Here is a 45,510-nt window from a genome sequence, read left to right as displayed (position 1 = left end):
CACCAATCGAAACGTTTTTGTTTTCTAAACTAAGGAGCGATTTTGCTAAGAAAGCAGTAAGCTAAAAATACATATGATTACCTCAGAACAATTTTCAAACCTTTTTCTTCGTGACGAACAAAAAGATACTAGAGTTAATTTTGCTGATTTAGGTGTTGTCGGTTTTAGTATAACTAAAGAATATCCTAAGACTGGCTTGATATTTCAACCAATGAGGAATCAAAAAAATGAAGTTGATTCTGTGGCATTAATTAAAATCTATTTTGTACTTGAGAATGTAGATAAAAATGACATGTGCCCTTTATCTGTTTGGATTAGTCCCGCAAGTAAGTATCTTCTAGGTGGTAGGATTCGGTATAACTATGAAGATCAAGACAGTCCGTCTGAAGAAGCCTTGTTGGAGTGGCAGAAAGCCCTTAAACCGCCGGAGCTTTTAGAGGATGCTTATATATTTAACACCAAAACAAATAAAATTCTAAATAGTACTAATAATGCCGAAGTAAACACACATGAAATCATCGAAAAAATATTTTTAGAACATTTAAAGACAGCTAAGCGTTTCAGGGGGTTACCATTTAGACTTAAATTAAATACTCGTGATTTTTTTGCAAATTACCCGCTGTTAATCTGTAAGGGTATTTACATTGTGAATAAACAAGTTTTCTCAAGAGATATACCCGATACACGCTCTTACGACACCGTTGCTTACGAGCTTTTTCTTAAGCCAATTCCACACGGCTTATTTCAAATAAAACAACCTAAAGATTTAAAGATATTTGGTACAGAACTTCCTATTTCAAAAAATTCTGTCATTTATACAGCTTTTATTTTTGTATCCTTAAATCTAATTGGATATTTTTGGTTTCCAAGCCTTGACAAAGGAATGGCTTATCTTTTTGCAAAAAACACATTTCTTACTGCTTCTGTTGTTATAATTTGGTTTATTGTGTTTGACAATTGGTTACCACATATTTTGCTTTCCGTATCAAATTTGATTGTTAAGTTGGCAGATTGGAGTAGAAGAAAGAAAATAAAAGTTTAAATTTTTGAGTGTTCAAATAAAACCCTTTGCCAGTCCGATTCTGCCCAAAGGCACCATACCCCCATTTCTCCTTGAAACAAAGGGTCTTTTGTGGTTTGATGAAGGAATTATGACAGCAAAACACCCCCACTGTTCCTCAAGTGCATATTCTATAACTGTAGTGTTGGGAATCTCGGATGATGGCGGGCTTTTGAAATAAATTTATGGCTAGAGAAGCATCAATCAAACATCTTACAAATGCGAAGCGGGCAAAGAACGATGAGTTTTATACTCAGTACATTGATATTCAAAAAGAGGTTGAAAAGTATCTGGATTATAGTCCAGATACTTTTCGCAACAAAGCAGTATATTGCAATTGCGACGACCCATTTGAGAGCAATTTCTTTCGCTACTTTGTTCTAAATTTCAACAAACTTGGATTGAAGCAACTCATCACGACTAGTTATAAGCCATCGCCTGTCGCCAATACGCAACTCGGACTGTTTGGCAACGATAAAACACTTGCAAAAGCAAAGGGCCGTCCGAAGGTAACCGCCAACAAATTTATTATCAACGAAGTGAAAGATGTAGACGGTGACGGCGAGTTCAACCTGAAAGATGTTGCTAAGCAGTTAAAGGCGAACAAACATAATGAGTGGAGGCCATTAGATGGTGATGGTGATTTTCGTAGTGATGAATGCATCGAATTACTTAAGCGCTCCGATATAGTAGTAACCAACCCACCTTTCAGTTTGTTTCGTGAATATGTAGGGCAGCTTTTTGATTATAATAAAAAGTTTTTGATTATCGGTAATATCAATTGCATAACTTATAAGGAAATATTCCAAAAAATTAAAGAAAACAGAGCATGGCTTGGCAATGGAATGGGAAGGTGGATTTCTGGATTTATTGTGCCTGAATCCTACGAATTGTACGGGACAGAAGCTCGGATAGATGAAAACGGAGATCGAATTGTCGCCACTAATAATTGCTTGTGGCTCACTAATCTTGGCCACGGAAGACGTCATCAACCATTGCCACTTATGACAATAGAGGAGAATTTAAAGTATAGTAAACATAAAGAGATCAAAGGTAAAAGGTCATATGATAAATACGACAATTATAATGCGATAGAAGTACCTTTTACTGACGCAATACCGAGTGATTATAAAGGTGTAATGGGTGTGCCGATTAGTTTCTTGGACAAATATAATCCTGAGCAGTTCGAAATTTTAGGAAGTGATTATAATGTTAAAGAGGGGTTACTTCCTGAATTGGTTAATCCAAGATGGAAAGGTAAGTTAGATAGAGGTTATATAAGTAACAATAGACTTTATACCCGAATACTTATAAAACACAAGAAAAAATAATATGAAAAAATTAAACCCTAAAAAAGTGATAGAAGAAATTGACTCGTTGCTTTTTGAGCTTAATAAACGGCTGAATGCAAAAGAAGAGTTTGAAGATCTTCATAAAAAAAGCTTGCAACTTTGCCAAATTATCTTTACAGCAAGAAAACTCTATAAAGCGATTGACACGCCATATCCTGTTTCGGTAGTTATCACTTTTGATAATTCTTTTGGAACAGGTAAAGAAATCAAGATTCCCAGCGAAGAACAGCAATGGGAACAAAGAGAGGATCTATCAAAAAAGATTATTACTACTTTAAATGATGCACGAGAGGTTTATTCTTTAAAAGCAAAACTTTCTGAAGACTAAGAGTGCCGCTCTGTTAAAATGGAGCTCGTTTTGAGCAAAAAATAATATGAAAACAATTTTAAAAACTAACATCACTGTAAAAGATATTTGCGAAGAGTTCGTCTATAACGAACTGGAGGGCAAAGGGCTATTTGGTTTGTCTGGCAAGCTCACTATTCAGCCAGAATACCAACGCAATTATATTTATGCATCCGATGGCGGTAAAAGAGAAATGGCTGTCATTGAATCAGTTCTCAAGGGATATCCGATTGGATTGATTTATTTCAATAAAGTTTCCACTGACAACCTAGAAGTTTTAGACGGGCAACAACGCATCACAAGTCTTGGACGATTTATCACCGACAAATTTGCAATTGTGGATGAAAATGGTTTACAACAAAATTTCAGTGGTATGGCAAAAGATAAAAAAAATAAGATATTGGAAACAAAACTACTTATTTATGAGTGCGAAGGTACAGAAAGCCAGATAAAAGAGTGGTTCAAGACTATAAACATTGCGGGTGTTCCGCTCGTCCCCCAGGAGTTGTTAAATGCGATCTATTCTGGACCATTCGTTACGCTGGGTAAAGAGGAGTTTAGCAACAGCCAAAATGCCAATACTCAAAAATGGAGTGCGTACATAAAAGGCAGTGCGAACCGACAAGCATTTTTTGAGAGGGCTTTAGACTGGGTGAGTAAGGGGAATATCGATGATTACATGAGTATTCATCGCAACGACAAAAATATCAGTGAGTTAAAAAAATATTTCAATAGTGTAATTGATTGGATCTCCAGTGTATTTACCGATGTAGAAAGCGAGATGTGCGGACTTGAGTGGGGACGACTGTATGAGCAGTACCACAAGAAAGCTTACAATCCTTCAAAAGTATCGAAAGAGGTACGGAAGCTCTACGGTGACCCGTATGTCAAAACCCGCAAAGGCATTTATGAGTACATTCTCGGTGGTTCGGAAGACACAAAGTTGCTAGATATTCGAGTTTTCGATGACGCAACTAAACGGTCTGTTTACGCCAAACAAACTAAAGAAGCTGAGGTTAAAAAGAAATCAAATTGCTCACATTGTGCTATAGGGCACGATGCTAATAAGGAAAAGATTTGGAGTTTTGGCGAAATGGAAGCGGACCATGTATCAGCTTGGAGTAAGGGCGGAGCTACTTCGGCAAAGAATTGTGAAATGTTGTGCAAGACTCATAATCGGGCAAAAGGAAATCGATAATAATTGTTATTTAAAAATAAATCACCCACAGGGTGATTTATTTTGAGCGAGGTATACTTTTCTAGCGCTGTTGGGGAATAGTTGTAACTCAATCAATTCTCTTTCTCCGCAAGCTCTCTATAATCCAGTACTTTTTGCTCAAGTTAACCTCTATATTGTTAAATCACGAATATCAGTAGTCTTTCCGTTTGCTTGCGTCCAATTTATTGATTTTTTGACTTCTTGCCTGGAATCATAAGACTCACTACTCATGCAAACAATTTCCCCATTGCTTGATTTTAGAACCCAAAAATATTGTTCAGCGTTATCTTTCTTGATATAGTATGTTGCCATGGTATTTTTCTAATTAAATCGGTTCGACTAAGCCGAATGAGCACATTTTACGCCTTAATTTCATGATGTCAAATATCTCGACATCTGTGTATAAACTGTTGACAACTATGGAAGAACATTTATACTTAAGATATGACTACAATATATGCCCAAAGAATTAAAGAACTGCGCAGGAAAAATAATTTTTCACAAGAGGAAGTGGCAACAGAATTAGGCATTTCTAGGCCCTCTTATATTTCATTGGAACAGGGTAAACGAGAGTTATCGCTTACAGAATTCGGTGTGCTTAGTAAATTATTTAATGTAACCATTGAAGATCTTTTATTAGACGACGGACAAAAATATAAAAAATACGAACAGATGCTTTTTGCCTTTTTGCGAAATACTGCAGGAGATGGAAAATTGCCAAAAACAAAACTTGCTAAACTTTTGTATTTAGCAGATTTTGCATGGTTTTATACCACTCATGCAAGCATGAGTGGTTTACCATATAGAAAAATTGAACATGGGCCTGTTCCTAACTACTATTTCACACTTTTAGAAGAATTAGAGGGCGATGGAAAAATCTCTATACAGCCGAAGGGGAAAGCGTATCTTATCGCTGAAACGCGAAGTGGACAAAAAGTCGAGGATAATTTACTAAGCATCAAAGAGAAGAAGCTTATTAAAGAAATAGCGCAAAAGTGGAGAAATAAAGATACGGAAGAAATCGTTAAATTTACCCATAATCAGTTACCATATACTTTTGCGGATAAAGGGGCGGTGATTCCATACGAATTAATCACCCAAGAAGACCCCGATCATGTCTATTAAATATTTAGTGACTATAGAAGATTTTGCGGAAGGACACTATCTAAAAAATTTTCGTAAAAAGTATAATAAATCATTTGATATTCCATGGAAGGCATTTTTACTTCTGCTGGAAAAATTTGATCTTCTACTTAAACGCAGTGGGACTAACGCAATATCTGACAAAGACGGGAAAATTGTTATATGTAAATCAGAATTCAAGATATTACCAAACGAATCAGCAAAATCATCAGGCAATAGATGTATTATTGTGCAAGATAAAGAAAAAATGGAAGTAAGGATTCTTTTGGTTTATTGTAAACACGATATTCAAGGTGGCAATGAAACAGTCTGGTGGAGTAATATTATAAAAAATAACTATCTCGAATACAAAAACCTTTTATAAATTTCACACATCATTTTATCCCGTAACTTATTATCATGAAATGGATTCTATTCACCGGCACTTGGAAACTTACCAATAAAGAAATAGAGGAGGACGTACGAAAAGCCGCTCGATCTGTTATTGAGCGGGGAGACGGAGTTCTCACGGGCGGCGCTACAGGCGTTGATTATTTCGCGATGGACGAAGTTTTGAAACTGGACCCGTCCGTCTCTCGTTTGCGTGTCATCATTCCCGCACGGCTCGATAGTTATATCCACGACTATTTTACGAATTGGTGCCACGAACCGATCACAAAGAAAGATATCGATGAACTCGCCGCGCTCTTAAAGAAAATAAAAAAGGTCAATCCAACCGCGCTCTTAGAAATGCCGTATGAGACCATTACTCAAGAACATTATAATTTACGCCACGATCAAGAGGTTATGTATTCGGACGAAGTATATGCCTTTCAGGTGAATGATAGCACTGGCACGCAAGACACTATCGATAAATCTGCAAAAGCCGGACTACCAATTTCAAATCATAAAAAATATAAAATTTGACCTCGTCCTATACCCCATCCCCGCGGCAAGCCTACCTACTATACAGGCAGACCGTCTGGGGATTCTCCACAATTACAATAAAAACCTAGCCGCCCCTTTCCAAACCAAATCCACGCAAATACGGGTAGACATGGAAGAGCTTAAAAAGTCAGTGCTAAAAAGGGCGCTTATGGGGGAGTTGTAATTTGTTGACAATCTACTTGACAATTGAATATAGATTGGTTTACAATGTAGTTGCTTATGAAAAACAAAGAAAAAATATTACAGTTGATCAAACAAAAGGGCAGGCTTACTTCTCGTGAAATAACTGGCAGTGTTGGCGTATCTCGTCAGTATGTAAATATGGTCATCTCCGGTCTTATTGCAGAAAAACAGGTAATAAAACTGGGGGGGACTCGCAATGCTTTTTATGTTTCATCGGATTATGTACAGGAACATCCAGATGTTCTTCCGTTGACTTTTAAAAAGAAATATAAAAATATTTCACTTGAAGAACATCAAGTTTTAGTAGAACTTGAAGAAAAATTTCCACTTATTTCAAATATTCCAGAAAATATAAAGAGTATTTTTACCTTTGCTTTTTCTGAGATGTTTAATAATGCTATCGAACACTCGCAATCAAAGATAATCTCAGTTGAAGTGTCTTTAATAAACGATACAGTATCCTTTATTATCGACGATTCAGGTATTGGAGTTTTTCGAAATATTATGAAAAAGAAAGGGTTGCGTTCCATTGTCGAAGCCATTCAAGATCTTCTAAAGGGGAAAACCACTACCATGCCAAAGTCACATTCCGGAGAGGGAATATTTTTTACGTCAAAGGCATCGGATTTGTTTATTTTAGATAGTTTTGGATATCAACTCGCCCTACAAACCCTACTGGGTGATGTTAAGGTCAAACAAATATCAGTTTTAAAACGCGGAACGCGTGTTATGTTTAAAATCTCTGTTCATTCAAAACTTCATCTTAATGATGTATTTAAGAAATATACTAATTTAAAAGATGGTGGTGATTTTGGATTTGATAAAACTGAAATACGAGTGAAGCTCTTTATGACGAGCGGTATTCATATTTCTCGCTCTCAAGCCCGTAGAGTGCTTGTAGGACTCGAGAAGTTCAAAATTATTTTATTTGATTATGAAAAGGTTCCTATGGTGGGGCAAGCCTTTGCTGATGAGATTTATCGAGTGTTCCAAGGGCTTCATCCAGACATTCGTCTTGAAAATGAAAATATGAGCGAGGGGGTACGCTTTATGATTCTACGCGCAAAAAACGAGGCGAGAAAAAAGAGTTAAGGGAATCGAATGAAGGAATAAGAAAATTTTATTCTTTCACAACTACATCCAGCACACACTTTGTTGCAGAACAGATGGTGGGGTGTGGTATGCTAGAATACAGGCACAGCCAAATCTTTATTATTTAACACACACATAAACCATGATAGATCCTAAAAAAATTGATTTTAATCAACTCCCAAAGAAATTTTGTGATGGAGCAATTGGAGCCTATGGGAAGGAAATATTTTCTTTTGCCTTAACATCGGGAAACAATATTGACTCATTTGCAACTACTCCTCAAGTCATGAAAAGCATTGCTATTTGGATGAACGAACAAATAAAAAATTATGAAAAACAATTTGGTGTTATCGATATGACAGAGCCTCAAATACAGAGTCCAATTCAAATGGCGGATTTAAAAAAGGGGGAGGACGATTCAAATAAGTAAACGTATGTTTTAAGAGAATAATCCTCTAAATATTCTTAAAGCTACGCACAACCAACCCGTCCCATGTCCTCGTGGTACAATAAATTTACTGATGAAAAAAGAAGGTAAACAGATAGTATTTTATCAAGCATCCTCTGGTGCGATCGAACTACGTGGGGATTTTGAGCGTGAAACTGTGTGGGCGACTCAAGCGCAAATAGCAGATATTTTTGGCGTTGAGCGTTCTGTTGTCACAAAGCACATCAACAATATTTTGAAAACGCGGGAGGTTGATAAACAAAGCAATGTGCAAAAAATGCACATTGCAAAATCGGATAAGCCCGTCGGACTTTATTCTCTTGACATCATTTTAGGCGTCGGCTATCGAGCAAATTCTGCTCGTGCTATTGAATTTAGAAAATGGACGACAAAGACGCTTCGCGAGCATATTACCAAGGGTTATACCATCAATCGCAAGCGTATCGCCCAAAATTACAATGAGTTTATGAAGGCGGTTGCCAACATTCAAGTACTTCTTCCCGAACATATTACGGTTGATCCAAAGTTAGTTCTTGAGCTCGTTAAGGAATTTGCGAGTACGTGGATATCACTTGACGCTTATGACAAAGAAACACTTAAAACCGTTGGCACAACCAAAAAAGCCATCAAGCTCACCGGAGAAGAATTGACCAATGCTTTGCAAACGCTGCGAACCGATTTAATGAAAAAAGGTGAAACAACAGAACTATTCGCTCAAGAAAGAGTATCAGGAAGTATCGAGAGCATCGTAGGGAATATCATGCAATCATTTGGCGGTAAGCCGGTGTATCCGAGTGTAGAAGAAAAAGCGGCACACCTTTTGTATTTTATGGTAAAGAACCACCCATTTACAGACGGGAACAAACGCTCCGGTGCTTTTGCCTTTGTGTGGTTTCTTCGCAAACATCGCGCAAAGGGCGGTCGCAATATCAATCCAGCTACATTGACCGCGCTCACACTTCTTATTGCCGAAAGCGACCCGCAAAAGAAGGATCAAATGGTGGCACTCGTAACACACCTCCTGAAATAAAAAATCATCAGCCACTGGCTGATGATTTTTTAAAATATGTGCCCCCTTCCAAAACTAAATTTCTGTGGTATAGTCACCTAAGCAAAACAAACAGGAGATCTTTCCATGTCGGCAATTTTAGCTCGGAGCTACGGTACCCCTATTAACCGCATAGAATTCAAACTAAAAATTAGAAGGAAGAAGGGATTCCAAATAGTTTCATGGGATCTTGTGATGTACGGTGATGCCGCACGTACTGCGCTTATAATGCGGGATTATGATTGGTATCTAACAAATGATAACTACCTAGTTCTCGGGGTATTGAATGAGGAGGATCTCCCCATTCTCGCCGTCGAGCTCTGTCTTGAAGACGGTGAAAATCTGAAATGGCTGGTAGGGCGGTCACAAAAAACAAATTGGGATGGTTTTTACACACCCGTGAAGATAGCCCGTGTGCCAACTCACAATCATTGTCTCCTTCTCGAGGGGGAGTAATCAATAACTTTACCCATCAAGACCCGTTTTATACACGGGTCTTTTTCTTGCTCTATGGTGAGCAAATCTAGACCCATGGTATTATGTATCTATATGTTTTCATCCGTCGGCATCATACTTGCCATATCGCTCGGGATCAACATCCTGCTTCTTGTTCTTTTTCTCGAACAACGCCGTGTCATCACCACGGACACGCTTACCGGGCTTCTCAATAAGGTTGGGCTTTTTGAAGCACGGAGAAAATATACCCGTAGGAAAAACAGCGATGGATTTTGGATGTTTGACCGCAGAAAAAGACATAATGAAGCAACTGGCGCCGTGCTCTATATCGACCTTGATAAATTCAAACCAGTGAATGATAAATATGGTCACCATGTGGGGGATGTTTTAATTGTTGAATTCAGTAAGTTTCTCAAAGAGCATGTCCGATCCAAGGATACTCTTGCGCGACTTCATGGAGATGAGTTTGTGGTGATCCTAGAAGGTGTCGATGAGGATGAAGCAAGAAAAATCGCTACGAACATTGTTGAACATCTTCGAGAGCATACATTTAAGGTTCATGGACACATGATTAAACTTGAAGCGACGGTTGGTGTGGCGATAGCAAAAAATGACGAACCTTTTGATTTCGATACCCTTATTAAAGAGGCAGATCGTGCCATGTTACAATCAAAACAAGGAGCTCGTGGTGTGCGATAGACATAGATTATTGTCTTTGTGGTATGATGGTCGTATGAATATTTTTAAATTTTAATTCTATACTATGGAACCGGAAACATTAAATATATTAAAAGAATTGGACGTGAAGATTGATAAGATATACAAATCTGTAGAGAAAACACGGAAATATTTTCAGTGGACGCTTATCACATCTCTCATATTTTTTGTCCTTCCGCTTATTGTTATGGCGGTTATTTTACCATCACTTCTGAATGGTATCTCTACGTTTTACGGAGGTATGTAATGAAATCATGTCAGTATCTCTTTACGTGGTGTTGGGTGTTATTGTAGGTGCCTTTATTGCGTGGATTATTATGCGCATGTTTCCTGTTGCCCAAGAAGAAGGAAAAGGGGAACAGCAAGGACTCTTATTGCTTCAAAACCAAATAGAACATTTAACGAAATCAATAGATTCTAAATTGGGGGAATCTAATAGGGAAATGCAAACAGCGGTTCGTGTGCAATTTGGTGAGTCACAAAAACTCATTAAAGATATCACTGAGCAAATCACTCATGTGAAGGAAACCAATAAGCAGGTGGTAAATGTTGCCGACCAGCTTAAATCACTTCAAAATACGCTTCAAAATCCAAAACAGCGCGGGGTGCTCGGTGAATACTATCTTGATACCGTGCTCAAGAATATTTTTCCGCCCAGCCAATATCAATTGCAATACAAATTTGTCGATGGCGATATCGTGGACGCGGTCATTTTCCTTAAAGATAAGATACTCCCGATAGATTCAAAGTTTTCACTGGAAAATTATAATCGCATTGTGGTAGAACCTGACGGCAATGAGCGTACGCGACTTGAAAAACTTTTTGTGCAGGATATTAAAAATCGTATTGATGAAACCTCAAAATACATCCGTCCTAAGGAAAATACGATGGATTTTGCTTTCATGTTTATTCCATCCGAGGCAATTTACTATGATCTTCTTGTAAATAAAATGGGTGCCGATGCGCGCGATCTCATCGAATACGCATTTCGTGACAAACATGTGATTATTGTGTCTCCGACATCATTCATGGCATACCTCCAGACAGTTCTTCAGGGACTGCGGGCTCTCCAGATCGAAGAGTCTGCAAAAGAAATTCAGAAGAGAGTGGGGGAACTCGGACGTCATATTGGCAGTTATGATCAATATATGGCTAAACTCGGGAATGCACTCGGCACGACGGTAAACCATTACAATGTAGCCCACAAAGAACTTAAAAAAATTGATAAAGATGTGCTCAAGATTTCAGGAGTTTCTCCTGAAATAGAACCGATTGCGTTAAATCGTCCCAACATAGAGGAGTAGTTTTGTTAATAGACCCGCTGTGCGATAATTTTTTGTAACGAGATTGAGAGTTCGTCATTGCAATAGAAAAGATTATTGCACAGTGGGGCTAATAAAAAAAGAGGAACGACAGGGTCGTTCCTCGAAGCAAGTGAACGGGAGGTGCTCACTTGTGTCACTAGGGCACAACTAGGAGGAGATGCTTTTCGTGACATTTCATATGATATAGTAAAATCTCAAACTGTCAATATTTCAAAAAAATCTCATTAAAACCCTAGAAAATTTAATGTATTTGCATTTTTTTTAATTTTGTGTAGAATGTGGTGATTATGGCTAAAGGAAAACCTATTACTAAGGGGGCGCACTTCGCGGTTATACAGACCGGAGGGAAGCAGTATCGAGTTTCAGAAGGGCAGACACTCACAATTGAGAAACTTCCAGGAGAGCTCAAAAATGGCTCAATAATCGCTTTTGACAAGGTGCTTCTTAAGGATGATGGGGTAAGTACCAAGATTGGCGCACCCTATCTTTCTGGTGCAAAAATAGAGGCGACACTTGAAGAAGAAGGAATGGGGGACAAAGTGATTGTTATTAAATACAAAGCAAAAAGCAGGTATTTCAAGAAACGCGGTCATCGTCAGCCCTACATGAAAGTGAAAATCTCTTCGGTTACATAAAAATAAAAGTCTCGACACTGTCGAGACTTTTTATAAATTATTCCTGCTTTTACTGGATTTTTTATCACGAGTGAAAAAATAAAGAACAAGAATCAGTAACCAGAATCTTGGGTTAAAGAACCTCCGGTATTCGTGTAATAATCTCCAATATTTAACGATAAGGAATCCTCCGATTACCGCTACAATATACAGTGTAATTTTTGCATTGAGCACAAGAAGAACAATAAACATTCCTACTGCAATGCATAACTCAAGTTTGTGTTCGTTGCTCATCAGGTTCTCCCAATAGAACTTATCTTATACCAGGGTACAGGTATGATATCTTTGAGTCAATCTAATTTTTACCCGCGATTCCTGAAAGCATTCTTGAGGGTATCACTGTCGGAATACTCAAGTTCTGTTCCTGTTGAAAGCCCGCGTCCGAGGGTTGATATTTTAAGCTGATGTTTTTCTGCAAGGGGTTCAAGGATTTTTTTTACATACAATGCGGTATGTTCACCTTCAGGGTTTGCAGAAAGAGCAAGAATCACTTCTTTAAGAGTTTTTACCTTAACGCCTTTTTCTACTTCATCAAAAAGTGCTTTCGCACGAATAGATTCATTGGGATTTTTATCAAGAAAGGGAAGTGTACCGCCGAGCACAAAATACCTGCCTCCGTACGCTCTGCTTTTTCGCACGTTTTCAAGATCAAAATCTTTTTCGACGATCATAATTGTTGCTGTATCGGTTGCTGTATCTTTGCAAATATCACACAAGTCTCCTGTTAATATTTTTGATGAGAAGAAGCGATGACACGAAGAGCATTCCGCGGTCTCTTTTTTAATTTCTGTGATTAAGCCAGCAAATTCGCTTAAATAGTTTTGATTTTTTGAAAGGAGGTGATACACAAAACGACGTGCTTGGCGTCGGCCAATCCCAGGGAATTTTAAAAAATATTCTGTGAGTTTCTGTGTGGGATCCATGTTTCAATTCTAAAAATTATCAACATCACCCGCAGTGTAAGATCCTTTTTCGATATTTAAAAACGTTGTTTTCTTTTCATCAAAATAAAGCTCCACCATTCCCGTAGGTCCGTTTCGATGTTTTTCTATAAGGATTTCTGCAACATTGGGCTTATCGGAGTTCTCGTTATATTTATCGTCGCGATGAATGAACATAACAACATCAGCATCCTGCTCAATCGATCCCGAGTCGCGAAGATCTGATAGGCGAGGCTTGTCTCGTCGTTGCTCGACCGCTCGGGAAAGCTGAGAAAGCGCTAATACAGGGACATTAATCTCTCTTGCAAGTGCCTTGAGAGAGCGGGATATTTCAGTCACTTGGTTGACCATCGAATCATAGTTTTTATTTGTGGCCATAAGCTGAAGATAATCAACAACAATAAGTCCGAGTCCGTGTTCACGCTTGACTCTTCGTGCTACACTCCGCATCTTCATAATAGTGTTGCTGGCCTGGTCGTCAATAAAAATAGGAGCTTTGGCAAGTTTGTCGAGTGAATCACGTAATTTTGAAAATTCTGAATCAACAGAAAGTTTTCCGGTTCGTAATTTCCATGCATCAACGCGAGATTCGGCAGCAAGCATGCGGTCTACCAGTTGCTGCGAGCTCATTTCAAGAGAGAAGATACAGACGGGTGTATTGTGATTGATTGCCGTTTGACGGGCGATATCGAGCGCAAGAGACGTCTTACCCATTGAAGGTCGTGCTGCGAGGATGATGAGATCTGATTTTTGAAGCCCTGCAAGTTTTTCATCAAGATCTTTGAATCCTGTCGGAATGCCGCGCATTTCTCCCGTTGATTTATGAAGTTTATCAAGTCTGTCCCACGCCTCCTCAAGGGTGTCTTTGATATTTATGTAATCGCGTGCCGTGGAGAATGTCGTTACCGCAAATATTTTTTTCTCGGCCTTATCAAGAAGTTCTTCAAGTTCAATATCTTCGTCATAACCGAGTTCGGAAATATGGTCTGCCGCTTCGATGAGGCTTCTTAAGATTTGTTTGCGTTGAACAATTTCCGCATAGTGTTTTAAGTTCGACGAAGAGGGAACTGAATTGGTGAGTTCGCTCAAATAGGTATTACCGCCAACTTGGTCCAACAGTTTTTTTTCTTTAAGGCGGGAAGAAAGAGAAAGGAGATCTATCGGTTCTTTTTTACTAAAAAGTTCAAGCATCGCGCGATAGATGAGGCGATGCTTCTCAACATAATATGAATTTTCATTTACTGTGTCAGTGACTTCGATAAATCCTTCCGGACGAAGCATAATGGACCCCAAAAGCGCCTTTTCGGAATCAATATTTTGTGGAGGCACCCTTAGGCCGTCTCTGAAGCTTTTACGAGATACTTTTGCCATATTTTGAATTCTAGCACAATTATTCATGACCCCGCATTCTCTTACTCTGGAGAAGCTGTGGCTAAGGTGTGCACAGTGTTTTTTGTGGTTGACAAATATTATATAATGTTCTAGAAATAAGGTAGAGAAGCACGGAGTGATTATTATCCCCCCAACCATATAAAGGATGATTTTATGGATACTTCAAAAAGCTATTTGACAGGGTGTAAACATAGACCCAAAAAAAACAGCACATCTATAAGTGAGCAATGGGTTCTTAATATGCTTTCCATAAAGAACGGCAATTCGATCGAAGATCTAAGGAATGCATTTGGGAACATAGGAGCGACAATCAATAATGGAATGCTTGACTACATCCTTCGAAATATGATTATGAGAGGACTAGTTTTTAAAAAGCCATTTTATCCAGAAAAAAATCTTAACTCAAAAGGGAGAGGGTGTAATCATTTTTTTCTGACAACAAGGGGAGGTCACGAAAAACAAAAACTAAATAACAAAAATCCGGAGTACATTCCGCGAGTAAAAATCACAGAAGAATTGAGGAGTGGAATTTACACGCCCGCGTTATTATTGAGTAGTGTGCTCCGTTAAAAACGACAAATAGTGAAAAGTAATTTTTAGTCCGCTCGTGTATTATAACGAGCGGACTTTCTTATGTGAGTCTTTTTTGACAAGATTCTTTGTTGGCGGTAGTCTTTTAGTTAGACAAATCAATCAGGGGGGTGTGCCATGAATACGAGAGTACCATTTTTACGGTGGAAGCCGCTACATTTTGGGCTTGCGCTCCTTACTATTGCCGTTACGGTGGGAATCATTGTTGGGCTAATCTACTATACGCTCGATACAATTGTAATTGTAGCCGTGGTAATAATAGGAATAACCATGGCGGGAATCGTAAACAAAACTAATGATAATGTTGAGCGAGCAAAAAACTGGCGCAACAGACCCGTTGTACCAGACGAAGTTCTTTCATTTGGTCTCGAAAAAGAAATAGACGAAGAAAAAAATAAGTAAAATGTTTTAAAGGATAGGTGCACACCTATCCTTTAAGTTTTCAAGAAAATATTTTGACAACCTCGGGACCCTTGTTGGTGTCTTTGATTTCATAGCCGAGAGCGTGTATGGCACCGCGTAGTTTATCCGCTGTTGCCCAATCTTTTTTATTTCGGGCATCTTCACGCTCACGGAGGAGTTGTTCTATGTTTTCTGGAACAATTACACGCGCTATTTTTTTTGTGTTTTTTACGAGTCCCTTCATATCAAGTCCGAGCACATTATCAAATTCAAAAATAGTTGCTCGCTTGTCCTGCGGTGAAATTTTTTCGTCTTTTAACACTTCCCATATAAGGGCAACGGCACGCGGCGTATCAAGGTCATTGCTTATATATTCTGTAAATTTCTTCATAATACGCTTCACAGGACGTCCGCCTCCAGGTGCCCCTGCGATAGTAGAAATAATGCGCAGAAGTGCCACCCCTGCGCCGTGGACGGCTTCTAAGCTAAACGCAATAGGGCTTCGGTAGTGTGCTGTGAGAAGCCAATAGCGGTATGTGGCAGGGGAGACCCCCTTTTTTCCAAGGTCAGCAAGGGTAAAAATATTACCAAGAGATTTTGCCATCTTTTCTCCTTCCATGCTCACAAACTCATTGTGGATCCAATAATTTACGAACTTCTTTCCTGTTACGGATTCTGATTGCGCGATTTCATTGGTGTGATGCACGGGAATATGATCGATGCCACTAGTGTGAATATCAAAATGTTTCCCCAGATACTTCATAGACATAGCAGAGCATTCAATGTGCCAGCCAGGGAATCCTACACCCCACGGTGATTTCCACTCCTGCTGTCGGACACTTTCTTTCGGAGAAAATTTCCAAAGTGCAAAATCCGATACATTTTTTTTCTCCACGTGAATGCCGATACGAGCGCCCTCTCGAAGTCCCTTGAGATTTAGCCGCGCAAGTTTGCCGTAGTTTTTAAATTTTGAAGTATCAAAATATATTCCGTCCGAAGTTTGGTATGCGAACCCTTTTTTCTCAAGGATTTTAATGAGTCTTATTTGTTCCTTGATATGTTTTGACGCGCGGGGAAATTTTATGCCTTTTGTGATGATATTAAGAATCTTAAGATCATCAAAGAATGCCGTTGTGTAGAATTGTGCAATATCTTGCGCGCTCTTTTGTTCTCGTCGTGCTTCCGCTTCCATTTTGTCTTCACCTTCATCCGCGTCAGAAGTAAGGTGACCTACGTCGGTTATATTAATGACATGATTCACCTTAACCCCCGCGTACTTAAGGGTGCGCTTTAAAACATCCGCCATGACATACGCGCGCATATTCCCAATATGCGCATATTGGTATACCGTAGGACCGCATGTGTACATACCAACCGCACCTTTGCGTATGGGTCTGAATGCCTCTTTTTTTCGGGAAAGAGTATTAAATAATTTAATGCTCATCAGTTCGTCGTTTTAGTGCTAATAGATAGTGCATTTTATTTTTTCCGCAACAGTCTGCGTTCAGTCCGCATTAGTTCGCGCCTTGCTCAGATCCATTTCTTATGCTTAAAAATCGTGAGCATGCCTATCATTGAAACGACCATGGCGCCAATGACGAGCCAAAATTCCGGATCAGGAGCATCGGGAAGGTCCATGGCAAAAAGACCGGCAATGAGTGTTGATGGAAGCACAAGGAACGTCACTGCGGTAAGTGTACGCATAATAGAGTTGGTTTTTGTTGTGAGAAGTGAGTCGTTCGTTGTACGAAGGTCTAGAAGGGTATCTTTGTGGCCATCGAGAATGCTTGCAACCTTGTAATATTCCCCGGTCATTGCGTGGGAATAATAGGAAAAATCATTTCCAAAGAATTTTTCTCCGGCGCGTTCAAACGACTCAAGAATTTCTTTTTGCGGTCGGATTGATTGCTTAAAATTGAGCAAGTCGCGATTCACTCGGGATATTTCTGCAACCATCTCTCCTTCGTGTCCCGTGAATATGTTGGCTTCAATTTTTTTAAGAAGCTCTTCAACACCATCGAGCTGTTGAGTCATATTTTTATAAAGCTCACGGATGATGTAGAAAAAAACGAATCCCGCGTGTTTGCCGATAGTACTTTTATCTAAAAGTGTGTTGACCTCAAAAACTTTTGAAAATTCATGGAGCGGGTCAATGAGGTCGTAATGGGTGGTGATGATAAATTTTTCTCCAATGATAAAATCGATTTCTTGTTTAGTTTCACTTCCATGTTTATGGGAAACAGCAGGGAAGTGGAAAACTAAATAAATATAATGGTCATACAAGTCAACTTTTGGATGTTCGGTAGGGGTAAGAAGCTCATTTCCCACGAGGGGGTGGATATCATATTGCTCCATCACGGAACGCACCTCATCTTTGCTCGGAGATTCAAGGTCGATCCACGTTAGGTCTTTGTAGGTGTATGTTGATATCATTTCTTTAAAAATTCAATCGAACTGATTAATTAGATATATTATATCAGGCAGTGAGGAAGAAATCGAGCTTACTCGATTTTAATTAGACGAACTTGATATATTATTATAAATTTGACCACGGGTAGAGATTTTGTGATAATAAGCAAGATGAGTCTCCTTAGAAATCTAGTAGTTTGTTTTTATTGGGAAATTGTGCATAATGAGAAACACAGAAATGTTTAAAAATATCGACTTAATTACGGGAATGTTTTACATTTCCTGTTTCTAACGGGATGAATCTTCAAAACAAGAACATAACAAATATTTTATGGGTAGCACTCGCCATGACTTTTTCATTTACGGCGGGTATTTTTATTGATAGAAATTTTAATCTAGAATACAGAAAACAAGAAGCATCAGTTGTGTTTAACGATAGTGTGGGTCCCAAAGAAGTAGACTTTGCCCCCTTTTGGATTGCTTGGGATATATTGAATGAAAAATATGTAAAACCCGATACTGTAACAAATCAGGAAAAAGTATGGGGAGCTATTTCTGGACTCACCCAGTCGTTTAGGGACCCCTATACAGTTTTCTTTCCGCCCCGCGAAGCGGAGTATTTTCAAAGCGAAGTTCGTGGGAATTTTGGAGGTATTGGAATTGAAATTGGCATACGTGACGACGTTCTTTCGGTCATAGCACCCCTCAAAGGAACTCCCGCAGACCGTGCGGGAATACTTGCTGGAGATAAAATTATAAAAATAAACGCAACGTCTACCGCAGATTTAAAACTTGATGAAGCAATATCTCTCATACGTGGTGAGCGGGGCACCCCAGTTATCCTTACAGTTCTCCATGAAAATGCTGAAGATGTTGTTGATGTAACAATCATTAGAGATGTCATCAACATTCCTACCGTCGAAACGGAAAAAAGAAATGATGAAATATTTGTAATCAGTTTATATAATTTCAGCGCAGATTCCCCCAATTTATTTCGCGGGGCATTACGTGAATTTGTGGATTCTGGATACCATAAGCTTGTTCTCGATTTGAGAAATAACCCCGGAGGATATCTTGAAGCTGCAATTGACATGGCGAGCTGGTTTTTGCCACCCGGAAAGGTTGTGGTGAAAGAACATTTTGGGAAAAGTAAGGATGACGTTGTGTATCGTAGTAAAGGCTATAATATTTTTAATGATACGCTTGAGCTTGTGATTTTAATGAACAAGGGGTCTGCATCTGCATCGGAAATCCTTGCCGGAGCGCTTCATGATCATGGTGTTGCAAAACTTGTCGGAGAAACAAGTTTTGGTAAGGGATCGGTTCAAGAACTTATTGATGTTACTCCCGATACTTCGCTTAAGGTGACCATTGCGGAGTGGCTTACACCCAACGGCGAACAATTATCGGGTCGCGGTCTTAAGCCTGATGTTGCAGTAGAGAGAACAGTGAAAGACTTTGAGAAAAAAATTGACCCGCAAATGGATAAGGCGATAGAAATTTTAAAAATGAAAAATTAAAATGAGGAAACCAAACAAGGAAATATTAACTTTTTTATTTTAAACTGTCATTTTGCATTTTGATTTTTGATGTTTGATTTAAGAATGTGTCTGTGGTATATGTAACACATACCAGCTAACTATAAAGATTGTATGAAGGTGATATTACTAAAGGATGTTCCCAAAGTAGGAAGAAGGTATGATATAAAGGATGTTGCGGATGGTTATGCACGCAATTTTATCATCAAGAACAAACTGGGTGATATGGCTACGCCAAAACTTATTGAGTGGGCACAGCGCGAAAAAGGACGTCTCTCACAAGAGAAAAAAATACACGAAGATTTGCTCATAAAAAATCTCGAGGACCTCAAGGGCGTTACCATCACACTTCGCGGTAAGGCAAACGAGCAAGGGCACTTATTTGCGGGAATTCACAAAGAACAGCTTATTCTGGCTATCAAAGAAGCTACACGCCTTGATGTTTCTGCTGAACATATTATTTTAGAAAAACCAATCAAAGAATTAGGCGAACATGAAGTGAAAATTATTGTTCAAGACAAAAAAGCGTCATTCAAAGTCATTATTGAAAAAATATAACACACTTTAATCAAGACGAAACAAAAAAACACCTCCTAGATTAAGGAGGTGTTTTTTTGTGGCTAAAAATATTTTGTTAGATTATGTTAATGAATTTCCTTTTTGAAGTTTGATTGTTGAATTTTACGCGTCGTTTTTGGGTGAACTTTACTGTCCCGTCTTTGAGGGCGAACAACGTGTGGTCTTTGCCCATGCCGACGTTTTTGCCAGGAAATATCACGGTGCCTCGTTGGCGCACCAAAACAAAACCCGTCTTGGCATTTTCTCCGTCATAGAGTTTTGTGCCGAGATATTTTGGGTTCGAATCTCGTAGGTTTTTAGCTGTTCCGCCCGCTTTTTTACTTGCCATAAAATTAGTTTATAAAGTAGAAAGTTTGTAAAGTTTATAAAGAAATGAATTATGCGCGCGCTTTATGAACTTTATAACTTTAGAACTTTCAACTCGCTTGATTATGTTATTTTTGCTAAAATGCTTTATTCTTCCGTCTTTATGCTATGATATTGCTTATCGTTAATGGCTATGAGTATACTAGAACATATTAAAAAAATCAACCCCGCCATGTGGCCGGAAGTTCTCACTACAAGTCTTATTATCGTTCTTGTGGCGATGGGTAGTTTTGGGCTTGGCAGACTTTCAAAAATAGAGCAATTAAAAGCTCCCCTAAGTATCAAGGGAGTTAATGTAGGAGGGGCTCAAGCAGTTTCTACAGTAGGTCCAAATACCAAAGGATTTGTGCGGGAGTCCATGGTAAACAAGATTGCATCTAATGAGGGATTTATTGTTGGTTCAAAAACTGGCAAGAAATATCATTTCCCTTGGTGTGCAGGTGCACAACAGATCAAAGAAGAGAATAAGGTTTGGTTTACCAATGAAGCGGAAGCTAAGGCGGCAGGATTTACTCCGGCGGCAAATTGCAAAGGTTTATCGCAATAATTTTTTAATATATAAAACGTTTATGGTACAGCAACAAGTAGATAAAAATGGGAGTGATGAGTCTTTCGGAATAGTACCCCTTCATGGCAATGATGGGGAGTTTTTATTTCTTCTTATTCAGCAAAAGGAAGGTGCTTGGGGTTTTCCTAAGGGGCATCCCCAAAATAATGAGAATGAACTGGAAACAGCTCGACGGGAACTTCTTGAAGAAACAAAAATTATCGATATTCAAATTATTGAAGGTCCTTTCTTTATTGAACGCTATGAAGCAGAACACGATGGTATAACCATTGATAAAACAGTAAAATATTTTTTAGCCCGCGTGCCCGAAACAAAAGTTACGATAGACCACAGTGAGATTATTGGGTACGGGTGGTTTACTTATGAAGAATCTTTAGATCTGGTAAAATATGAAAGTAGAAAAAATATTATTCGTGAGGCAAAAGAATATGCCGATAAACATTTTGAAAAAACTCTATGATTGTTATTGATGCCGAAATGTCAGGACTTAGTCCACTGAAACACTCGCTCGTGAGCATTGGCGCAGTTGATTTCACTCACCCTGAAAGACAATTTTACGGAGAATGCAGGATTTGGGATGGGGCCGAAACCGACCCGGAAGCGCTTGCGGTAAATGGGTTTACTGATGAGCAGTGTCGGGATAAAAATAAAAAAAGTGAAACAGAACTGATCAAAGAGTTTTATGTTTGGATACAGGAAATTTCCGATAAAACGATCGCTGGTCAAAACGTTTCGTTTGACGCGCAATTTTTAAATCAAGCACTCAAGCGCGCCAATATCGAATGGCGATTTTCATTCAGAACCCTTGATCTTCATGCCTTGGCGTATGCCCAATTTCTTAAGGAGGGAAGAGAGGTGCCGATCAAATTTGACCAATCTGCCCTCTCGCTCACTAAAATCCTTGCGTCTTTGGGTCTTCCGCCGGAACCAAAACCACACATTGCGATCAATGGTGCAAAATATGAAGCGGAGGCGTTCTCGCGTGTTATCCACGGTAAAAATCTCTTGCCAGAATTTGCGCAGTATTCCGTGGAAATACCAGAACAGGGAAAATTGATATAAGTTTTTTTATTTTTTCTTTGTCGGCTTGAGGGTAATAATAAGTTTTTTATTACGAAACATCAAAATTTCCTCTTTGATATTTTCAGGGATTTGCGCGAGAAGTTTTTCAAGTTTTTTCTCGTCAGGGTCAAGAATCGCGTTCCATTTGCCGATCTTTTCAAGGATCGGTTTTATCTTTTCAAGATCATAAGAAAATCTTTCTTGTATTCCTTTGGTGATATACCCGGGACCACCAAAAACCCTTTCAACTTTTTCTTGTTCCATATATGAAAGAATGATATTGCGTAAATCAGCAAGACGCTTTTTTCTTGTGTCATCTTCTGCCTTAATATCAAAAAATTCTTTGATTGCGACTGCAACTTCTTTATCACTTGCAGTTTTTACTTCTGCCTTTTTGTATTCATGTGACCACATAGGACAAATTTTGCGATACCCGCATGAACCGCAGAAGGCTGAAGGGGTTGGCGGGAATGCTTCTTCTTTCTCTATTTTCTGCTCGATCTCACGAATAGTGTTGAGAATATTTTGTTTTGTTGCACGCGCGATCTCTTGCGTAGGGGTAACGGAAATTTTTTCATTATGTTTTAAAAAATAAAGACTCGTTTTAATGTTTTCCGGTTTTAATTGAGGCCAGCGGGAAATGAGCGCAAGGTGGTAAAGTCCCAATTGAAGATTTTCCTTCAAATCTTTCTCGGCAGGCATCCGTTTCCCGGTTTTGTAGTCTATGATTTCATAGAGGTCGGATTGTGGATCTTTATCAATACGATCTATGATGCCCGCGAGCGTGTGTACCTTCCCTGACACTTCATCAGTCAATTCAAGTGAAAAACGTCCTTCAAGCTCAACCACATTAAATGTCCATGGCTGATTCTTTTTGTAAAAATTCTTAATCGTGGCAATCCCTTCATCAAAATAAACTTTTTCCTCCGCTTCTTTTTTTTCAAGATTTCTCCATTCAATAAACAGTGACTTTTCGTTCCATTTTTTCGTATAAAAATCTATCACCTGGTCGAGAGTAGGGTAGAGGGGGTTGCGCTCAAACATAAACTTGAGTGCAGAGTGAATGAGGGTGCCATAGACTTGCTCGGCGCGTTTGGGCTCTTTGATCTTATCTATTTGGGAATATTTGTATTTAAGCGGGCAGATTTTGTAGGTTGCCAGAGCTGAATATGATGTTCGCATCAAAACATTGTAACATAATGAAATATTTGCTACTTTGATTTACTAAAAAACACACCAAACCAGTAAGGTTTAGTGTGTTGCGAATCAAAAAGAATAACGTATTTGTGTTATTTATGTATTGTGGGCAGGAGCAGGAAGATAATTCACACTGAGGCCATCGTTAACAGAGCCACTTATTCTTTGTTTTTCGGCTAAAACTGCCGCTCTGCATGCCCGTGCTACATTGTTTGCTTCTTGTACGGTTTTTGCTTCTGCGAGTGGGATATTTTTCATCATGCCATCACCCCATTCAAAAACAACCTTAAACCCAGTACCATTCACTGGGACCACTCTGATCATTGTGCACATAAGTCGCGCCCTCCTCGAAGTTAAGTTCAGATAATAAAAATCCGTATGTTACAATACGCTTATATTTTTACCATGTCAACAAGTGAAACAACACATACGAGGAATAATAAAAATATACCGGCATTTAAAAAAAATATCCGAAATTTTTATCGTAAAAATAAACGAGAAATGCCGTGGCGAAATACGCATGATCCCTATAAAATTTTGGTATCGGAAGTGATGCTTCAACAGACCCAGGTCTCGCGCGTTCTCAAAAAATACCCTCAGTTTATACAGGCATTTCCTAGCCCTAGAGTGCTCGCAAAAACCCCTCTTAAGCGAATTTTAAGCGTTTGGCAGGGGATGGGGTATAACAGGCGGGCTATCGCACTTAAAAAGATTGCAGACAAAATAATGAAAGAATACAGCGGAGTGGTTCCTAATGATCCAGTAATCCTCGAAAAATTTCCCGGGATTGGAAAGAATACTGCTGGCGCGATTATTGCGTTTGCGTTCAATAAACCGGCTGTTTTTATCGAAACCAACATCAGGCGCGTTTTTATTTATCATTTTTTTAAACATCGCAGTGAAGTGAGTGACAAAGAAATTCTTACATTAGTTGAAAAAACTCTCGATAAAAAGAATCCGCGAGAATGGTATTACGCACTTATGGACTATGGAGCAATGCTCGTAAGAAAAGTCACGAACCCAAATCGCAGAAGCAAGTATTATACAAAACAAAAACCGTTCAAGGGGTCAAATAGGGAAGTGCGGGGGCTCATTATTCAGGTTCTTCTTGAGAACAAGTCTTTGTCAATAAAAAAATTTAAGGAGAAAATTAATCGTCCTGAATTACCCCAAAATATTAATGATCTTGTTCATGAAGGGTTTTTAAAAAAACGGGGAACACTCTATACGCTTGCTCGTTAACCTATGAAGCAAAATAATAAAAATTTAGAAATCCGCAAACGTCGAGCAAAGATTGTTTTAAGGGAACTTAAAAAACTTTTTCCGAAGGCGGGGATGATGCTTCGATACTCAAATAATTGGGAGCTTTTGGTTGCTGTGGAGCTTTCCGCGCAATGCACTGATAAAAAAGTAAACGAGGTAACCGAAAAGCTTTTTAAAAAATACAGAACACTCGATGATTACGCGCACGCGAAACAGAAAGAATTTGAGAAAGATATTTATTCAACGGGATTTTATCGCAACAAGACAAAAAATATATTAGCGGCGGCAAAAATGATCAAAAAAGAATATGACGGGGAGGTACCTCATACCATGGAGAAGATTCTCGCTGTGCCCGGCGTTGCACGCAAAACAGCAAACGTTGTCTTGGGGAACGCGTATGGTATTGTAGAGGGGATTGCTGTTGATACGCACGTAAGACGATTATCGAGATTATTCGGACTCACTCTTGAATTTAATCCAATAAAAATAGAACGTGAGCTCATGGAAGTGTTGCCCAAGAAGGAATGGTTTGAGTTTACGTATCGACTTATAGAATATGGAAGAAAGTATTGCAAAGCGGTTCCACGACATGACCATAGAACGTGCCCTGTTACTCGAGTGCTTATAAAAAGAAATCTTATATGATATTAAGGGGAAAAATACGAGAACTATGCAAAATCAACGAAAGCACAGAGCTATATTTAAAAGTTATATCGCTTATTTTTTTTATAGCAATTTCAGTGGGAATTATCACTGCCCAACTTTTTCCCCATGAAGCACGAGAGGGGGTTGAAGAGATATCTCAACAACTTGAGTTTATATCCAGTGCGGGAACGTTTGAAATGTTTTGGATCATATTTTTAAATAATGCAGTAAAATCATTTTTCGCACTGGTTAGTGGGATTCTTTTTGGTATTATTCCAGTCATGTTTATTCTTATCAATGGGTATGTTATTGGTATTGTGGGTACTGTTGCCATTGCAGAGAAGGGAATCACGAGTTTTCTTGCGCTCACTCTTCCGCATGGTATTTTGGAGATTCCAGCAGTACTTCTTGCGGCAAGCCTTGGGGTGATGCTCGGTGAAAAATTTTATACGCAAATAAGGACAAGGGAGTCGTTTCACCCAAGCTTTTCATCAGCTCTCGGTGTATTTTTTAAGATAGTTGTTCCCACATTGGCGATTGCAGCACTCATCGAAACTCTTTTGGGTGTTATTGATGGTGCATAGTATGTTTTTTTGTTGAGCATATCGGAGAGGTATCTGCCGAAATTTCAAATAAAAATAAGCTATAAAAACCTGCTCATTAGGCCTGGAATTTGATAAGTCTAAAACCCTTGACAAAGATTACAAAAATAGGGGATAATAAACGCTAGATGTTTCCACAACCCCACATAAGCCTTAAATCAGCTTGAGGAGGTTTTGATGAACGCTAACACATTGATGACAGTTCTATTTGTTTGGCTAGTTGCTGGTCTTTTCGTAACAATTGCCTTTGGGAGAGCAAAAATCGTGTCCGACGAAGAAGGAGACAAAAAGATCCCCGGCAACAATTCAACAAAGTCACCAGAGCCTCCAAAGGGCTATACTCGCTCACATCCAAGAAAGCGCATGGTGCGCTAAGTAGTACATTAACGGTTGGGCTTTGCCCAAACTCCCATCACTTAGGTGGGAGTTGTTGTTTTTTCGAATCAAAAATTCCATGCTATTGGGATATTACGGCTTGATTGACAACTCTACCTCCGCAGGCTATATTTTAATGAGATAAAATCTAATTCTCATGGAGGTGGCATATGAAGAAAATCTTCGAGACTCTTTGGGGTTGGTTCTGCGAATCATATATTTGGGGGGTTATAACATTTATTATAGTCTGGATATGGCCGGCCATAATGATGGATAATTATCCTGGAGGAAAATCTCAAAGATTAAATTAATTTGAGGCAACTCAATTAACAAGCCCGCAAAAGTTTCTATTGCGGGCTTTTGCTTTCTCTATAATATAACAGAATAGTAACCTTTAAAACATGAAGAAGGAAAATTTAATTATTGCATTAGACGGGATGAACTTAAAAGAAGCGCTTAAAATTGCCCGCGCGTTAAGTGGAAAAGTCTGGGGGTTTAAAATAGGCGACCTACTCTATGAGGATAGTTCTATTGTTCGAAAACTCAAAAAGTTCGGGCACGTGTTTGCTGATGTTAAGTTATATGACATTCCTAATACTGTTGCAAATAGTGTGAAAAAACTCTCACGCGCCGGCGCTGATATGATAACCGTTCATGCTTCCGGCGGTATTGAAATGATAAAAGCCGCAAAACAAAATGCTGGAAGGAGTAAAATTCTTGCTGTAACTGTGCTTACTTCGCAAAATAATAAAAATACAAAAAGAAACGTCATAAAACTCGCTCAAGATGCCATAACCGTGGGAGTGCAAGGGATAGTGTGTTCGGGGCAGGAACTGGGGGCGCTTAAGGGTGTCCCAGGAATCAAATCAATAATCAAGGTTGTGCCTGGAATAAGACCTGTGTGGTATGCAAAAAAAGATGATCAGAAGCGTACAATTACTCCCCATGAAGCGATGCGACTTGGCGCGGATTATTTGGTTATCGGGAGACCGATTACAAAAGCTAAGAGTCCACTAAGGGCACTCAAGGAACTCTAGGGAGTAAGGGCTTTATAAAAACATACGACGTCGCACAATATATCTTTTGCGACGTCATAACTTTTTAACCACCAAGTGAGGCATGAGAACGGTAAATATGGCAGATTGATATTTCTAGTTTTACTGCATAAGCACGTGTAAATAATATAACGTTGCAAAAGATCGTCGCGATTGCGCGACTATTTTTAGGTTATAGATCGCACAATCGCTAATTGCGACACAAACATCTCCCTTAAACTTTTGATTTTTCAAAATAGCCGAAAATAAAATTTACTGCCGGTGATACGTAATTCTGCCAAAGTCCTTTCGCAAGCCCAAGTCCCCATTGAAATGTATTTGATTCCACGATTGCGCGAATATCTATACTAAAATAAGAAATAATAGCTATAACAATTATAAATACGAGTATTAATTTAATAAAACCTGATTTTTGTGTTGAGGGCATAGGTATTTTATTATTATAATCATTCCAACATTCTGCAGAATATTGGAATGATTAGTAAGCTCATAATTTTTTAAGGTAATTTATTGGGTCAAGATATGCGTTGAGTGGTGCTATCGGTATTATATATGTTCCTCCACATACCTTACTTTTTCTTGATTCAATACTCACGCCTTGGGTTGCATAAACAGTAAGATGGAGGTGCGGGCCTGTGGAATACCCCGTGTCACCACTATATCCAATAATACCACTTGTATCGACTTCTTGCCCCGCAGAGACACTTATAACTGAAAGATGTGCATAGAGCGTACTCAAGCCATTTTTGTGCTTTATAAGTACCCAGCGACCATAGGAAGCTCCAGGACAAATAATATCTGTATCTCCCGTACCTGCAATTGTTCCCGACAGAGATGCTTTAATTTTTGTACCATAGGTTACACCAATATCAATGCCATTATGACCTTTTCCATTATAAGCGCCACTTTTTGCAAATGCAGTATCGCCGAAATATTGTGTTACACGAACATTGTCCGTAGGCCATGATAAAACCTGCGATCCGACGGGAGGAAAACTATTCGGATCAATTGCAACCTTAAGTTCAGATTCAAACTCACGAAGTTCTGCTTCAAAAGCATCCTTGAGTTTTTGCTTTTCTTGTAGAATTTTTTTATAATTTGATTCCTTGTTTTTCGTAGATACAAGTAAGCGATCTTTTTCTTTTTTATTATTTTCAACAACTCGTTTCTCATCAGCTAACTCTTTCTTAAGTCCCATAAGCACCTCTTTTTCTTCTTCCGTAGACTTTTTATCAGATTCTCGCGCAGCTTTTAGTTGTTCGAGTTCCTTAAGTTGTTCACGAATTAAACCACTTAAACGCTCTAAATTTTCTATATCATCCCAAAATTTTGAAAAATTATTAGTAGAAAGAATCACCTCAACCAAATTTTTTGATTCAGTTTGGTCCATCGTGCGAAGTATTTCTCCAATAGCGCTGGAATTTAGACCGATCTTAACCTTCTTGTCATTAATTTCAAGTTCGAGTTTTTCAATCTTGAGATTTTGCGCTGAAATTTTACTTTCAGTAAGGCGAATATTCACATCGAGCTTTTTGCGGGCAATATCAAGTTCCTTGATTGAGGTTGCAAGTGTTTTTGCTTGTCCCCCTAGTGATGCGATATCTTTCTCGTATTGCGCGATTTCCTGCTCAAGATTTTTAATTTCTATTCCCCTACCGTCTATTTTTTGTCGAAGATCATCAATGATTCCCGCGTGAATATCAACGGGAGATACTACGAATGTAAGAAATAAAATAACTATATATACTAAAAAACGTATGTTCATATTTACTCACTACATTTTTTTATCGCCACTAAAAGTCTTTCCATCGTTTCTTCTTTGCCCAAAACTTCAGCAAGCACAAATGGGTCTGGAGATTTATCCTTCCCTGATAGTGCCATACGTACTGGCCAAAGTACGAACCCCCTCCCCTCTTCTGTCGCATAATTCCAAAGCGCCTCTTTTATTTTTTCTTTAGTGAAAGACGCGTTATCAACAGTTTCAAGAATTTCTACTACCCGCGTAAGCTGTGCTTTTATTTTTGTGTAATCGCCATCTTCCCCGCCTGCCAAATGAGCGCCGGTAGGTTTCCATAAAAGTTTTTCTTTTTGATATTCAGGCACAACAAAGTAATATCCGATTTCTCCAGTCTCTGCCATCGTGGCAATATCTTTGAATGTGCTCATACGCTCGCTAATGACCGCAAGTACCGCATCAAATCTTTTTTCACTGAAACCAGGGAACGCTCGGATTGAATCTGGAACATATTCTAAAGCGCGCTTTTTGAATTCCGTAGGCGGCATTTTTTTGAGATATTCCTTATTCATCCATCGAAGTTTTTCAATATTAAATATCGCACCTCCTTTTTGAACTTTTTCAATCGAAAATTCTCGCGTGAGTTCTTCTATAGAAAAAATTTCTCGCTCATCTCCAGGGTTCCATCCGATAAGTGCGAGAAAATTAACCAGTGCTCCAGGAAAAAATCCAAGGTCTCGATATTCGGTCACCGATACGGCACCATGTCTTTTGGAGAGCTTAGACCTATCGGGGGCCAGAATGAACGGTATGTGAGCATAGAAAGGTCTAGGTGCACCCAACGCTTCCTGTATAAGAATTTGTCGTGGTGTGTTTGATATTCCGTCTTCTCCGCGAATGATGTGCGTTATACCCATGTCAAAATCGTCCACCACCACGGCAAAATTATACAGCGGAGTTTCAAGATCTTTTGCGATTACAAAATCGCCAAGCTCGGTCGTATCAAATGATATATCACCGCGGATGAGATCGCGAAAGGTGACTATCTTATTGAGGTTTTTGAATCGTATTACTTCCCCTCGCTTACTTACCTGCCGCGACGCAGTGCTTTGCGGTGCAGGGAGTCCTTCTTGCGAGGCTTCTTCTTTTGAAATGTATGCCGATCCCGCGACAATGAGCTGCTCAAGATATTTCTTATACACAGCAGTTCGGTCAGATTGACGATAGAGTTCATCGTATGAAATAGAGAGCCACTTCAATCCCTCGAGGATATCGTCCTCATGTTCTTTCTTTGAACGCTCTTTATCCGTATCTTCGATGCGCAAAACCATCTTCCCACCATGTTTTTTTGCAAATAGGAAATTAAAGAGAGCGGTGCGTGCTCCTCCCACATGTAAGACGCCTGTTGGGGATGGGGCAAAACGAACTCGAACTTCTTGCTTTTTTTGATTCTTTTCCATACAATCTTTGTAGAATATATTTGTATTGTAACACAATCTAATAAATTGGAGGGTAGCCTTATGAAAGCAAGATTGAAAACAGGAGAATGCTTTAAGGTTATTTGCGTAGGAGAGGGGGACAGGCTATATGTATGTAAAAAAATAATCGGGGAAGTCGGAGGAATTTTTATAAAAGCACTTACACCCCCAAGGACTAATTCAAATGGTTCATACTGGTTTACTGCCGTGTGTCTCAAGGACTATCCAAAAATTTCAAATCGTTGGCACAGCCAAGGGCTTGTGAAAGGAGATGAAATAAAGTTTGATTATGCATACATACAAAAAATTAGTCGCAAGGAAAGGCGAAGCAGGTAAAAACCCCTATGATTTTTCATGGGGGTTTTGGTTTACCCAAAAAGAGGTTACTTCGCGTGTTCTTTGAGGACAAGAAGAATTTCTTGAGCTATTTTTAGAGCAGCATCATCTTTAGCAAATAATTTTGCACTCACCTTCATTTTTTCTCGAATCTCTGCATCATCCATAAGACGTTCAACCTCGGAAGTTATGAGGTTTGTCGTAAGATTTGATTCTTCTATAACAATACATCCTCCCCCTCGGGCGTATGCATACGCATTTTTTCTTTGATGATCTCCATTGGAGTCAGTGATAGGAATAATAATAGAAGGTATTCCCCATGCAGCTATTTCAAAAATTGCTGATCCAGCTCGCGATATAACAAGGTCTGCGACACCCGCAGATGTTCTCAATGTAATCTCATTTAAATACCCAAACATTTTATAACGTTCGCGATATTGGCTTTTTGCCATCACCACCTCTGCCATATTTTTCATAGCTTCAAGATTTTTGATACCCACTTGGTGGATGATCTGATATTTTTCTGTAAGACGTGGAGCCGCTTGCATAATGGCATCATTGATAATTGACGCCCCTTGAGAACCGCCGAGAATAAGTATCGTGGGTACCGTGCTGTCAAGTTTGAGGATTTCATGCGCACCTTCACGCATAGGAATGGCAACATCTCTTCTGATTGGATTTCCCGTAAATGCAGTTTTTTCTATGGGAAAATATTCCGCCGCTTCACGATACGATACAGCGATACGTCGTGCAAATTTAGATGCAATAATATTCGCACGTCCGGGTACGCTGTCTGATTCATGAATAATGACCGGAATATTGAGAAATTTTGCCGCAATCAGTGTAGGAAAACTTGCATACCCCCCCTTCCCTACCACCACATCGGGAAACAGAACATATAATACTCCGAGTGCTCGCACTACGCCGTAGACTGTTTTGAAAAGATCAACTATATTTAAAAATGAAAAATATCTTCGTAGTTTACCAGCGGGTAATTTTTTAAATATGATTCCTTTTTCAAAAAGTATTCGCTCGTCGTATGGAGCATCAGAAAGATAGTAGATTTTAACATCAACAAATTTCTCACGATCAAGAAGCTCATTAAGTTTCTCCGCGATAGCTATTATAGGATAGAAATGACCTCCTGATCCCCCGCCAGTAAAGACTACCTTCATCTTATTAGAAACCCGCCTGCAATAACTCAAAAGCTATTACGGGAGATGTTATTGCTGATAATGAAGTATATTGCATAAAAATTTACAATTTTCAAATTATTTCATTGGAAATTAAAAATTACTTTTCTTGTATTATTCCCTCTGATACTTCGACACCTGTAAAATAATCCCTGCTTCAAGGAGCGCGAACAAAAGTGCTGTACCGCCGTGACTAATGAAAAGAAGTGGGACGCCAACCAAGGGAAGGACACTAAGCATTGATGCAATATTCATAAATGATTGGGTCACCATTAGTATAACAAGACCTACGACAAGAAGTCCACTAAAATAATTTGGAGCACGTGAAGCAATCTGGAAACCACGTATCGCAAGTGCAACAAAAAGTGCAATAATTATTACAGCACCAATCATTCCAAATTCTTCTGATGCCACAGCAAAAATCGAATCACCTATGGGTTCGGGAAGTTGGCCGAATTTCTGGATACTCTGTCCGAAACCTCTTCCAAAAATACCCCCCGAGCCTATGGCAATTAATGATTGTTGTATTTGATATCCGGCCCCAAGTGGGTCTCCTGTTGGATCAAGAAAGGTGGTGAAACGTAAAAGAATGTAAGGTTTAAAGTGTGCGAGAATGGCAACACTTACGATGGAAATTCCTCCCAAGATTCCTATGTGTGACCATTTCCCTCCGCTTACAATAAGCATGGCAATTGCAGAGGTAAAAATAACAAGAAACGTTCCCATATCAGGTTGCTTAATAAGTAGGATCCCTGTAATGCCAAGCAAAATAAGGGCTGGGAGAAGTCCATACGCGAATGTTTTAATTTTTCCTTTAAGTGACGAGAGAATCGCAGCGAAATAAATAACAAAGCTTAATTTTAGAAATTCTGCCGGCTGTAATGATATGCCAAAAAGATGAATCCAACGTTTTGCCCCGCCGTGCTCAAAACCAATTCCTGGAACAAATACGAGCGAAGTCAGAATTACTGAAAATACAAAGAAATAGAAAGATGATTTTTTTAAAAAGGTATGCGGAATTTTTGAAGTAATAATAAGCGTTATAGTTCCTGCCAATAACCCAAAGATAAGTCTGCTGAATATTACACTGGAAAATAAATCCTCGCTACGCGCCAAAAGCCCCAAACTTGCGGAAAAAAACAAAAAAGTTCCGACAAGCACGAGTGCCGCCACGATTCCAAGAAATATTCTGTCTGCCTTTTTGCGATTCATAGAGTTGCTTTTTGGTTTTTCTATCTTGAAAGCTCGCGAAGCTATTGAAGCTTCTGTTGTTATCCAATAAGTGCAACAATTAATCCAATGACAGCAAAGAATATTGAAATGACCCAAAAACGCATGGTGACTTTATACGATGGCCAGCCAAGTGCCTCAAAGTGATGGTGAATGGGGGCGACTAAAAATACTTTTTTTCCATTACGTAATTTTTTTGACGTGATTTGAATGATGACTGAAAGTGATGCGAGAAGAAGCGGCATGGCGATAATGGGAAGCACCAAGACGCTTTTGGTAAGAAATGCAACGACGGTGATGGTAGTGGTGAGCCCGAGCATCCCTGTTTCAGACATATAAAAACGTGCAGGTGGGATATTAAACCACAAAAATGCAAGAATCCCTCCCGCCACAACTGCGCAGAATGCAGAAAGATCGATTTGGTTTTGAAAAAATGCTATACCGGCATATGAGGTAAAAATTGCCGCCATAATCCCTCCCGCAAGCCCGTCAATACCATCAATTACTCCACCTGAAAAAAGCGCAAGCATGGTGATCATAAAGAATGGAATAATGAATATTCCAAGCTCCCAGTCTCCGTTGAACGGAATATGGATCGAAGAAACATCCAATTTATCAAAAAACCACCATCCACCGATAAGTCCAATAAGAAGCACGACACCAATGCGAATTTTAAGGGGAATTCCGCCCGCGATGTATCCTCCCCTGCCATAAATAACGAGAATATCATCCACAAGACCGACAAGAGATGCGACAATAAGTGTAAAGAGCGGAAGCCATGTTTGTTCCCTGCTTAAAAAATTAAGTTTTGCAGTAATATCGGATGGAAAAAGTTTTGCGATGACCCATATCGCAAACATGGTGAGCAGAACGCTCATCCAGATGATTATCCCGCCCATTCGTGGCGTCCCAACTTCTTTTTCTTTGTGCAGGTTATTGAAAATCGGCGTCCCTCCCCCACCAAGCCCTTCGGTACGCGCCTTTTTCTTCCACATCTTATGTTTATAGAGATAGTGAGTAAGAAGAGGCGTTATCGCGATCCCAATAAAAAAAGCAATCGCGAGCGGTATGAAAACTTTGACGACGTTGATGATCATGAAATAAGTTAAGAGTTGAAAAGAAAATAAACGTATTGCCATGATTATATCAGGCAATGAGCGATAAGTAAAAACTTATTTTTACTTGGAGCGAATGAACCTGATATATGGAAATATATCTTAAAATAATGAAAAAGAAAGAGCGAAAAAATATCTTCTTGCTGCTTGACACGGTCTTGGTTTTGTTTTAGCTTAGAGTAAGATTACTTTTGAAATCAAAACCTAGGAGATTTTAATGAACTCAATTTATATCTGGGGTACGCCTAATGGAGTTGATGAAGATATCTACAAAACGGTGACCAAGCTTTTAATCGATATTTTTAAGTCTAGAGATATGGAATCTCTCGCAGTATTTTTTCCAACAGATAGAATGAATTGGGGGCTAGGCGAAGAAATTATTGTTCATATTTCTGGTCCCATAGTTCTTGGGGGGAAGGAACTGGATAGATTGACCAAATCTGTGGGTCGTGTAGTACAGTCGGGATTCCGCCCTAAACACATAAAGTGCGTTGTTTTGAAAGAAAAATCTAGTGTTGGTTCAGGACATTGGTCTAGTTCATAATTAAGATGGCTCTTTTCTTTTTATATTTTTTAAAGCCGCCTTGCTAGCAAGGCGGCTTTTCTATTATTTATTATTTTCTTTTGAGCTCTTCCAGTGCCGCCCAAGTAAGCGCTTCAGCATCCTTAAACCTCCCTTCACGCGTAGAGCCAAGCACGACCACAATAACAGGGTGTGATAGTCCTGCGTCAAAGGCAACGGCGAGATTTCCCCCCGCAAGATCGGTATATCCGGTTTTGGAAGCAATGATTGCCGGGATGGCATTAATATTCTCGTTAGTATTGGTCGCTTTATGGCGAATATTGTCGAGGGAAGTCATCGTGGTGCGCACCCGTGTTGTTAGTTCCATATTTCTATATGAGTTTTTTAGTGCATACGCCATGAGTAACGCAACATCTCGTGCGGTTCCGTATCCGCCGCTTATTTCACCATCAACATCAAGCCCTGATTCATTATAAAAATGAGTTCCCTGCAATCCAAGTTCTTGTGATTTTCTATTCATTTCGGCAATAAACTTTTGCTTTGATTCATCGACAGGCTTTCCATACGCATTTTGTCCCAAAGATCCGGCAACCGTAGCGAGAGCGCTTGCGCCGTCGTTTGATGAAGTCATGAGGGTGAAGCCAATAATATCGGAAAGTTTCCAGCGTTCATTCATAAAGAGTCCCGAATCCCCCTCGCTCTCGATATCAGATCTGTTGATGGTTACGACCGTGCCTATGGGGAGGATTTCCGATGCTGTAATCGCTGTCATTAACTTTGTAAGTGAGGCAAGCGGTAAAATATCATGTGCGTTATATTCAAATAAGGTAGTGCCTGTTGTGGTGTCATACACATACGCAGCCTTCCCTTTGAGCTCAATATGTTCAAATGGGTTCGTCTGTTCTTCTAAATTATTGTTTGTAATCACGTTTTCTTCGTTGCTCGTGTGATTTTTGTTATAGCCAATTGCATACGAAACAACCATAAGCGTGATAAGTATGAGTGCGGGGAGTAATGATTTTTTACCCGTTTGAATCTCGCCCGGTGTCAAAATTTTTACATCTCCATGACTGGGTAATAACACCAAATCTTTTTCCTTGGGAAGTTCGAGATGTTTTTCTTCGGGGGACGGCTCTTTAATATTTTCAAAACTATCGTTGGAAATGACATCAAGAGTATCGTCTTGAGAAGACAATATTGGTTCGGAATCGGAGACAGCCTCAATGGTGTTATCACTCTTGTTTGAATATGTTCCCAAAAGAGCGCTTGAAAAACTATCAAGCTCGGGTTCTTGTTTTTTATTTTGAGCGGAGAGCTTTTTGTTTTTACGGACACTCTTCACTGCGAGTGAGTCACTCGGTGGGTTGGGTTTGTTCTGGTTGTTGTTCGCCATTGCTTTCATTGTTAAACTCTTCTACAAATTTTTCTATTGATTCATTTGTGCTCCCATATTCCGGAAGATCCTCGACGCGTGAAATTCCAAGGTGTGAAAGAAGGTCAAACGTTGCGCGGTACAAAAAACTTCTTTGGTCGGTCGGATTAGGAATCTTTTCAGCAAGACCGCGGATTAAAAGGTTTCGTAGAATAAATGTTGAATTGACACCACGAATATAATCAATGCCACTTCGTGTGATTGGTCCGCGATATAAAATAATAGAAAGCGTTTCAAGTCCAGCCTTTCCTAGGTCGCGCGAGAGCTCTTCTCGGGAAAGTTCGTCAATGATTCCACTTGCTTCTGATGCAGTTCCCAACATCACTTCATCATCTTTTTCAATGAGAGTAACTCCTCTTTCTAGAAGTTTCTCTTTCAGGATTTCAAGCGCACTTTTTACTTCTGTTTCGTCAACATTAAGAATTTGGGAAAGTTTTTTTATCGACAGTGGTTCTGCTTTAAAAAATAATACTGCTTCTAATTTTGCATCAATACTCATGATTTTTTAGGCTCTATAAAGCTTGCGACGCTTCTGAAGCTATGGAAGCTTCGCCCACCTCTTCTCCCACCTTAATATGAATATCTTCAAAACTCTGTTGTTGCACTACGGAAATCATACCTTGCTTTACTAGTTCGAGGAGGGCAAGAAACCCCACAATAACATTGACTCGTTCTTTTGTCCCTCCGACGAAATCTTTAAAGCTCATATTGATATTTTCTCGTATTCTGTCAGTCAATCGATCCATCATTTCTTCAAGACTGATCACGGTTGCGACCACCACCCTGGGGATAAATTGCTTTTTGGGGAGTGTGTTGATGATATTTTGGATTGCCCCCCAAATATGCTCGAGTGTAGTTTCTTGGTTGGGAGAAAATATCGGTGTGGTCATGCGCGAAGGAACGCGGGCAAAGATCATTTTTTCTCCATACATTTTTCTAATATAAACACTCAATTCTTTAATGCGCTTATATTCTGCGAGCCGTTTCTGCAGATCTTCAATACTCCCCTGCTCTTCCTCAGTAAGTTCGAGGGTCGGCAAAAGCGATTTTGATTTAATCAGAACAAGTGTTGACGCGACAAACACAAAATCAGCGGCATGCTCAATTGGGAATTGATCAAAGTTTTTTATATAAGCAATATAATCATCTGCCACTTGTGCAAGCGATATGTCATTGATAAGAAGTTTCCGCTTTTCAATAAGATCGAGAAGCACGTCGAGAGGCCCTTCAAATACCGATGTTTTTACTTGAAATTCTGCATTCATAATGATTCTAAGATACTACCTTTTTATCAGTTGTTTTTCAAGAAAAATGGTCTGCCCGAAAGGCAGACCATTACAACTTAACATATTCGTGGTTGTTCGGTTTTGGGTAAAGAAGTTTAGTGTTCCAAAATCTTGGATCGTTTGAAGGAACGACCATTACATGAAGCATTGAACTAAACTCCATAACTTCAACGGCTTTTCTAACGAGCTCTTCTTCGGTTTTAACAACCGTGTGTCCAATGGGCATCCGGGAATTAAGTTCAGTAGACACTAAACGAACTGGGGAAGCGGGGAAATTATGCCTCCGTGCTTCATCTAATATGTCCTCGACAGTTGTAAAATTTTGTAGATGAACAAAGTCAGGCTTTGACATAATCAAATCTCCTCGATGACTAACTATAAAGAATTATACCAGCGAATATGGATTTTGTGAAGTGTTGATAAAAAACTATTGAGAAAGTAGGGTATCGATACGATTGATATCTCTTGGGAAAAGCGTCGCTTCTTTGATATTCTCAATTCCCAAGAGTTTTGCGGTAATGCGCTCAAGTCCTATCGCAAGCCCACCTTCCGGTGGCATGCCGTATTTGAACGACTGAAGATAGTATGAAAATTTTTCAGGATCGAGTCCCCATGCTTTGATGTTCGCCACAAGTTTATCGTGATCATTGATGCGTTGTCCGCCCGTGGTTATTTCAAGTCCTCGAAAAAGAAGATCGAAACTTTTTGTGTATCCCAAATCATTTTCATCCTCGTAAGTATAAAAGGGACGTTTTTTTACCGGGTAATGCGTAATAAAAATAAAATCAGAATTAAACTTTTTCTTGGCATACTCACAAAGCCATCGTTCGTGTTGCGGATCAAGGTCTGGCTCATGCGTGCAATCCTCCCCCGTTTCTTTTTTGATGATTTCCTGCGCTTCACGAAGTTTCATGGTAGGGATTGTTGTGGGAAGTGTGGGGAGTTCCGCAATGAGAAGCTTGAAATCTTCCGCGCAAGACTCCTCAAGCCGTTTTAGAAGGAAATGAAGAAAGCGAGTTTCAAGGAGAATGATGTCCACGTGGTCTTTAATGAACCCCATTTCAAGGTCGAGACTTGTGTATTCATTGATATGACGCGTGGTGCTGTGTTTTTCGGCGCGATAAATATTTCCTGTCGCAAATACTTTCTCAAACACTCCCACCATGATTTGTTTGTAGAGTTGCGGGCTTGTTGCAAGGTATGCGATATGTCCGAAATATTCTATCGGAAAAACTGCGGCGCCTCCTTCCGCGTCTCCCCCGACAATTTTAGGGATTTGTATCTCGATAAATCCCTCTTTGGTGAGGAAATCACGGAACGCTTTGATGATGTGTGCCTGAACACGAAAAATTGCCCGTGAGCGCGCAGTGCGAAGGGTAAGTGGCAAGTAATCAAGATAGGTATCAAGATTCAGTCCCGTACTTTTTTCAAACGGAAGTTCATGTGCTTTGTTTAAAATCTCCACTCCAAGGATTTCAATTTCAATATCCCCTGTCGGTGTATTCATATTCACCATTTTTTCTGGACGTTTATTGACCCTCCCTTGTATGCCAAGCACCCACTCCGGTCGCACAGTGTGAGCTTGTGCGTGAGCTTCTTCGTGGTTTGGCAACGCAACCATTTGCACAGTTCCTGTCGCGTCGCGAAGGTCAATAAAAACAAGCTTGCCATGGTCCCGGCGCACATCCACCCACCCGGCGATAGATACCTCTTTCCCAATATGGTCGTGTAGATCTTTGATATAAATTCGCTTCATATGTATTTTCTTTATAGTACCAGAAATATGGGGGAATTTCCAATTTTCAGTTCTCAATTTTCATTAAATTTACAATGTCCCAATGTTTGAAAATTGACTTTGGTTATACTATACTGTTTTACATATTAGTAATAAATACATCATGCCCACCATTCATGAAAAAATACGAGATCAGGTGAAAGAAGCAATGCGAGCGAGAGATACGATGCGCCTGAATGTCGTCCGAGGAATTCTGTCCGCGTTCGTCAACGAGCTTATTGTGCAGAAGAAAAAACCACATGAGATACTTCCCGACCCCGATGCCCTCAAGGTCATTAAACGGCTTGCCAATCAGCGTAAAGATTCTATCGAGCAATTTACAAAAGGTTCACGCGAAGATCTTGTGAAAATTGAAGAAGAAGAACTTGTCTTATTGCAAAAATATCTTCCGGAGACAATGAGCAAGGCTGATATTAAAAAAGTTGCCGAAAAGAAACAAAAAGAGCTTGGGTATACCCTCAAAGCAGATATGGGAAAACTTATGGGTGCGGTAATGAAGGAGCTTAAAGATAGTGCTGACGGCAATGATGTTAAGCAGGTTATCGAAGAACTATTTAGCTAAAATGGTGGAGATGCTTGTCCTGTAGTAAGCTTTACTTTACTACGGGGGTGAAGGAGGTTCTGAAGGATTGTTTTAAATCTTAAAAAATAAAAACCCCACTGCAATTTACATTCAGTGGGGTTTCGATGGTCAATGTTACGACCATTGATATTGAGAAATTGCAACTCTCACGAAGTCTACAAAAGTACATTCGTACTCTTCTTTGTCGGCAAGAAAATGTCGCCAAAGCACTTCGCCTTTTTGGGGCATTATATCCAGAAATTCCGTCACACGTGCGTCGCCCAAAGAAACGCGTGCATCAGTCAGTCCTGCCAGGAGGCCGATTATGCCACCCGATACTTCATCAATACGTTGTTGCAGTTGGTTATGTGCCATGGTCAACTCCTTTTCGTTTGTTGACGGATAAGAAAACAAAAATCTCTAATTAACATGCTAGCACATTATAAAAAGATTGTCAACCCAACGAAAATTATCTCATCTTTCCCCGTACTTCCCTGTGGTATTTGATCGCAAATCGATGCGCTTCGCTGTTGGCGAGTAGAATTGAATGCTCAAGGTCCGACCTTAAGGCTCCCCAAGGTCGGACCTTTGCAATACCGAGTATCTCTTTGGGGCGATGGTGTTCATCTTTGACCACGCCAACTACAGGAATACTCACTCCTGCCGCGCGTAAAACGACCTCTGCGGCGTTTTTCTGCGCTTTCCCACCGTCTACAACAATAAGTTTTGGGTACTGCCATTCGGGGTGCGCGAGACGCCTTTCCAAAACTTCCTTGAGGGCGCGAGTATCATCAACACCCTGAAAACTTTTGATTTTAAACTTTCTGTATTCGTCTTTTGCGGTTTCGCCATCTTCGACAACCGTCATCACTCCGACAAGATATTTTCCACTAATATGCGCTACATCATAAGCCTCAATGCGAAATCCATCCAAAGCCTCGCTTTGGATGGAAAGATGACGTTTTAAAAGGGCGATATCTTGGATATGAGTCAGTGCAAAAAGGGTTCGTTTTATCTCCCCTGCTTTTTCAAACTCCTGGCGTTTTGAAAGAGCCCTCATTTCTTTGGTGAGATTTCGAACCACATCTTTTTTGCGTCCGCGCAAGAAAAGTTTTAGGTTTTTTATCCGAGCACGATATTCTTCTGGTGAAATTTCACCAGTGCACACACCCGGACACAGCCCGATCTGGCGATTAAAACACGGTCTGCCAATACCAGGCAAGCCTACCTGCGCCATAAGTGTCGTGGCAGGCACGCACGTGTCCCGGAAAGGAAAAATTTTACGGATGATTTTCGTCGCATCTTTGAGTATTCCTCCACGGGGGAAGGGACCAAAAATAGTTTTTAGTTTGTAGTTTTTAGTTTGTAGTTCGCGGGCGCGTATAATGAGAACACGGGGGAAATCCTCGTCAGTAATGACAATGTGGTTAAAACTCCTATCATCTTTCTCTTTTGTATTATAGAGAGGCCTATGTTTTCTAATCAGCTCTGCTTCAAGGATAAGTGCTTCGAGAACCGAATCGGTTTTTTGGAATTTTATGATTTTCGCTTTCTCGATCATTGAGACAATCTGCGGCCCGCGTGTGTTTGCAACATCCTTTCCAAAGTAACTTCGTACGCGCTCACGAATCGAGGTCGCCTTGCCAATATAGAGAATTTTTCCACCTGCCCCAGTGAAAAAATATACCCCGGGTTCCCGGGGAAGTTTCTTGGCTGTAAGGGCTTGATATTTCATATATAGGTAGTATATAGTTACAAAAGAACATCACAAGCGAGGTGACGTCAATGTCTAAAGAAAAACCGAAATCCGCAGGTCATCACACAAGTGTTAACAAAAGCACGTGGATATCAGAAGCGGGAAAATATCCTCAATATTTACCCATGGTTAAAGAGTTATTAGACAGAGGGATGGGACGTTCACTCAACGGTCAGCAATTACACGTTGAAACATGCGCAATCCTTGCATGTCTTCTTCAAGAAACTGGCATGTTCGCGGAGATGGCGGATATGGAAATAAGAAAAATGATCATTAATTTTCTTCAGATATACTGGGGTATTCGTGACGAAGAAAAATATCCGGGAATTAACCATGCTGAATCAACGAGTGGTCGTTTTGAAAAGGATTTTCTGGTTATTGCGATTTCGACATTTAATCGCATCATGAGAAGGAGTCTACGATATCCAGATCCCAACGCGTACTTTAAAGTATCGAAACAGTAATGTTTGGGCGGTATGTTCTAGAACATACCGCCTTTCCTTATTTTCTCCTTAATACCTTTCGAAGATATCTGCCGGTATGAGAGTTAGGGTGCGCGGCGATTTGTTCGGGTGTTCCTTTTGCAACAACATTTCCTCCCCCGCTACCACCTTCAGGACCAATATCAAGAACATAATCAGCGCATTTTATAAAATCCATATTATGCTCAATTGTAACAACCGTATTGCCTTTATCAACAAGTTTCTGGAGAATTTCGATAAGCTTTTTTACGTCTTCATAGTGAAGCCCAATCGTTGGTTCATCAAGAAGATATATTGTTTTATAGAGATCGGGTCTGAATAATTCCGCTGCAATTTTAACACGTTGCGCTTCCCCACCCGAAAGTGTGGTAGCCGATTGTCCTAATTTTAGATACCCTAACCCAACATCAACAAGGGTTTTAAGGCGGTCATGAATCGCTGGGATATCTTCAAAAAAACTAAATGCTTCCTCCGCAGTCATTTCAAGTATTTCAAAAATACTTTTCTTTTTATATTTGACTTCAAGTGTTTCTTTTTCAAATCGTTTTCCACGACATACATCACAGGAAACATAGACAGTTGGCAAAAAATGCATTTCAACCGCAATTGTGCCGTTCCCTTCACACGCTTCACATCGCCCACCCTTCACATTAAACGAGAACCTACTGGGGCTCCATCCGCGAATTCTCGCCTCCTCGCTTTCCGCAAAAAGCTCTCGTATAAAAATAAACATTCCGGTATAGGTAGCGGGATTGGAACGAGGTGTTCTTCCAATCGCACCTTGGTCAATCAATACGGCACGGTTAATATATTCCATTCCCTGAAATGTTTTACAATTATAAATCTCATTGGTTCGATACCGCCTATCGTAACGTCCTTGTAGATTTTTATAAATAATTTCATACATAAGCGATGACTTTCCGGATCCAGATACTCCGGTTATAACAGTAAATTTTCCAAGGGGTATCGTTACATCCATGTTTTTGATATTGAAGATCGTTCCCCCAAGAATTTTAAGAGCTCCTCGGTCAGACTCACGGCGTATCTTGGGAATTTCAATTTTTTCATCTCCACGCAAATAGTCCAACGTCAACGAAGAGCATTTTTTATCAGTTAAAAGTTTTTCCAAATAACCCGCAACAACAATCTTTCCCCCGTGTACTCCGGCGCCAGGACCAATATCGACAAGATAGTCTGAAGAAAAAATAGTATCTTCATCATGTTCAACCACAATAATTGTATTGCCCAAATCGCGAAGATTTTGAAGTGTTTTAATGAGACGGTCGTTGTCGCGTTGATGAAGTCCAATGGTCGGCTCATCGAGAACATAGAGTGCTCCCACAAGACGAGACCCCAATTGTGATGCAAGTCTGATGCGTTGAGCTTCACCTCCTGAAAGCGTATTTGCACGGCGATTAAGTGTTAGATATTCTATTCCCACATCAAGCATAAAACGAAGACGGTGTTCAATTTCTTTGATAACCACGGAGGAAATATTACGATCGCGTTCTGATAGTTTTATATTTTTAAAAAATTCACTCACATCCTGAATTGAGAGCGCAACAAGTTCATGGATATTTTTCTTTCCCACAAGAATACCAAGCGCTTCAGGCTTTAGACGAGTTCCCTTGCAGACAGTACAAGGATCATCCCCAAAAAGATGTTTAGTACCCAAACCATGACATGCTTCACAGGCTCCGTAGGGAGAATTGAATGAAAATAAACGTGGCTCAACTTCCGGATATGAAAAGCCGTCCGTGGGACATGCAAATTTACTAGACAAAAGCGCCTCGTCGCCGGAATCAAAAACAATTCTTACCAATCCTTCAGACTCGATGAGCGCACGTTCAACCGCTTCAGCCAGACGCTCTTTTATGACCTTGAAGTCACTTTTAGCGCCCGATATTTCTATTTCATCGATCGATACATCAATATCATGTTTTTTATTTTTAGAAAGGATGATTTGTTCGCGCAAAATTTTCATTGTACCGTCGATGCGAACCTTAGAATATCCCTTGCTTAAAAGGTCGTAGAGGAGCTGGTAGTATTCCCCTTTTCTTCCTCGAACAATGGGTGCGAGGATTGTGAGAGAAGTTTTTCCTTTAGCCTTCCTCCTGTTTTGAGATATTTTCTCAAGAACAAAATTGAGTATCTCTTCATTTGATAGTTTTTGAATTTCTATTCCGCACACGAGACAATGAGGCTTTCCAATTCGCGCAAATAAGACGCGTAGATAATCATAAATCTCTGTGATGGTGGCAACCGTAGAACGAGGATTGGACGAGTGAGATTTTTGGTCGATTGATATCGCCGGAGAAAGCCCTGTAATTTCGTCTACGTCAGGCTTTTGCATCTGATGAAGAAATTGTCGAGCATACGCGGAAAGTGATTCTACATAGCGACGTTGTCCTTCTGCAAAAATAGTATCAAAAGCAAGCGAAGATTTCCCAGAACCCGAAAGGCCTGTAAATACAATCATTTTATTGCGCGGCATCTCAACCGTGATATTTTTGAGATTGTGAGTACGCGCCCCTTTCACAATGATTTTTTGTTCGTCTTTCATAAATGCACAACCACCCCTTTGGTCGTGCCATAGGGGAAGGTATACGCAACACTTTATAGGTAAATCAACTTGAGAGCAAGCTCTTTACATAGCCAATGATTAAGTAGAGAATACAAAAGGAATATATTAGCAAACATAGAGGAGGAATTCATGACTCGAGATAATCGTGCATCTAAAACCACAAACGTTATTGACTTTGAAGAAAGGTGTGATGATTTAAGGAGACACAAGCACAGAAAATTCTCAATCAAGAAACGACATGACTTAGAGGACATTACCCATTGGGGAGAAATACTGTATTCTCGTCTCGCTATATTGGTAAAGAAAAAAACTCCATACGATGTTCAAAATACAATAGACCGCGCAACAAAAGGTCTTGAAGAAGCAATTCGTAAGGAATGCGAGAGCCATCTGATGCCTGATGATGTTGCGGTTTATGGGAGCAAGTATATAGCACATGTAATCATCCAATTTTTGAAAAATCACAAAACATACGTTTCTCCTTATGATTTTCTCTCTGATACCATAGAAAAAAGAGAGTGGTGCATGATTCGCAAGAATGCTGAACTATGCTTTCTCATCTATACCATTTTTCCGAATGATGCAGAAGGGGGTTCCATTAAGCGCAACTATTACTGTAAACTTGGTGTAGGGCTTTATGAAATCCTCACAAGGAAAAGTCCTTCATTGGATGATTTATGTATGGCTGATTGTTTTGTTCTTCTGTCGTGCGTGACACGAAAAGCACTTACAAAATTGAATTACATGTAACATATTTTCAACTTCCGGAATTTAATTTCCGGAAGTTTTTTTATAATAGAAACTATCACAGAAGTTGCGAAACGACGTTGGGACGACACGTCACCATTTCTCGGACGTGCTATGCTTCAGGATAAAATTTTGAGATGTCGTAATCTAACCAATAGCTTCACACCACCTGCATGGGAGTTAAGTAATTAATTCCTGCATGGACTCTTTTGTAATTGTAGTATTGCAGATATTTTTTTAATTCGCAATTGATCTTCCTCACATTGTTTGGCAATCGATCC

General features: G+C 39.7%; 54 protein-coding genes. 31 read left to right on the top strand and 23 right to left on the bottom strand.

The window, feature by feature from the left end; all coding sequences use genetic code 11:
- Nucleotides 1-73 precede the first annotated feature (73 nt).
- The 4 genes from Q7S11_01660 (at nt 74) to Q7S11_01645 (ending at nt 3,956) form a co-directional block, all read left to right on the top strand.
- On the top strand, nt 74-1,042 hold the full coding sequence (locus Q7S11_01660) for a hypothetical protein (protein ID MDO8572460.1): 969 nt from the start codon (nt 74-76) through the stop codon (nt 1,040-1,042).
- A 203-nt stretch (nt 1,043-1,245) separates the two neighbouring features.
- On the top strand, nt 1,246-2,391 hold the full coding sequence (locus Q7S11_01655) for an adenine-specific methyltransferase EcoRI family protein (protein ID MDO8572459.1): 1,146 nt from the start codon (nt 1,246-1,248) through the stop codon (nt 2,389-2,391).
- A gap of 1 nt (nt 2,392) precedes the next feature.
- Nucleotides 2,393-2,740 (top strand): hypothetical protein, encoded by a 348-nt coding sequence (locus Q7S11_01650; protein MDO8572458.1) that lies wholly within the window; start codon nt 2,393-2,395, stop codon nt 2,738-2,740.
- 46 nt (nt 2,741-2,786) lie between these two features.
- A complete protein-coding gene (locus Q7S11_01645) occupies nt 2,787-3,956 on the top strand; it encodes a DUF262 domain-containing protein (GenBank protein ID MDO8572457.1) in 1,170 nt (389 codons plus the stop codon).
- Between the two features lie 150 nt (nt 3,957-4,106).
- Here the strand turns inward: Q7S11_01645 and Q7S11_01640 are convergent, their stop codons facing one another.
- The gene (locus tag Q7S11_01640) at nt 4,107-4,289 is read right to left on the bottom strand and encodes a DUF1508 domain-containing protein (protein ID MDO8572456.1); all 183 of its coding nucleotides are present in this window, start codon (nt 4,287-4,289) and stop codon (nt 4,107-4,109) included.
- A gap of 132 nt (nt 4,290-4,421) precedes the next feature.
- Here Q7S11_01640 and Q7S11_01635 point away from each other — a divergent pair, with 132 nt between their 5' ends.
- The 11 genes from Q7S11_01635 to rplU all read left to right on the top strand — a co-directional run bounded on the left by Q7S11_01635 (nt 4,422) and on the right by rplU (nt 11,951).
- A complete protein-coding gene (locus Q7S11_01635) occupies nt 4,422-5,102 on the top strand; it encodes a DUF4065 domain-containing protein (GenBank protein ID MDO8572455.1) in 681 nt (226 codons plus the stop codon).
- Complete coding sequence (locus Q7S11_01630; protein ID MDO8572454.1) at nt 5,092-5,484, top strand: hypothetical protein; 393 nt, start codon at nt 5,092-5,094, stop codon at nt 5,482-5,484. Before Q7S11_01635 ends, Q7S11_01630 begins: the two co-directional genes overlap by 11 nt.
- A 35-nt stretch (nt 5,485-5,519) precedes the next feature.
- The gene (locus Q7S11_01625; protein ID MDO8572453.1) at nt 5,520-6,026 is read left to right on the top strand and encodes a hypothetical protein; all 507 of its coding nucleotides are present in this window, start codon (nt 5,520-5,522) and stop codon (nt 6,024-6,026) included.
- 240 nt (nt 6,027-6,266) lie between these two features.
- The gene (locus Q7S11_01620; protein ID MDO8572452.1) at nt 6,267-7,322 is read left to right on the top strand and encodes a DUF4325 domain-containing protein; all 1,056 of its coding nucleotides are present in this window, start codon (nt 6,267-6,269) and stop codon (nt 7,320-7,322) included.
- Nucleotides 7,323-7,464: 142 nt separating this feature from the next.
- The gene (locus tag Q7S11_01615) at nt 7,465-7,752 is read left to right on the top strand and encodes a hypothetical protein (protein ID MDO8572451.1); all 288 of its coding nucleotides are present in this window, start codon (nt 7,465-7,467) and stop codon (nt 7,750-7,752) included.
- A gap of 91 nt (nt 7,753-7,843) precedes the next feature.
- Nucleotides 7,844-8,800 (top strand): virulence protein RhuM/Fic/DOC family protein, encoded by a 957-nt coding sequence (locus tag Q7S11_01610; protein MDO8572450.1) that lies wholly within the window; start codon nt 7,844-7,846, stop codon nt 8,798-8,800.
- Between the two features lie 105 nt (nt 8,801-8,905).
- Entirely contained in the window at nt 8,906-9,274 is a 369-nt protein-coding gene (locus Q7S11_01605) for a hypothetical protein (GenBank protein ID MDO8572449.1), read from the top strand.
- Between the two features lie 93 nt (nt 9,275-9,367).
- Nucleotides 9,368-9,973: a GGDEF domain-containing protein gene (locus Q7S11_01600; protein MDO8572448.1), complete on the top strand. Its 606-nt coding sequence runs from the start codon at nt 9,368-9,370 to the stop codon at nt 9,971-9,973.
- A gap of 64 nt (nt 9,974-10,037) precedes the next feature.
- The gene (locus Q7S11_01595; protein MDO8572447.1) at nt 10,038-10,238 is read left to right on the top strand and encodes a hypothetical protein; all 201 of its coding nucleotides are present in this window, start codon (nt 10,038-10,040) and stop codon (nt 10,236-10,238) included.
- 7 nt (nt 10,239-10,245) lie between these two features.
- Nucleotides 10,246-11,295: a DNA recombination protein RmuC gene (locus tag Q7S11_01590; GenBank protein ID MDO8572446.1), complete on the top strand. Its 1,050-nt coding sequence runs from the start codon at nt 10,246-10,248 to the stop codon at nt 11,293-11,295.
- Between the two features lie 308 nt (nt 11,296-11,603).
- A complete protein-coding gene (gene rplU / locus Q7S11_01585) occupies nt 11,604-11,951 on the top strand; it encodes a 50S ribosomal protein L21 (GenBank protein MDO8572445.1) in 348 nt (115 codons plus the stop codon).
- Nucleotides 11,952-11,981: 30 nt separating this feature from the next.
- Here rplU and Q7S11_01580 read toward each other — a convergent pair whose 3' ends face one another.
- The 3 genes from Q7S11_01580 to dnaB all read right to left on the bottom strand — a co-directional run bounded on the left by Q7S11_01580 (nt 11,982) and on the right by dnaB (nt 14,302).
- Complete coding sequence (locus Q7S11_01580; GenBank protein MDO8572444.1) at nt 11,982-12,224, bottom strand: hypothetical protein; 243 nt, start codon at nt 12,222-12,224, stop codon at nt 11,982-11,984.
- A 68-nt stretch (nt 12,225-12,292) separates the two neighbouring features.
- Nucleotides 12,293-12,913: a toprim domain-containing protein gene (locus tag Q7S11_01575; protein MDO8572443.1), complete on the bottom strand. Its 621-nt coding sequence runs from the start codon at nt 12,911-12,913 to the stop codon at nt 12,293-12,295.
- Between the two features lie 9 nt (nt 12,914-12,922).
- The gene (dnaB, locus tag Q7S11_01570; GenBank protein MDO8572442.1) at nt 12,923-14,302 is read right to left on the bottom strand and encodes a replicative DNA helicase; all 1,380 of its coding nucleotides are present in this window, start codon (nt 14,300-14,302) and stop codon (nt 12,923-12,925) included.
- A gap of 174 nt (nt 14,303-14,476) precedes the next feature.
- Here dnaB and Q7S11_01565 point away from each other — a divergent pair, with 174 nt between their 5' ends.
- Both Q7S11_01565 and Q7S11_01560 read left to right on the top strand, forming a co-directional pair.
- Nucleotides 14,477-14,893: a hypothetical protein gene (locus tag Q7S11_01565; GenBank protein ID MDO8572441.1), complete on the top strand. Its 417-nt coding sequence runs from the start codon at nt 14,477-14,479 to the stop codon at nt 14,891-14,893.
- Between the two features lie 138 nt (nt 14,894-15,031).
- A complete protein-coding gene (locus tag Q7S11_01560) occupies nt 15,032-15,316 on the top strand; it encodes a hypothetical protein (GenBank protein MDO8572440.1) in 285 nt (94 codons plus the stop codon).
- Nucleotides 15,317-15,356: 40 nt separating this feature from the next.
- Here the strand turns inward: Q7S11_01560 and cysS are convergent, their stop codons facing one another.
- Both cysS and Q7S11_01550 read right to left on the bottom strand, forming a co-directional pair.
- Complete coding sequence (gene cysS, locus Q7S11_01555) at nt 15,357-16,760, bottom strand: cysteine--tRNA ligase (protein MDO8572439.1); 1,404 nt, start codon at nt 16,758-16,760, stop codon at nt 15,357-15,359.
- 86 nt (nt 16,761-16,846) lie between these two features.
- The gene (locus Q7S11_01550; GenBank protein ID MDO8572438.1) at nt 16,847-17,749 is read right to left on the bottom strand and encodes a magnesium transporter CorA family protein; all 903 of its coding nucleotides are present in this window, start codon (nt 17,747-17,749) and stop codon (nt 16,847-16,849) included.
- A gap of 272 nt (nt 17,750-18,021) precedes the next feature.
- Between Q7S11_01550 and Q7S11_01545 the strand changes: the two genes are divergently transcribed.
- Nucleotides 18,022-19,245, top strand: coding sequence for a S41 family peptidase (locus Q7S11_01545; GenBank protein MDO8572437.1), 1,224 nt, complete (start codon nt 18,022-18,024; stop codon nt 19,243-19,245).
- A gap of 132 nt (nt 19,246-19,377) precedes the next feature.
- On the top strand, nt 19,378-19,821 hold the full coding sequence (gene rplI / locus Q7S11_01540) for a 50S ribosomal protein L9 (GenBank protein ID MDO8572436.1): 444 nt from the start codon (nt 19,378-19,380) through the stop codon (nt 19,819-19,821).
- Nucleotides 19,822-19,897: 76 nt separating this feature from the next.
- Here the strand turns inward: rplI and rpmA are convergent, their stop codons facing one another.
- A complete protein-coding gene (rpmA, locus tag Q7S11_01535; GenBank protein ID MDO8572435.1) occupies nt 19,898-20,170 on the bottom strand; it encodes a 50S ribosomal protein L27 in 273 nt (90 codons plus the stop codon).
- 171 nt (nt 20,171-20,341) lie between these two features.
- On the opposite strand from rpmA, the gene Q7S11_01530 reads away from it, so the two are divergent.
- From Q7S11_01530 to Q7S11_01520, 3 genes are read left to right on the top strand one after another with little or no spacing between them, the layout of a single operon-like run.
- A complete protein-coding gene (locus tag Q7S11_01530) occupies nt 20,342-20,755 on the top strand; it encodes an Ada metal-binding domain-containing protein (GenBank protein MDO8572434.1) in 414 nt (137 codons plus the stop codon).
- A gap of 22 nt (nt 20,756-20,777) precedes the next feature.
- Complete coding sequence (locus Q7S11_01525; protein MDO8572433.1) at nt 20,778-21,236, top strand: NUDIX domain-containing protein; 459 nt, start codon at nt 20,778-20,780, stop codon at nt 21,234-21,236.
- Complete coding sequence (locus Q7S11_01520; GenBank protein ID MDO8572432.1) at nt 21,233-21,838, top strand: 3'-5' exonuclease; 606 nt, start codon at nt 21,233-21,235, stop codon at nt 21,836-21,838. The genes Q7S11_01525 and Q7S11_01520 overlap by 4 nt, the downstream gene beginning before the upstream one ends.
- Before the next feature lie 6 nt (nt 21,839-21,844).
- On the opposite strand, the gene Q7S11_01515 is transcribed toward Q7S11_01520, so the two are convergent.
- A complete protein-coding gene (locus Q7S11_01515; GenBank protein MDO8572431.1) occupies nt 21,845-23,020 on the bottom strand; it encodes a PD-(D/E)XK nuclease family protein in 1,176 nt (391 codons plus the stop codon).
- Between the two features lie 111 nt (nt 23,021-23,131).
- Complete coding sequence (locus Q7S11_01510) at nt 23,132-23,359, bottom strand: hypothetical protein (GenBank protein ID MDO8572430.1); 228 nt, start codon at nt 23,357-23,359, stop codon at nt 23,132-23,134.
- A gap of 81 nt (nt 23,360-23,440) precedes the next feature.
- On the opposite strand from Q7S11_01510, the gene Q7S11_01505 reads away from it, so the two are divergent.
- The 4 genes from Q7S11_01505 to pyrF all read left to right on the top strand — a co-directional run bounded on the left by Q7S11_01505 (nt 23,441) and on the right by pyrF (nt 26,957).
- A complete protein-coding gene (locus Q7S11_01505; GenBank protein MDO8572429.1) occupies nt 23,441-24,277 on the top strand; it encodes an A/G-specific adenine glycosylase in 837 nt (278 codons plus the stop codon).
- Nucleotides 24,278-24,280: 3 nt separating this feature from the next.
- Nucleotides 24,281-24,943: an endonuclease III gene (nth, locus tag Q7S11_01500; GenBank protein MDO8572428.1), complete on the top strand. Its 663-nt coding sequence runs from the start codon at nt 24,281-24,283 to the stop codon at nt 24,941-24,943.
- Entirely contained in the window at nt 24,940-25,527 is a 588-nt protein-coding gene (locus tag Q7S11_01495; protein MDO8572427.1) for a stage II sporulation protein M, read from the top strand. Before nth ends, Q7S11_01495 begins: the two co-directional genes overlap by 4 nt.
- A 794-nt stretch (nt 25,528-26,321) precedes the next feature.
- Nucleotides 26,322-26,957: an orotidine-5'-phosphate decarboxylase gene (gene pyrF, locus Q7S11_01490; GenBank protein MDO8572426.1), complete on the top strand. Its 636-nt coding sequence runs from the start codon at nt 26,322-26,324 to the stop codon at nt 26,955-26,957.
- Nucleotides 26,958-27,189: 232 nt separating this feature from the next.
- Here pyrF and Q7S11_01485 read toward each other — a convergent pair whose 3' ends face one another.
- Genes Q7S11_01485 through gltX form a run of 3 tightly spaced genes read right to left on the bottom strand, consistent with a single transcriptional unit; the run spans nt 27,190 to nt 30,170 of the window.
- Entirely contained in the window at nt 27,190-27,402 is a 213-nt protein-coding gene (locus tag Q7S11_01485; GenBank protein ID MDO8572425.1) for a hypothetical protein, read from the bottom strand.
- 60 nt (nt 27,403-27,462) lie between these two features.
- Nucleotides 27,463-28,740, bottom strand: coding sequence for a peptidoglycan DD-metalloendopeptidase family protein (locus Q7S11_01480; GenBank protein ID MDO8572424.1), 1,278 nt, complete (start codon nt 28,738-28,740; stop codon nt 27,463-27,465).
- 2 nt (nt 28,741-28,742) lie between these two features.
- Complete coding sequence (gene gltX / locus Q7S11_01475) at nt 28,743-30,170, bottom strand: glutamate--tRNA ligase (GenBank protein MDO8572423.1); 1,428 nt, start codon at nt 30,168-30,170, stop codon at nt 28,743-28,745.
- A gap of 60 nt (nt 30,171-30,230) precedes the next feature.
- Here gltX and Q7S11_01470 point away from each other — a divergent pair, with 60 nt between their 5' ends.
- Nucleotides 30,231-30,524: a hypothetical protein gene (locus tag Q7S11_01470; GenBank protein MDO8572422.1), complete on the top strand. Its 294-nt coding sequence runs from the start codon at nt 30,231-30,233 to the stop codon at nt 30,522-30,524.
- A gap of 47 nt (nt 30,525-30,571) precedes the next feature.
- On the opposite strand, the gene murG is transcribed toward Q7S11_01470, so the two are convergent.
- The 3 genes from murG to Q7S11_01455 form a co-directional block, all read right to left on the bottom strand.
- The gene (gene murG, locus Q7S11_01465) at nt 30,572-31,699 is read right to left on the bottom strand and encodes an undecaprenyldiphospho-muramoylpentapeptide beta-N-acetylglucosaminyltransferase (protein MDO8572421.1); all 1,128 of its coding nucleotides are present in this window, start codon (nt 31,697-31,699) and stop codon (nt 30,572-30,574) included.
- A gap of 132 nt (nt 31,700-31,831) precedes the next feature.
- Entirely contained in the window at nt 31,832-32,929 is a 1,098-nt protein-coding gene (locus tag Q7S11_01460; GenBank protein ID MDO8572420.1) for a putative peptidoglycan glycosyltransferase FtsW, read from the bottom strand.
- Nucleotides 32,930-32,988: 59 nt separating this feature from the next.
- Nucleotides 32,989-34,086 carry a hypothetical protein gene (locus tag Q7S11_01455; GenBank protein MDO8572419.1) on the bottom strand — a complete coding sequence of 366 codons (1,098 nt, stop codon included), beginning with the start codon at nt 34,084-34,086 and terminating at the stop codon, nt 32,989-32,991.
- Nucleotides 34,087-34,279: 193 nt separating this feature from the next.
- Here Q7S11_01455 and Q7S11_01450 point away from each other — a divergent pair, with 193 nt between their 5' ends.
- Nucleotides 34,280-34,606: a hypothetical protein gene (locus tag Q7S11_01450; protein ID MDO8572418.1), complete on the top strand. Its 327-nt coding sequence runs from the start codon at nt 34,280-34,282 to the stop codon at nt 34,604-34,606.
- A gap of 70 nt (nt 34,607-34,676) precedes the next feature.
- On the opposite strand, the gene Q7S11_01445 is transcribed toward Q7S11_01450, so the two are convergent.
- From Q7S11_01445 to aspS, 5 genes are all read right to left on the bottom strand, one after another.
- Nucleotides 34,677-35,987, bottom strand: a complete 1,311-nt coding sequence (locus tag Q7S11_01445) for a hypothetical protein (protein ID MDO8572417.1) — start codon at nt 35,985-35,987, stop codon at nt 34,677-34,679.
- Entirely contained in the window at nt 35,938-36,516 is a 579-nt protein-coding gene (locus Q7S11_01440) for an SMC-Scp complex subunit ScpB (GenBank protein MDO8572416.1), read from the bottom strand. Before Q7S11_01440 ends, Q7S11_01445 begins: the two co-directional genes overlap by 50 nt.
- Nucleotides 36,517-36,529: 13 nt before the next feature.
- Entirely contained in the window at nt 36,530-37,282 is a 753-nt protein-coding gene (locus Q7S11_01435; GenBank protein ID MDO8572415.1) for a ScpA family protein, read from the bottom strand.
- 70 nt (nt 37,283-37,352) lie between these two features.
- Nucleotides 37,353-37,655 carry a hypothetical protein gene (locus Q7S11_01430; GenBank protein MDO8572414.1) on the bottom strand — a complete coding sequence of 101 codons (303 nt, stop codon included), beginning with the start codon at nt 37,653-37,655 and terminating at the stop codon, nt 37,353-37,355.
- A gap of 75 nt (nt 37,656-37,730) precedes the next feature.
- Entirely contained in the window at nt 37,731-39,059 is a 1,329-nt protein-coding gene (gene aspS / locus Q7S11_01425; GenBank protein ID MDO8572413.1) for an aspartate--tRNA(Asn) ligase, read from the bottom strand.
- A 142-nt stretch (nt 39,060-39,201) separates the two neighbouring features.
- On the opposite strand from aspS, the gene Q7S11_01420 reads away from it, so the two are divergent.
- Nucleotides 39,202-39,660, top strand: coding sequence for a GatB/YqeY domain-containing protein (locus tag Q7S11_01420; GenBank protein ID MDO8572412.1), 459 nt, complete (start codon nt 39,202-39,204; stop codon nt 39,658-39,660).
- 135 nt (nt 39,661-39,795) lie between these two features.
- On the opposite strand, the gene Q7S11_01415 is transcribed toward Q7S11_01420, so the two are convergent.
- Nucleotides 39,796-40,035 carry a hypothetical protein gene (locus tag Q7S11_01415; protein ID MDO8572411.1) on the bottom strand — a complete coding sequence of 80 codons (240 nt, stop codon included), beginning with the start codon at nt 40,033-40,035 and terminating at the stop codon, nt 39,796-39,798.
- Between the two features lie 94 nt (nt 40,036-40,129).
- Nucleotides 40,130-41,395, bottom strand: a complete 1,266-nt coding sequence (locus tag Q7S11_01410; GenBank protein MDO8572410.1) for a GIY-YIG nuclease family protein — start codon at nt 41,393-41,395, stop codon at nt 40,130-40,132.
- Between the two features lie 50 nt (nt 41,396-41,445).
- Here Q7S11_01410 and Q7S11_01405 point away from each other — a divergent pair, with 50 nt between their 5' ends.
- Entirely contained in the window at nt 41,446-41,880 is a 435-nt protein-coding gene (locus Q7S11_01405; GenBank protein MDO8572409.1) for a hypothetical protein, read from the top strand.
- 37 nt (nt 41,881-41,917) lie between these two features.
- Here the strand turns inward: Q7S11_01405 and uvrA are convergent, their stop codons facing one another.
- The gene (gene uvrA / locus Q7S11_01400; GenBank protein MDO8572408.1) at nt 41,918-44,461 is read right to left on the bottom strand and encodes an excinuclease ABC subunit UvrA; all 2,544 of its coding nucleotides are present in this window, start codon (nt 44,459-44,461) and stop codon (nt 41,918-41,920) included.
- Between the two features lie 150 nt (nt 44,462-44,611).
- Between uvrA and Q7S11_01395 the strand changes: the two genes are divergently transcribed.
- A complete protein-coding gene (locus tag Q7S11_01395) occupies nt 44,612-45,232 on the top strand; it encodes a hypothetical protein (GenBank protein ID MDO8572407.1) in 621 nt (206 codons plus the stop codon).
- The last annotated feature ends 278 nt before the right edge of the window (nt 45,233-45,510 follow it).

The sequence above is a fragment of the bacterium genome (assembly GCA_030648955.1).
Lineage (GTDB): Bacteria > Patescibacteriota > Minisyncoccia > Phycocordibacterales > JAUSHB01 > JAUSHB01.
This window is presented reverse-complemented; position numbering and strand designations above follow the sequence as displayed.

What these genes read in the sequence shown, in the direction of transcription:
- Q7S11_01660 (MDO8572460.1), top strand. Translation starts at nt 74, where the DNA reads ATGATTACCTCAGAACAATTTTCAAACCTTTTTCTTCGTGACGAACAA.
- Q7S11_01655 (MDO8572459.1), top strand. Translation starts at nt 1,246, where the DNA reads ATGGCTAGAGAAGCATCAATCAAACATCTTACAAATGCGAAGCGGGCA.
- Q7S11_01650 (MDO8572458.1), top strand. Translation starts at nt 2,393, where the DNA reads ATGAAAAAATTAAACCCTAAAAAAGTGATAGAAGAAATTGACTCGTTG.
- Q7S11_01645 (MDO8572457.1), top strand. Translation starts at nt 2,787, where the DNA reads ATGAAAACAATTTTAAAAACTAACATCACTGTAAAAGATATTTGCGAA.
- Q7S11_01640 (MDO8572456.1), bottom strand. Translation starts at nt 4,289, where the DNA reads ATGGCAACATACTATATCAAGAAAGATAACGCTGAACAATATTTTTGG.
- Q7S11_01635 (MDO8572455.1), top strand. Translation starts at nt 4,422, where the DNA reads ATGACTACAATATATGCCCAAAGAATTAAAGAACTGCGCAGGAAAAAT.
- Q7S11_01630 (MDO8572454.1), top strand. Translation starts at nt 5,092, where the DNA reads ATGTCTATTAAATATTTAGTGACTATAGAAGATTTTGCGGAAGGACAC.
- Q7S11_01625 (MDO8572453.1), top strand. Translation starts at nt 5,520, where the DNA reads ATGAAATGGATTCTATTCACCGGCACTTGGAAACTTACCAATAAAGAA.
- Q7S11_01620 (MDO8572452.1), top strand. Translation starts at nt 6,267, where the DNA reads ATGAAAAACAAAGAAAAAATATTACAGTTGATCAAACAAAAGGGCAGG.
- Q7S11_01615 (MDO8572451.1), top strand. Translation starts at nt 7,465, where the DNA reads ATGATAGATCCTAAAAAAATTGATTTTAATCAACTCCCAAAGAAATTT.
- Q7S11_01610 (MDO8572450.1), top strand. Translation starts at nt 7,844, where the DNA reads ATGAAAAAAGAAGGTAAACAGATAGTATTTTATCAAGCATCCTCTGGT.
- Q7S11_01605 (MDO8572449.1), top strand. Translation starts at nt 8,906, where the DNA reads ATGTCGGCAATTTTAGCTCGGAGCTACGGTACCCCTATTAACCGCATA.
- Q7S11_01600 (MDO8572448.1), top strand. Translation starts at nt 9,368, where the DNA reads ATGTTTTCATCCGTCGGCATCATACTTGCCATATCGCTCGGGATCAAC.
- Q7S11_01595 (MDO8572447.1), top strand. Translation starts at nt 10,038, where the DNA reads ATGGAACCGGAAACATTAAATATATTAAAAGAATTGGACGTGAAGATT.
- Q7S11_01590 (MDO8572446.1), top strand. Translation starts at nt 10,246, where the DNA reads ATGTCAGTATCTCTTTACGTGGTGTTGGGTGTTATTGTAGGTGCCTTT.
- rplU (MDO8572445.1), top strand. Translation starts at nt 11,604, where the DNA reads ATGGCTAAAGGAAAACCTATTACTAAGGGGGCGCACTTCGCGGTTATA.
- Q7S11_01580 (MDO8572444.1), bottom strand. Translation starts at nt 12,224, where the DNA reads ATGAGCAACGAACACAAACTTGAGTTATGCATTGCAGTAGGAATGTTT.
- Q7S11_01575 (MDO8572443.1), bottom strand. Translation starts at nt 12,913, where the DNA reads ATGGATCCCACACAGAAACTCACAGAATATTTTTTAAAATTCCCTGGG.
- dnaB (MDO8572442.1), bottom strand. Translation starts at nt 14,302, where the DNA reads ATGGCAAAAGTATCTCGTAAAAGCTTCAGAGACGGCCTAAGGGTGCCT.
- Q7S11_01565 (MDO8572441.1), top strand. Translation starts at nt 14,477, where the DNA reads ATGGATACTTCAAAAAGCTATTTGACAGGGTGTAAACATAGACCCAAA.
- Q7S11_01560 (MDO8572440.1), top strand. Translation starts at nt 15,032, where the DNA reads ATGAATACGAGAGTACCATTTTTACGGTGGAAGCCGCTACATTTTGGG.
- cysS (MDO8572439.1), bottom strand. Translation starts at nt 16,760, where the DNA reads ATGAGCATTAAATTATTTAATACTCTTTCCCGAAAAAAAGAGGCATTC.
- Q7S11_01550 (MDO8572438.1), bottom strand. Translation starts at nt 17,749, where the DNA reads ATGATATCAACATACACCTACAAAGACCTAACGTGGATCGACCTTGAA.
- Q7S11_01545 (MDO8572437.1), top strand. Translation starts at nt 18,022, where the DNA reads ATGAATCTTCAAAACAAGAACATAACAAATATTTTATGGGTAGCACTC.
- rplI (MDO8572436.1), top strand. Translation starts at nt 19,378, where the DNA reads ATGAAGGTGATATTACTAAAGGATGTTCCCAAAGTAGGAAGAAGGTAT.
- rpmA (MDO8572435.1), bottom strand. Translation starts at nt 20,170, where the DNA reads ATGGCAAGTAAAAAAGCGGGCGGAACAGCTAAAAACCTACGAGATTCG.
- Q7S11_01530 (MDO8572434.1), top strand. Translation starts at nt 20,342, where the DNA reads ATGAGTATACTAGAACATATTAAAAAAATCAACCCCGCCATGTGGCCG.
- Q7S11_01525 (MDO8572433.1), top strand. Translation starts at nt 20,778, where the DNA reads ATGGTACAGCAACAAGTAGATAAAAATGGGAGTGATGAGTCTTTCGGA.
- Q7S11_01520 (MDO8572432.1), top strand. Translation starts at nt 21,233, where the DNA reads ATGATTGTTATTGATGCCGAAATGTCAGGACTTAGTCCACTGAAACAC.
- Q7S11_01515 (MDO8572431.1), bottom strand. Translation starts at nt 23,020, where the DNA reads ATGCGAACATCATATTCAGCTCTGGCAACCTACAAAATCTGCCCGCTT.
- Q7S11_01510 (MDO8572430.1), bottom strand. Translation starts at nt 23,359, where the DNA reads ATGATCAGAGTGGTCCCAGTGAATGGTACTGGGTTTAAGGTTGTTTTT.
- Q7S11_01505 (MDO8572429.1), top strand. Translation starts at nt 23,441, where the DNA reads ATGTCAACAAGTGAAACAACACATACGAGGAATAATAAAAATATACCG.
- nth (MDO8572428.1), top strand. Translation starts at nt 24,281, where the DNA reads ATGAAGCAAAATAATAAAAATTTAGAAATCCGCAAACGTCGAGCAAAG.
- Q7S11_01495 (MDO8572427.1), top strand. Translation starts at nt 24,940, where the DNA reads ATGATATTAAGGGGAAAAATACGAGAACTATGCAAAATCAACGAAAGC.
- pyrF (MDO8572426.1), top strand. Translation starts at nt 26,322, where the DNA reads ATGAAGAAGGAAAATTTAATTATTGCATTAGACGGGATGAACTTAAAA.
- Q7S11_01485 (MDO8572425.1), bottom strand. Translation starts at nt 27,402, where the DNA reads ATGCCCTCAACACAAAAATCAGGTTTTATTAAATTAATACTCGTATTT.
- Q7S11_01480 (MDO8572424.1), bottom strand. Translation starts at nt 28,740, where the DNA reads ATGAACATACGTTTTTTAGTATATATAGTTATTTTATTTCTTACATTC.
- gltX (MDO8572423.1), bottom strand. Translation starts at nt 30,170, where the DNA reads ATGGAAAAGAATCAAAAAAAGCAAGAAGTTCGAGTTCGTTTTGCCCCA.
- Q7S11_01470 (MDO8572422.1), top strand. Translation starts at nt 30,231, where the DNA reads ATGAAAGCAAGATTGAAAACAGGAGAATGCTTTAAGGTTATTTGCGTA.
- murG (MDO8572421.1), bottom strand. Translation starts at nt 31,699, where the DNA reads ATGAAGGTAGTCTTTACTGGCGGGGGATCAGGAGGTCATTTCTATCCT.
- Q7S11_01460 (MDO8572420.1), bottom strand. Translation starts at nt 32,929, where the DNA reads ATGAATCGCAAAAAGGCAGACAGAATATTTCTTGGAATCGTGGCGGCA.
- Q7S11_01455 (MDO8572419.1), bottom strand. Translation starts at nt 34,086, where the DNA reads ATGGCAATACGTTTATTTTCTTTTCAACTCTTAACTTATTTCATGATC.
- Q7S11_01450 (MDO8572418.1), top strand. Translation starts at nt 34,280, where the DNA reads ATGAACTCAATTTATATCTGGGGTACGCCTAATGGAGTTGATGAAGAT.
- Q7S11_01445 (MDO8572417.1), bottom strand. Translation starts at nt 35,987, where the DNA reads ATGAAAGCAATGGCGAACAACAACCAGAACAAACCCAACCCACCGAGT.
- Q7S11_01440 (MDO8572416.1), bottom strand. Translation starts at nt 36,516, where the DNA reads ATGAGTATTGATGCAAAATTAGAAGCAGTATTATTTTTTAAAGCAGAA.
- Q7S11_01435 (MDO8572415.1), bottom strand. Translation starts at nt 37,282, where the DNA reads ATGAATGCAGAATTTCAAGTAAAAACATCGGTATTTGAAGGGCCTCTC.
- Q7S11_01430 (MDO8572414.1), bottom strand. Translation starts at nt 37,655, where the DNA reads ATGTCAAAGCCTGACTTTGTTCATCTACAAAATTTTACAACTGTCGAG.
- aspS (MDO8572413.1), bottom strand. Translation starts at nt 39,059, where the DNA reads ATGAAGCGAATTTATATCAAAGATCTACACGACCATATTGGGAAAGAG.
- Q7S11_01420 (MDO8572412.1), top strand. Translation starts at nt 39,202, where the DNA reads ATGCCCACCATTCATGAAAAAATACGAGATCAGGTGAAAGAAGCAATG.
- Q7S11_01415 (MDO8572411.1), bottom strand. Translation starts at nt 40,035, where the DNA reads ATGGCACATAACCAACTGCAACAACGTATTGATGAAGTATCGGGTGGC.
- Q7S11_01410 (MDO8572410.1), bottom strand. Translation starts at nt 41,395, where the DNA reads ATGAAATATCAAGCCCTTACAGCCAAGAAACTTCCCCGGGAACCCGGG.
- Q7S11_01405 (MDO8572409.1), top strand. Translation starts at nt 41,446, where the DNA reads ATGTCTAAAGAAAAACCGAAATCCGCAGGTCATCACACAAGTGTTAAC.
- uvrA (MDO8572408.1), bottom strand. Translation starts at nt 44,461, where the DNA reads ATGAAAGACGAACAAAAAATCATTGTGAAAGGGGCGCGTACTCACAAT.
- Q7S11_01395 (MDO8572407.1), top strand. Translation starts at nt 44,612, where the DNA reads ATGACTCGAGATAATCGTGCATCTAAAACCACAAACGTTATTGACTTT.